Origin of the sequence: Paenibacillus sp. FSL H7-0716 (assembly GCF_038002705.1) — a bacterium.
GTDB lineage: Bacteria > Bacillota > Bacilli > Paenibacillales > Paenibacillaceae > Paenibacillus_AQ > Paenibacillus_AQ odorifer.
Genome location: NZ_JBBODA010000016.1, coordinates 57,672 through 115,342 on the forward strand (window position 1 = coordinate 57,672; position 57,671 = coordinate 115,342).

The 57,671-nt window shown below is 42.6% G+C and carries 47 protein-coding genes and 2 tRNA genes (2 of these 49 cut by a window edge); 14 read left to right on the forward strand and 35 right to left on the reverse strand.

Annotated elements, in window-relative coordinates; all coding sequences use genetic code 11:
* A protein-coding gene (locus MHH60_RS19710; RefSeq protein ID WP_076133997.1) for an extracellular solute-binding protein crosses the window boundary here: on the reverse strand, positions 1 to 1,524 show its 5' portion. The gene continues 33 nt to the left of window position 1, outside the view; only the first 1,524 of its 1,557 coding nucleotides appear in the window; the start codon lies at positions 1,522 to 1,524; its stop codon lies beyond the left edge, outside the window.
* Positions 1,525 to 1,713: 189 nt separating this feature from the next.
* Entirely contained in the window at positions 1,714 to 3,231 is a 1,518-nt protein-coding gene (locus MHH60_RS19715) for an extracellular solute-binding protein (RefSeq protein WP_081388889.1), read from the reverse strand.
* A 180-nt stretch (positions 3,232 to 3,411) separates the two neighbouring features.
* Here MHH60_RS19715 and MHH60_RS19720 point away from each other — a divergent pair, with 180 nt between their 5' ends.
* From MHH60_RS19720 to MHH60_RS19740, 5 genes are all read left to right on the forward strand, one after another.
* Positions 3,412 to 5,757 carry a helix-turn-helix domain-containing protein gene (locus tag MHH60_RS19720; RefSeq protein ID WP_076133995.1) on the forward strand — a complete coding sequence of 782 codons (2,346 nt, stop codon included), beginning with the start codon at positions 3,412 to 3,414 and terminating at the stop codon, positions 5,755 to 5,757.
* Positions 5,758 to 5,868: 111 nt separating this feature from the next.
* Complete coding sequence (locus MHH60_RS19725) at positions 5,869 to 7,329, forward strand: GDSL-type esterase/lipase family protein (RefSeq protein WP_076133994.1); 1,461 nt, start codon at positions 5,869 to 5,871, stop codon at positions 7,327 to 7,329.
* 6 nt (positions 7,330 to 7,335) lie between these two features.
* Positions 7,336 to 8,436, forward strand: coding sequence for a mandelate racemase/muconate lactonizing enzyme family protein (locus tag MHH60_RS19730; protein ID WP_076133993.1), 1,101 nt, complete (start codon positions 7,336 to 7,338; stop codon positions 8,434 to 8,436).
* 17 nt (positions 8,437 to 8,453) lie between these two features.
* Positions 8,454 to 9,296 (forward strand): sugar phosphate isomerase/epimerase family protein, encoded by an 843-nt coding sequence (locus tag MHH60_RS19735; RefSeq protein WP_076133992.1) that lies wholly within the window; start codon positions 8,454 to 8,456, stop codon positions 9,294 to 9,296.
* 152 nt (positions 9,297 to 9,448) lie between these two features.
* On the forward strand, positions 9,449 to 10,609 hold the full coding sequence (locus tag MHH60_RS19740; protein ID WP_076133991.1) for a glycosyltransferase family 4 protein: 1,161 nt from the start codon (positions 9,449 to 9,451) through the stop codon (positions 10,607 to 10,609).
* Here the strand turns inward: MHH60_RS19740 and MHH60_RS19745 are convergent.
* The 6 genes from MHH60_RS19745 to MHH60_RS19770 all read right to left on the reverse strand — a co-directional run bounded on the left by MHH60_RS19745 (position 10,581) and on the right by MHH60_RS19770 (position 24,934).
* Positions 10,581 to 11,045 carry a DUF2269 family protein gene (locus tag MHH60_RS19745; protein ID WP_232061246.1) on the reverse strand — a complete coding sequence of 155 codons (465 nt, stop codon included), beginning with the start codon at positions 11,043 to 11,045 and terminating at the stop codon, positions 10,581 to 10,583. The genes MHH60_RS19740 and MHH60_RS19745 overlap by 29 nt on opposite strands.
* Positions 11,046 to 11,194: 149 nt before the next feature.
* Positions 11,195 to 17,383 (reverse strand): rhamnogalacturonan lyase family protein, encoded by a 6,189-nt coding sequence (locus MHH60_RS19750; protein WP_306081831.1) that lies wholly within the window; start codon positions 17,381 to 17,383, stop codon positions 11,195 to 11,197.
* 360 nt (positions 17,384 to 17,743) lie between these two features.
* Positions 17,744 to 18,292, reverse strand: coding sequence for a GNAT family N-acetyltransferase (locus MHH60_RS19755; protein WP_179088869.1), 549 nt, complete (start codon positions 18,290 to 18,292; stop codon positions 17,744 to 17,746).
* 148 nt (positions 18,293 to 18,440) lie between these two features.
* Positions 18,441 to 20,276, reverse strand: a complete 1,836-nt coding sequence (locus MHH60_RS19760) for a UbiD family decarboxylase (protein ID WP_076133990.1) — start codon at positions 20,274 to 20,276, stop codon at positions 18,441 to 18,443.
* Positions 20,277 to 20,391: 115 nt separating this feature from the next.
* A complete protein-coding gene (locus MHH60_RS19765; RefSeq protein ID WP_036679239.1) occupies positions 20,392 to 20,913 on the reverse strand; it encodes a serine O-acetyltransferase in 522 nt (173 codons plus the stop codon).
* Between the two features lie 262 nt (positions 20,914 to 21,175).
* Positions 21,176 to 24,934: an alpha-L-arabinofuranosidase C-terminal domain-containing protein gene (locus MHH60_RS19770; protein WP_076133989.1), complete on the reverse strand. Its 3,759-nt coding sequence runs from the start codon at positions 24,932 to 24,934 to the stop codon at positions 21,176 to 21,178.
* Positions 24,935 to 25,170: 236 nt separating this feature from the next.
* Between MHH60_RS19770 and MHH60_RS19775 the strand changes: the two genes are divergently transcribed.
* Positions 25,171 to 25,746, forward strand: coding sequence for a GNAT family N-acetyltransferase (locus MHH60_RS19775; protein ID WP_076134087.1), 576 nt, complete (start codon positions 25,171 to 25,173; stop codon positions 25,744 to 25,746).
* A gap of 100 nt (positions 25,747 to 25,846) precedes the next feature.
* Here MHH60_RS19775 and MHH60_RS19780 read toward each other — a convergent pair whose 3' ends face one another.
* Together MHH60_RS19780 and MHH60_RS19785 are read right to left on the reverse strand one after the other, a co-directional pair.
* Positions 25,847 to 26,284, reverse strand: coding sequence for a MarR family winged helix-turn-helix transcriptional regulator (locus tag MHH60_RS19780; protein WP_081388887.1), 438 nt, complete (start codon positions 26,282 to 26,284; stop codon positions 25,847 to 25,849).
* A gap of 208 nt (positions 26,285 to 26,492) precedes the next feature.
* Entirely contained in the window at positions 26,493 to 27,530 is a 1,038-nt protein-coding gene (locus tag MHH60_RS19785; RefSeq protein ID WP_076133988.1) for an NADH:flavin oxidoreductase/NADH oxidase, read from the reverse strand.
* 242 nt (positions 27,531 to 27,772) lie between these two features.
* Between MHH60_RS19785 and MHH60_RS19790 the strand changes: the two genes are divergently transcribed.
* The gene (locus MHH60_RS19790; RefSeq protein ID WP_076098496.1) at positions 27,773 to 28,153 is read left to right on the forward strand and encodes a VOC family protein; all 381 of its coding nucleotides are present in this window, start codon (positions 27,773 to 27,775) and stop codon (positions 28,151 to 28,153) included.
* Between the two features lie 30 nt (positions 28,154 to 28,183).
* Here the strand turns inward: MHH60_RS19790 and MHH60_RS19795 are convergent, their stop codons facing one another.
* Together MHH60_RS19795 and MHH60_RS19800 are read right to left on the reverse strand one after the other, a co-directional pair.
* The gene (locus tag MHH60_RS19795) at positions 28,184 to 28,834 is read right to left on the reverse strand and encodes a suppressor of fused domain protein (RefSeq protein ID WP_076124958.1); all 651 of its coding nucleotides are present in this window, start codon (positions 28,832 to 28,834) and stop codon (positions 28,184 to 28,186) included.
* A gap of 60 nt (positions 28,835 to 28,894) precedes the next feature.
* Positions 28,895 to 29,986, reverse strand: coding sequence for an alpha/beta hydrolase (locus tag MHH60_RS19800; protein WP_076133987.1), 1,092 nt, complete (start codon positions 29,984 to 29,986; stop codon positions 28,895 to 28,897).
* Between the two features lie 180 nt (positions 29,987 to 30,166).
* Here MHH60_RS19800 and coaA point away from each other — a divergent pair, with 180 nt between their 5' ends.
* Together coaA and MHH60_RS19810 are read left to right on the forward strand one after the other, a co-directional pair.
* Positions 30,167 to 31,102 carry a type I pantothenate kinase gene (coaA, locus tag MHH60_RS19805; protein ID WP_076133986.1) on the forward strand — a complete coding sequence of 312 codons (936 nt, stop codon included), beginning with the start codon at positions 30,167 to 30,169 and terminating at the stop codon, positions 31,100 to 31,102.
* Positions 31,103 to 31,267: 165 nt separating this feature from the next.
* Positions 31,268 to 32,212, forward strand: coding sequence for a glycosyltransferase family 8 protein (locus MHH60_RS19810; protein WP_076133985.1), 945 nt, complete (start codon positions 31,268 to 31,270; stop codon positions 32,210 to 32,212).
* A gap of 17 nt (positions 32,213 to 32,229) precedes the next feature.
* Here MHH60_RS19810 and MHH60_RS19815 read toward each other — a convergent pair whose 3' ends face one another.
* From MHH60_RS19815 to MHH60_RS19875, 13 genes are all read right to left on the reverse strand, one after another.
* Positions 32,230 to 33,468, reverse strand: coding sequence for an RICIN domain-containing protein (locus MHH60_RS19815; protein WP_076133984.1), 1,239 nt, complete (start codon positions 33,466 to 33,468; stop codon positions 32,230 to 32,232).
* A 177-nt stretch (positions 33,469 to 33,645) separates the two neighbouring features.
* Entirely contained in the window at positions 33,646 to 34,392 is a 747-nt protein-coding gene (locus MHH60_RS19820) for a WD40/YVTN/BNR-like repeat-containing protein (RefSeq protein WP_076133983.1), read from the reverse strand.
* Positions 34,393 to 34,896: 504 nt separating this feature from the next.
* On the reverse strand, positions 34,897 to 35,541 hold the full coding sequence (locus tag MHH60_RS19825; RefSeq protein ID WP_076107537.1) for a hypothetical protein: 645 nt from the start codon (positions 35,539 to 35,541) through the stop codon (positions 34,897 to 34,899).
* Positions 35,542 to 35,684: 143 nt separating this feature from the next.
* A complete protein-coding gene (locus MHH60_RS19830) occupies positions 35,685 to 36,206 on the reverse strand; it encodes a flavodoxin family protein (RefSeq protein ID WP_076133982.1) in 522 nt (173 codons plus the stop codon).
* A 21-nt stretch (positions 36,207 to 36,227) separates the two neighbouring features.
* Positions 36,228 to 36,689 (reverse strand): FMN-binding protein, encoded by a 462-nt coding sequence (locus MHH60_RS19835; protein WP_076133981.1) that lies wholly within the window; start codon positions 36,687 to 36,689, stop codon positions 36,228 to 36,230.
* Between the two features lie 90 nt (positions 36,690 to 36,779).
* Entirely contained in the window at positions 36,780 to 37,358 is a 579-nt protein-coding gene (locus MHH60_RS19840) for a TetR/AcrR family transcriptional regulator (protein WP_076133980.1), read from the reverse strand.
* A gap of 66 nt (positions 37,359 to 37,424) precedes the next feature.
* The gene (locus MHH60_RS19845) at positions 37,425 to 38,477 is read right to left on the reverse strand and encodes a sugar-binding protein (RefSeq protein ID WP_076133979.1); all 1,053 of its coding nucleotides are present in this window, start codon (positions 38,475 to 38,477) and stop codon (positions 37,425 to 37,427) included.
* Between the two features lie 165 nt (positions 38,478 to 38,642).
* On the reverse strand, positions 38,643 to 40,199 hold the full coding sequence (locus MHH60_RS19850; RefSeq protein ID WP_370511470.1) for a glycoside hydrolase family 32 protein: 1,557 nt from the start codon (positions 40,197 to 40,199) through the stop codon (positions 38,643 to 38,645).
* A gap of 89 nt (positions 40,200 to 40,288) precedes the next feature.
* On the reverse strand, positions 40,289 to 41,773 hold the full coding sequence (locus MHH60_RS19855; protein ID WP_076134085.1) for a glycoside hydrolase family 68 protein: 1,485 nt from the start codon (positions 41,771 to 41,773) through the stop codon (positions 40,289 to 40,291).
* 135 nt (positions 41,774 to 41,908) lie between these two features.
* Complete coding sequence (locus MHH60_RS19860) at positions 41,909 to 43,189, reverse strand: ABC transporter substrate-binding protein (RefSeq protein ID WP_076133978.1); 1,281 nt, start codon at positions 43,187 to 43,189, stop codon at positions 41,909 to 41,911.
* 29 nt (positions 43,190 to 43,218) lie between these two features.
* Positions 43,219 to 44,415: a response regulator transcription factor gene (locus MHH60_RS19865; protein WP_076133977.1), complete on the reverse strand. Its 1,197-nt coding sequence runs from the start codon at positions 44,413 to 44,415 to the stop codon at positions 43,219 to 43,221.
* A gap of 5 nt (positions 44,416 to 44,420) precedes the next feature.
* A complete protein-coding gene (locus MHH60_RS19870) occupies positions 44,421 to 46,202 on the reverse strand; it encodes a cache domain-containing sensor histidine kinase (protein WP_076133976.1) in 1,782 nt (593 codons plus the stop codon).
* Positions 46,203 to 46,411: 209 nt separating this feature from the next.
* Positions 46,412 to 47,194, reverse strand: a complete 783-nt coding sequence (locus MHH60_RS19875) for a helix-turn-helix domain-containing protein (RefSeq protein ID WP_036679206.1) — start codon at positions 47,192 to 47,194, stop codon at positions 46,412 to 46,414.
* A gap of 209 nt (positions 47,195 to 47,403) precedes the next feature.
* Between MHH60_RS19875 and MHH60_RS19880 the strand changes: the two genes are divergently transcribed.
* Entirely contained in the window at positions 47,404 to 47,769 is a 366-nt protein-coding gene (locus MHH60_RS19880; RefSeq protein WP_081388886.1) for a VOC family protein, read from the forward strand.
* 103 nt (positions 47,770 to 47,872) lie between these two features.
* Here the strand turns inward: MHH60_RS19880 and MHH60_RS19885 are convergent, their stop codons facing one another.
* Entirely contained in the window at positions 47,873 to 49,078 is a 1,206-nt protein-coding gene (locus MHH60_RS19885) for an MFS transporter (protein ID WP_076133975.1), read from the reverse strand.
* Between the two features lie 192 nt (positions 49,079 to 49,270).
* Between MHH60_RS19885 and MHH60_RS19890 the strand changes: the two genes are divergently transcribed.
* Positions 49,271 to 49,843, forward strand: coding sequence for a TetR/AcrR family transcriptional regulator (locus tag MHH60_RS19890; RefSeq protein ID WP_076133974.1), 573 nt, complete (start codon positions 49,271 to 49,273; stop codon positions 49,841 to 49,843).
* A gap of 332 nt (positions 49,844 to 50,175) precedes the next feature.
* Here MHH60_RS19890 and MHH60_RS19895 read toward each other — a convergent pair whose 3' ends face one another.
* Positions 50,176 to 51,051 (reverse strand): SDR family NAD(P)-dependent oxidoreductase, encoded by an 876-nt coding sequence (locus MHH60_RS19895; RefSeq protein ID WP_076133973.1) that lies wholly within the window; start codon positions 51,049 to 51,051, stop codon positions 50,176 to 50,178.
* A gap of 156 nt (positions 51,052 to 51,207) precedes the next feature.
* Here MHH60_RS19895 and MHH60_RS19900 point away from each other — a divergent pair, with 156 nt between their 5' ends.
* Both MHH60_RS19900 and MHH60_RS33320 read left to right on the forward strand, forming a co-directional pair.
* Positions 51,208 to 51,666 (forward strand): MarR family winged helix-turn-helix transcriptional regulator, encoded by a 459-nt coding sequence (locus tag MHH60_RS19900; protein ID WP_076133972.1) that lies wholly within the window; start codon positions 51,208 to 51,210, stop codon positions 51,664 to 51,666.
* Between the two features lie 74 nt (positions 51,667 to 51,740).
* The gene (locus MHH60_RS33320) at positions 51,741 to 51,806 is read left to right on the forward strand and encodes a putative holin-like toxin (RefSeq protein ID WP_367946865.1); all 66 of its coding nucleotides are present in this window, start codon (positions 51,741 to 51,743) and stop codon (positions 51,804 to 51,806) included.
* 213 nt (positions 51,807 to 52,019) lie between these two features.
* On the opposite strand, the gene MHH60_RS19905 is transcribed toward MHH60_RS33320, so the two are convergent.
* The 3 genes from MHH60_RS19905 to nrdR all read right to left on the reverse strand — a co-directional run bounded on the left by MHH60_RS19905 (position 52,020) and on the right by nrdR (position 52,906).
* Positions 52,020 to 52,092: transfer RNA gene (locus MHH60_RS19905), tRNA-Lys, on the reverse strand.
* A 10-nt stretch (positions 52,093 to 52,102) separates the two neighbouring features.
* Positions 52,103 to 52,178 (reverse strand) — tRNA-Ala (locus tag MHH60_RS19910).
* Positions 52,179 to 52,429: 251 nt separating this feature from the next.
* Positions 52,430 to 52,906: a transcriptional regulator NrdR gene (nrdR, locus tag MHH60_RS19915; protein ID WP_036678976.1), complete on the reverse strand. Its 477-nt coding sequence runs from the start codon at positions 52,904 to 52,906 to the stop codon at positions 52,430 to 52,432.
* Positions 52,907 to 53,069: 163 nt separating this feature from the next.
* Between nrdR and MHH60_RS19920 the strand changes: the two genes are divergently transcribed.
* A complete protein-coding gene (locus MHH60_RS19920) occupies positions 53,070 to 53,288 on the forward strand; it encodes an alpha/beta-type small acid-soluble spore protein (RefSeq protein ID WP_036678974.1) in 219 nt (72 codons plus the stop codon).
* An 84-nt stretch (positions 53,289 to 53,372) separates the two neighbouring features.
* Here the strand turns inward: MHH60_RS19920 and MHH60_RS19925 are convergent, their stop codons facing one another.
* The 5 genes from MHH60_RS19925 to polA all read right to left on the reverse strand — a co-directional run.
* Entirely contained in the window at positions 53,373 to 53,936 is a 564-nt protein-coding gene (locus MHH60_RS19925) for a lytic transglycosylase domain-containing protein (RefSeq protein WP_036678971.1), read from the reverse strand.
* Complete coding sequence (gene coaE / locus MHH60_RS19930; RefSeq protein WP_076133971.1) at positions 53,933 to 54,529, reverse strand: dephospho-CoA kinase; 597 nt, start codon at positions 54,527 to 54,529, stop codon at positions 53,933 to 53,935. Before coaE ends, MHH60_RS19925 begins: the two co-directional genes overlap by 4 nt.
* A gap of 9 nt (positions 54,530 to 54,538) precedes the next feature.
* A complete protein-coding gene (locus MHH60_RS19935) occupies positions 54,539 to 55,285 on the reverse strand; it encodes a manganese efflux pump (RefSeq protein WP_076133970.1) in 747 nt (248 codons plus the stop codon).
* Between the two features lie 131 nt (positions 55,286 to 55,416).
* On the reverse strand, positions 55,417 to 56,253 hold the full coding sequence (gene mutM, locus MHH60_RS19940; protein ID WP_076133969.1) for a DNA-formamidopyrimidine glycosylase: 837 nt from the start codon (positions 56,251 to 56,253) through the stop codon (positions 55,417 to 55,419).
* Positions 56,254 to 56,305: 52 nt separating this feature from the next.
* Positions 56,306 to 57,671, reverse strand: the 3' portion of a protein-coding gene (polA, locus tag MHH60_RS19945; protein WP_076133968.1) for a DNA polymerase I. 1,304 nt of this gene lie beyond the right edge of the window; 1,366 of the gene's 2,670 nt are visible here — the last part of the coding sequence; its start codon lies beyond the right edge, outside the window — the gene reads right to left on this strand; the stop codon is at positions 56,306 to 56,308.

Below are 57,671 nucleotides of genomic sequence, written 5' to 3' on the forward strand. Positions count from 1 at the left end.
AATCTTAGCTCCGCCACGGCTCTTCCAGTTCTCAACTTCTTTTTCGAACCCTGCTTTGTCGATCTGTCCGTAGATATACTTGTACGTCGCATCAGTAATGATCTGTTGAAGCTCAACACCTTTTTCTGTATAGGTAGCTGAATCCATCGCAGCTGTTGGATCTGGAACGCCTACCTTAACATTCTCAAGAACTAATTCTTCTGCATGAATACGGCCTGGCAACACGTTATAACTTTGGTACATGCCATTTGTTTCATATTCTCCGATAACACTGTCCTTAAAGCCCTTTACTTCACGTTCGATCAGCTCTTTGTCATCTGCTGGCTTCGCTTTACCGTCTTCAACCGTATAGTGAACGCCTTCAATTCCCCAATACATCAAGTTAGCTACTTCAGGGGTCATCATTGCGTCAAAGAAAGCAAGAATTTTCTTCAGCTCTGCTTCGTCCTTGACAGCAGATTTCGGGAACAAAACGACGTTGTTATACCCTGGAATCATCCATTGAGCAAACTTTCCATCTGGACCTGCAACCATACTGTGTGTATCCAGAACGGCATCCGGGAAATTCTTGATGGTATCTTTATTTAGTGAATCAATATCTTGCATAGAGCCTCCGATATAAAGACCCCCTTTACCACTGGTAAACATATTCACAGCATCTGTTTTACTGGTAGCCGCGAAATCCTGGTTCATATAACCGCCGTCACGTGCTTTTTTGAAAAAGTCCATCGTTTCGATATATTGCGGGAATGTAAATTCAGGCGCTAACTTGCCATCAATTTCACCCCAAGTATTAGGTGTGCCAAACCATGAGGAGACCGTTTTAAAAGCTCCATAGGTCAATTCATTCCGATCAATAATACCTGTTGTATCTTTTTGTCCATTTCCATCCGGATCTTGTTCTGTGAAAGCTTTAGCCATTTCGAACAATTCATCTACATTCGCAGGTGCAGCCAGTCCTAATTTATCTGCCCAGTCTTTGCGGTAAATGATCCCTTGACGTGCAAGTGGACGCCCGATATATAAGGTATAAAGCTTGCCGTCTACTTTCGTGTTATTCAGAATTTCCGGTTTCATTTTACTCAAATTAGGGAATTCACTTAATAGTGGACCGATTTCCCAGAACTGACCGTCTTTAATCGCGTCTTTCATTTGAATAAATGTAGTTTGATTTTTCAAATAAGTTACTTGTGGCAATGAGCCTGTAGCAAAGGATGAATTCAGCTTCTCTTCATACGTATCTGCTGGATAAAATTGATAAGTTAGCTTGGTGTTCGTCAATTTCTCTACTTCTGTTTTAATTCTGTCTGGTGGTGTTTCTGTCGTATTCAATGGAAGCATGATTTTGATTTCTGTAGGTTCCTCTTTAGGTGCTTCAGTCTCTTCCACCTTCGTAGTGTTCTCTGTACTTGTAGTTGGGGCTGCTGCTTCTTCTTTGTTATTGTTGTTACCACCGCATCCAGCTAACAATGTGCTGAATGTTAACAGTGCTGTTAACAACATGGTGAAGGATTTCTTCTTCATACCATTTTGACCTCCATAATTTGTATTGGTTACGAGTTCCACGTTACATCGTCGGCAAGGTTACGAAAACAATCATTTCCCCATAACGGCGCGTTCTGAAAGGGATCTGAGCAAATGATTATCGTGATATCGCAGCACAAAAAAAATCCACCGCACTATCTGCAGTGGATCAAAACTTGTTTAACCTATTTACTTTTCTGTCCCAAACTCAGCCTCAGCATATTCCTTAATAATAAGATTGCCTCCACGAGCTCTCCATTTCTCAACCTCTTGCTGAAATCCCTCGACGGTAATGTTACCTAATATATAGTTATATGTAGCATCCACAATGATTGTAGATAACTCCATATTCTTCTCATCAAAAGTAGATGAGCTCAGAGAAACTGTCGGGTCATCAACCAGAAAAGATTCATTATCTTTACTCAGCTGATCTGCTAGAGAGGTTAATTGCTCCTTCTGAGCCACTTCCATAATGTTTTTATTACTAATATCCGCGATCATTAAAGCATATAGCGGATTCACTTCCTGTACCCGCAGTTGTGAGGTTTCCTCGGGAAGGATAATCTTGCCGCCTTCAAGCTTATAATGCCGCCCCTCAAAGCCATACATCATTATATTGGCTACATCTTTATCCATGGTCCGATCAAAAAAACCAAGCACCTGCCGAAGCTCCTCCTCTGTGGCAATGGACTTTTTGGAAAAGAGATACAGTCCGTTGTAATTGGGGATAGACCATACTTTATATCCATCAGGCCCCTCGATACGATTGATCAGGGTAAGTTCAGCCTTTGGATTATATGCTTGAGCTTCAATTGACAACCGCTGCACATCAGTCATGCTGCCAATAAACACACCAGCGATACCGTTAATGAATTTATCGCGTTGAACCTCTTTACTGGTAAGAGCAAAGTCCTGATTGATGATTTTTTCATCATATAATTTCTTCATAAAATTCATTGTGTTCATATACTCCGCTGTTACGAATTCCGGAACAAATTGATGATTCTCTAGCTTCCAATTATTTGGTGTGCCAAAATAAGAGCTTAGTGTCTTAAATACTCCATAAACAAGATCATTACGATCGACTAATCCAAGGGTATCTTGTTTGCCATTCTGATCCGGATCGTTATATGTAAATTGCCTCATTACTTCATATAGGTCATCTAAGGTCTGTGGATTGCTTAAATGAAGATTGTCCAGCCAATCCTTACGTATTATGACACCCTGTCTGGAGGAAGGGCGTTCTGTATACAGGCCGTAGATCTTACCATCAACAGCGGTCTGCTTAAGAATAGCGGGGTCCAGTGCTTTAAGATTGGGGAACTCCTGAAGATATGGGCCGATCTCCCAAAATGCTTCAGATCGGATGGCGTTTTTCACCAGATTATAATCTGAGAACTTCACAAAGGTGACTTTTCCCAAGGAATTAGTGGTCAACGCCGTGTTCATTTTATCGGTATAAACCCCCTCAGGCACCCACGTGATATCAAGCTCCACCCCTGTTAATCTTTCAATCTCAGCCATAATCTTTTTTGAAGGCTGCTGTGGAAAATGAAGAGGTGCCAAGATGGAGATGCTCGGGCGAGCTTCTTGCAGTACAGAACCAGCGGACTTTCCATCACTGCAAGCGCTTAACATAGGGAAAACAAGCATGAAAAATAAGCAGCAACATAACGTTGCCCTTCTACACAAAAATTGTCTAAACATTTCTACAGCCTCCTAAGGTATTGTAAGGATTTTCACCCTACAGCTTGAAGATTTTCCATTTTGTAGTCATAATTAGGGTTAATGATTATTACAGAACGAGATGATTATTGTTATTTTCCACCAGGTTTCATACACTAAGAACAAGTGTCTACTTCTACATAAGTAAAGGTGCTGAGTCCCGTGAGACCATTAAGCTTTTTAAGTAAATTAACGATTTTCGCCTTTGTAATTAGCACGTTGCCGGTGATATTCATCGGTTCTTTTTCCTATTTCACATCATCTAATGAGATCCAAAAGAACGTAAACAACAGTAAAATGGAACTTATATTACAAATCACCTCAAATGTAGAACATAAGTTAACAACTGTCAATCAAACATTAAACCAAGTGATCAACTCTAGTGTATTAAAAAAAGCACTAAATAACCCTTTAAGTGAAACCGATTTCATTTTATATAATGATTTAAGAAACGAAATCCGTAATATGCAATCCTTCGATACGAAACTTGAGGATGTCATCCTGCTCAATCAGCAGCAGAACTGGATGATTAAAAATTCAGGCGTCTATCGTCTGGATGAATACAAAAACCATGCGCAACTCTCTAATCTAATGAATATAGCTGACGATACTTCATGGATTTTGAATCCATCGTCCTTATTTTATAGCGAGGAGAGCATTAACGTCACTGGCTGCAATTACAGCATTAGTCTTATCAAAAAGCTTCCCACCAATAAGCTGCAAAAATATGGGCTTGCCCTAGCTAATATTCCGGTCTGCAGTCTTCAGGATTTCATTAATTCAGATGTGCAGCCTCTCGATGACATTATCGTTCTGGATCAAGCTGGCCGTTTCCTGCTCCATCCGGATACCAGCTTAATCGGAAAACCTAAAGAGCAAGGCGGATTTAAAGAAGTCCCCTTAATCTCTGATCCTTCTAAACAATCCGGACAGTTCAAGACTGTGATCAACAAAAAGAATTACTCCGTCACTTTCATGCGTTCTCAGTTAAATGGCTGGGTTTATCTATCGGTTACTTCCATGGAAAGCTTGACGAAGGAGTCCAATAAAATCGGTATGTTTACGATAATCGTGTGTACCTTTATGCTCTTGTTCTCCATTCTTCTGGCCTGGATCGGCTCCAGACGTATGTACACCCCCATCGAAAGACTGCTTAATCAGATGGGCCAACGTAAACCGGATATTAAATCGAGACATCGCAATGAATTTCAGATTATAGGTGAACAAGTTCATTCTTTGTTCCAATCCAAAACACAGCTGGAAAAAGAAGTCCGGCAACACTTTCAGCAGGTTCGTACGTTTTTTCTGATCAATGCCTTCCACGGCAATGTTAAGAAACGTGATTTGCTCGAAGAATTAGGGCAATTCGGCTACCAAACCCAACTTGAAGAATGGAAAACCATGGCAGTAATTACGTTGTCTATTGATTATGCCGAGGATTCCAGCTATGAGAAAAAAGATCTCAGCCTCTTATTGTTCGCTGCCCACAATATGATCGAAGAGTTAATCTGTCCTGAACAACGGCTGGCTCCTGTAATCATGGACCATGCGGTAGTCGTATTATTGGGCAGTCCAGACTGCGATACCCAGTCTTTTCATAAGACACTGTACTCGTTAACGGAGAAGCTGCAGCAAGAAATAAATAATTATCTAAAGGTGCAGGTGAGTATTGGGCTGAGCCTTCCCTTCAACGCGTTCGATAAACTAGCCATCGCCTACAGAGAAGGTCTTGAAGCACTGAAACATCGCATTAAGCTTGGCAAAGGCGTTATTATTCAATATGAGAACATTAACTCCGGCAAACATTATCTGAACTTGAACTACCCTACGCATAAAGAAAACGATCTAATGGATGCTATCAAGCTGGCTGAAACGGATAAAGCCAAGGAACTGATTCATTTGCTTTTTAAATCTATCTTTTCCCTAGAGCTATCACCACAGGAATATCAAATCCCGTTGACCCGCTTACTCAATAACTTGCTCATTATGATGCAGGAATCGGGCATTAGCTTAAATCAGATCTATCATGCTAATGGCTCAATTTTTGAGGAATTACATGACCTTCATACTGTGGCTGAGATTGAGGATTGGTTCTGGAGCATGGTCATTTACCCGATGATCAAAATTTTTATCAGCAGGCAAAATGCCCAATACCAAAACATCTCTGAGAAAATCATTGATCTGATCCAACATGAATATGATACAGATCTAACCTTGGAAGAATGCGCTTCTCGGCTGCATTACAACGCCAACTATATCAGCAGTGTCTTCCGTAAGGAGACCCAATACTATTTCAGCGAATATTTAACGATGTACCGATTTAAAATGGCGAAAAAATGGCTGCAGGAAACCGATATGCCGATCAAAGATATTGCAGCCAAATTAAGATACAACAATTCTCAGAATTTCATTCGATCTTTCCGTAAACAGGAAGGGATGACCCCTGGACAGTACCGGGATAACAATACAGGCACTAAATCCAAACCAACATTTGACGAATCTATGTAAAAATCACAAAATAATCGTTCAAGGTCGAATCTAAAAAAAAAAGAGTCTCTCTTTTTTTCGGAAAATATGTTAACGTGTGCATATAACCATTTAGGGAGGAATTTGAACGCAATGTTGAACTTTCGTCTAAATACTAACCGTGTAGAACAAGAGGCGATTTCTCAGGAAACCTCACTGCTCACCCTCTATCCGCTCGAGACGGATCACCCCCGTCCTTTTATATTGGTATTGCCTGGTGGAGGTTATCAGCACTTAGCCAAACATGAAGGAGAACCTGTGGCTCAATGGCTAAACAGTCTAGGTATTCATGCAGGTGTACTAGATTATCAGGTCGGAGATTTCAACGCCTCTTCTTTGTTAAATGATGTTGAGGATGCTCTCAAATGGATTAGGGAAGCACCCAAAGTTTGGAATGTGATCTCAGACAAAGTAGGGATGATTGGATTCTCAGCAGGAGGACACTTAGCTTCCATCTTTTCTACCACTAGAGCAGAGAAACCAAACCTTCTTCTGTTAGGTTACCCTGTAATCACTTTCCAAGAGCCTCATTCGCACAAGGGAAGCCGGCTACATTTTCTTGGAGACGACCCATCACAAGCAGAGCTTGACTCCTTTTCCTCAGAAGCCCAGGTGGATTCCCACACACCTCCAACCTTTATCTGGACAACAGCGAATGATGCCAGCGTTCCCGTGGAAAATAGTCTGTTGTTCGCCTCTGCCCTGTCTAATCAGGGAATTCCTTTTGAATTACATATCTTTGAAGAAGGTCGGCATGGTTTAGGGCTTGCTAAAGAACACCCTCATTGCCAGCAATGGCTTTCCCTTGCTGAGAATTGGTTAAGGGAACGCCAATACGTTAAAGGAGAAGAAGACCTTATGAGACAACAACTATTTATTGCAGGCGATTCCACTGCGGCCATTAAAGGCGCTGGAGAAAAACCTATGACCGGCTGGGGAGAATACCTGCAAAGTTATTTTCGGACTTCTATTCAAATCCAGAATCGTGCAATTAATGGTCGAAGCACCAAATCGTTTATAACAGACGGCCGCCTCGATGCTATAAGAAAAGACTTCCAACCCGGTGACTACCTGTTTATTCAATTTGGACATAACGATGAGAAAAAAGAGGATCCATTACGTTACACCGATCCTGAAACCGAATATCGCCATAATCTAATTCAATATATAGATGCTGCTAGGCAGCTAGGGGGGACTCCGGTTCTGTTAACCTCTGTAAGTCGCCGCCGCTTTAACGCCGATGGAGAGCTGGACCCGTTTGCTGTAGGTGCTTATCCCGAGGTAATGAGACAAGTGGCTGAAGAAATGCACACTCCGCTACTTGATATTTTCGCAGCCTCGCAAGCGCTCTATCGTTCATTAGGCGAAGAGGAATCCAAGAAGTTATTCATGCATTTGCCAGCGAAAATACATCCCAATTACCCAAATGGGGTTACGGATGATACTCATTTCTCAGATGAAGGTGCCCGGCAAATTGCTAAACTTGTGGTTCAAGCTCTTAAACAAAATACAGCCTCATCTCTATCAAACCTCAACAACTTTTATAAGGAGTGATCAAAGATGTCTCTAATTAAAGAAGTTATTACGGAGTACTATCGTATCCCTTTGCCAGAAATCATGGAGGATGCTAAACACGGCTTGCATACTCATTTTGAAGTTCCCATTGTCAAAATTAGAACGGATGACGGTCGTGAAGGTGTAGGTTATACCTATACTGGCGGATTTGGCGGCAAAGCGATCTGCTCACTAATTGCTAATGAATTAACACATATCTTAGTTGGCAAAGACGCCAGCTGTGTGGAAAGTATCTGGGAGCAGATGAACTGGGGAATACATTATGTTGCTCGCGGGGGCTTGGCTAGCTTCGCCATTGCGGCATGTGACATTGCGTTATGGGATTTACGTGCGAAGAAAGCAGATGAACCTCTCTACAAACTTCTGGGTGGCGTAAGCAATGAGGTCAAATGTTATGGTGGAGCGATTGATTTAAACTTCCCATTAGAAAAGCTCCTGCGCAACAATCAAAAATACTTAGATATGGGCCTCCAGGCTGTCAAAATTAAACTAGGCCAAAAAACATTAGCTGAAGATGTGGAACGAGTGGCTGCGGTACGCCAATTGGTCGGCCCGGATGTAGCCTTTATGGTCGATGCCAATATGAGCTGGAGTGTGGAAAAGGCGATAAAAGCCGCACGTGAATTTTTGAAATACGACATTCTCTTCTTAGAAGAACCAACGATTCCGGAGGATTATGCCGGCTATGCACGGATTGCTGAAGAAACAGGAATCGCCGTTGCAGGCGGAGAGAACTTGCGCACATTAACCGAATTCCATCACATGCTGCAATATGGTCATGTTGATTATCCTCAACCTGATGCTTCCAATATAGGCGGAATTACGGGCTGGTTAAAGGTAGCTCACTTAACACAAGCCTATAACCTTTCCGTTTCCACACATGGGATGCAGGAATTACACGTTAGTTTATTAGCAGCTATGCCAAATGCAGGTTATCTCGAAATGCATAGCTTCCCTATCGATCAATACACTACACGTCCGCTAGTGATTAATAAAGACAATGGGATGGCAGTTGCGCCAGAAGTAACGGGCACTGGTGTTACCTTTGACTGGGACAAATTAGCACCTCACAAACAACAATACTAATAGGAGCGATCGATCATATGAGCATTCCCCTTCAACTAGGTGTTCGAGCACATGATTTCACACAAGTTCCATTGCAAGAGTTAATTGAGAAGATTAAGTCCTATCATTTCACTCATATCCAGTTTGCACTTAAGAAATCTTTTCCTGATAGTGCCCCTAGCCTGACGGCTATAAGCCCTGGAACAGCCAGCTATTATGGCAATGCCTTTAGACAGGCAGGTATTCAGATTGCGGTTCTGGGCTGCTATGTAAATATTGTAGACACCGATCCTCACAAACGGGCAGAAGCGTTAGCTGCGTTTAATACCCATCTGCGCTTGGCCAGGGATTTCGGTGCTAGTCTGGTAGGTACGGAAACCGGAAGTGTGGGACTTGGGTATACCACAGATAATTTTACAGAAGAAGCCTTCCAAGAGGTGGTCACATCAGTTAAGGCCATGGTGGCGGAGGCCGAACGTTTTGGTGTGACGGTAGGAATCGAAGCAGGACTTCATCATCCGCTGTACACCGCGCCCTTAACCCGCCGACTTCTGGATGAAGTCCCTTCTAACAATCTTCAGGTCATATTAGATTGCGCAAATCTAATGTCACCTACAAATTACTTACATCAAGAAGCAATTATTACGGAGGCTTTGAAGCTTCTAGGAAATCGAATTGCTGTCATTCATTTAAAAGACTTTATCGTCCAAGATGGAGCTATAAAAATTGTCCCTGTAGGTCAAGGGTGGCTAGAGTTTGAGCCGATTCTTCGTTATATGAAATATGAACGTCCTCATATTCAAGGAATCCTGGAAAGCACTCCTGAGTCACATTTAGGAGAAAGCATTACCTTTTTGCAACAGATATACGAATCCTTGTAGGGCTTCCTCCCATTAAAATGAATAAATCCACTGCACACCTCTTTATCTTACCTGGTGCAGTGGATTTTTATATTCTGTTTAACATCCGTTTGACCTTCATCAAATAATCGCCTGTTATGATCAGGGCATCAAGAGTACCTGGGAGGGGTTCCATGCGTCTTGCTTTATTCACGGACACATTTCTTCCGCAAACCAACGGAGTTTCACGTACGCTTCAACGATTAACCACCCATTTGAAAGAGCGCGGTATTGAACATCTGCTTTTCTCACCAAAATCTGCTCCTGAAGACAGTTATGCCGATCCCATACGTCCCATTACCAGCATCCCCTTTTTCTTATACCCTGAATGTAGACTCGCACTGCCCAATATGTCCTCTATCCAATCAGAGCTGAAAGCTTTTCGTCCCGATCTGCTTCATATGGCAACTCCGTTCAATATCGGTCTCTGCGGCCTTCGTTATGAGCGAAAACATGATCTGCCCCATGTCGCCTCCTATCATACCCATTTTGACCGCTATCTTGAATATTACCGGATGAAAAAAATCGCTCCGCTCTATTGGAAATACATGAAGTGGTTTCACCGCTCCTGTGATGCCACCTTTGCACCATCCTACGAAACCCTCGATTCCCTCCAAGCTCAAGGCTTTCATCGCCTGAAGCTATGGTCCAGAGGCATCGACTGCCAGCAGTATACCCCCAAAAAACGCAGCCATGAGGTCCGTGAGCGCTACGGAATTACCGCACCGTTACTGCTTCTATATGTGGGAAGAATCGCCCCTGAAAAAGATATACAGACTCTTGCTCTCGCCATGCAGCAATTGCCCGAATCTACGCAATCTCAGGTTCATTGGCTGGTCGTTGGAGACGGTCCCCTTCTGCCGGAAATGCGGGCACAGGCGCCGCATAATGTCACGTTTACAGGCTATAAACATGGTGACGAGCTTGCCCAATTATATGCCTCAGCAGATCTATTCGTCTTCCCTTCCAGTACAGAAACCTTCGGTAATGTTGTCTTAGAGGCGATGGCCTCGGGACTGCCTGTCCTCGCAGTAAATGAAGGTGGGGTGAAGGATCTGGTCACACCCGGCCGCACAGGAATGATTGTCGAGCCCCGCTGCCCGGATGCTTTTATTCGTGAGATTTGTGCATATGTAGAGCACCCTCAAAAGCTAGCTGCTATGGGGCATGAAGGTCGACAACTCGCACTCGGCCGCTCTTGGGAGAATATTTTTGATGGACTCATCCGCGATTATGAAGAGATCATTGAGAATAGACGTTATGATCTTATACCGGCTTTACTACCATTAATATAATAATGACGATAGTCAGTACATGAACCGCCGCTTCTAGCGGAGCGATCTTGTTCATAGCGGTAGTGTAACCATCCGGAATTTCCTCCCCTTCGCTGGTCATTACGAGCTGGGTTAGCTTTTTCAATCGGGGCTCAACCATTCCAATAATAATCACTTCGATCACGATAAAAAATAATAACGACAGATTTAACCACAACACCGACAAGCCCATTTTATCTATGATCATTAACAAAATACCTGTAACGATCAGGGTGATCCCACCTGTCTTAGGGAATCTGTTTATTTTCTTCATAAGACCAAATACAAAACGAAGCTGACTGCCTGTCTTGGCTGAGCTTGTCAGTATTGGCAGCACAAAAGCCGGTCCAATTCCCACTATGGATGCTATAACATGTATAACTACCACAAGCTTTGAGATCATATGCGTCAAATCCATATTTACAATCCCCCCTATCATTCGTTGTTTAGATTCATATGAGGCTGATAGGAGAATTAGTCTTGCAGAATCCTTTAAATCTTAGATAATTTTAAAAGAGCGCCTAGCCGGATATTACCGACTTAGGCGCTCTTTTAACAAATATTCAGTTATTTTACCGTAACTTTCATGATCGTACTCTCATTTACCCCTTGATCATTCAACAGCTCAGCCCGGTATTCATAGACGCCTGGAGAACGGTTAGTAATAGAAGTAGAAGCCGTTTGTGCGTTTGGGGTGACCGCTGTTAAAATCTGAGTATCGATCAGTATTCCGTTCTCATACAAGCGATACTCTTTGCCGTTCATCCCCCACCATAAATTCATAGTCACTTTATACTCTCCATCGCCATCCCAGTTGTCATTGGACAACACCGGCTTAGCTGGTGCAGCATCCTTCACGATAACCACATGAGCAGCAGACACCGTTGTGCCAAAAGAATTGGTTAGCTCAGCCGTATAGGTGTAGGTTCCGTTTTCTTTTCCGGTAATATTAGTCACTGCAGTCTGTGCAGCTGGGGAATCATCACGTAAGGTTTGCGTGTCGATTAAGACACCATTCTCATATAGCTTGTAGACCGTACCATTATTGCCCCACCACATATTCATTGTGATTTGGTAATCCCCGTCCAAAAGTCCTGTATCCTGCCCATTATTATTGGATAGAACCCATTGCCCCGGAACACCTGTAGCCTTCTGAGGTCCACTTACGACCACAATCACTTGTTTTGTCGTCGAGAGTCCAGCGTTATTAATGGCTATTGCAATGAACGTATGCGCTCCCGCAAGCCCTGTGAGTGGAATCTCATCTCCATAAACGACAGGTTTACCATCAAAGGTAATATCCAGACTGCGAATACCAGACTCTGGATCTTCCGCTACGACCTGCACCTTCAATACATCCGTTTCACTCATTTGAGCAGAAGGTAAACCAGAAATCGTAGGTGGTGTAGTATCTTCAGTTTCTCCCGGTGAGCCTACATATTGAATTTTTGGAGCCGCTGGTTGTTCCATCCCTTCACCAAGAAAGAATCCAGGGTGCGGAGGTTGATTATAGCCTACATTTTGCCAAGCTACTGCCAGGCGGTAGATCGGATCATGCATCAATGTGCGAATACGATAATCTGTCATATCCGTTGTTGTGTAGATCCGTAGTTCAGAACTGTCCGCTGCCCGCCAAATCACTTCTTCACGCCAATCCCCGAACAGATCTGCCTGCAAGCTTGGATTCGCCTTGGTGCCATTATTTGAAGAAGCGCCTACAGCCGTCAATAAGTTGACCGTTGTCTGATTGGTATAGTCCCACTTATCCACTCGATTCGCATCCAGTAATTCACGTAAAAGATCACCATCCCACCAAATGCCAAAATTCGTGGAGGAAGGCAGTTTTTTAGTGATTAGTTCACCTTGCGCACTGTACAGGCCCGTAACAGGTATATGCTCCTCATTGGTGATCGTTGCAGCCCATACCTCTTCGCCAGCATATCGCGGATCAATATCTGCTGACATTCCCCGTCCAGTATCAATCCCCGTGAACACACCCCATAATATTTCTCCTGTAGCTGCATCACGCATTTCAATCCCATACTTCGAATCGGTATGCTCATGAACATCAAAGACTTCCAGCCCGGGTCTGGTAGGATCAAGGTCTCCGAAATGAATTGCATCACCATGGCCAAGCTTTGTATTATACAGCGGCAATCCGTCATCGTCGATTGCCATCGCGCCGAAGGTTATTTCGTCCTTGCCGTCGCCGTCCACATCTCCTACAGAAAGATTGTGGTTTCCTTGACCAGCGTAGTCTCCATATCCTTCATCATTAGAATCGAAACGCCATACTTTCTCGAGCTTGCCCTCACGATAATTGTAAGCTGCAAGTACGGTTCTAGTATAATAACCGCGGCTAAAAATCACGCTTGGCTGCTCGCCGTCTAAATAAGCTACAGCTGCCAAAAAGCGGTCTACACGGTTACCATAGGTATCCCCCCAAGCGCCAACATCTCCACGTGGCGGATCATAATCAACGGTATCCAATGCCCGGCCTGTTGCCCCTTCGAACACCGTTAAATATTCATTGCCCAGCAGCACATAACCCGAACTGTTACGATAGTCTGCACTGGCATTGCCAATGACTTTTCCTTGACCGTCCACTGTGCCATCTGCCGTCTTGATCATAATTTCGGCACGTCCATCACTATCCAGATCATATACCAGGAATGGAGAATAGTGTGCACTGGCACGAATATTAGGCCCTAAATTAATCCGCCATAAGCGAGTTCCATCTAATTTATAAGCGTCCATATAGACAAGTCCAGTATACCCAGCTTGAGAGTTATCCTTGCTGTTCGAAGGTGACCACAACATGATGATTTCATATACACCATCACCGTCCAAATCACCTACACTTGCATCTCCCGCACTATACGTATAAGGTTGACCATCCTTGGTGTAATCATCTGCTGGCTTTTGCAAAGGGATCGATAGATATTGCTTCTGCCATACGCTGAATGGTTCCGAAGCAGATTTCTCGACTCCATTGATTACTGATGTGATTCTATATTTGGCATCCTCCCTGCCTGTAATATCGAGATAGTTCGTGTTTTGAGTAATCAACGAATCATTTAGTTTCTTATCACCACGATACAGATTGAATCCTATCGTTTCCGGATCCAGACCTAACATCCGCCAGCTGATATACACACCTTCATCTGTCTTAACCGCTACAGGCGCACGGTCCAGCGCCTCCATCTTCCGGTATAAAGCTGTCACCGCTGAGGTTTCCAACGTAGCGGATAGATCAGAGATGCCGCCTGCATTTACCGAGGCTACTTTGTAATAGTAAGGAATGGTAGTCAGAACGGTCATGTCTGTGTACGAAGCTTCGAATGATTTGCCGATCAGGATGAACTCACCGTCTGCGGATTTCGCACGATAAATGTTGAACATCCGTGCATCCGGTACCTCATTCCAAGTAAAGGCCACATCATTTTTGTTCGTAGATTGTACAGCTAGACCACTAGGTACGGGTGCTTTTGCTACGGAAGGATCAATCATAGACACTTTTAGCGCATTAGAACCTACGGATTCCAGTCCCGTGCTGTCGACCGAAGTTACCGTATAGATATATTCCATACCAATATCCGCAGTGGTATCTGTATAGAGCGGCTCTATTGTCTCGCCCAGCAGCTCTGCACTATTCGCAACCGTAGCCTGACGATATACACGGTATTTCAGCGCACCCTCCATACTGTCCCAAGAAAGATTAGCTGTGATAGGCTCACTGTTTAAATCCAGGCTACCCAGGTTCAGATTCGTTGGGGCTAATAATAACGGTGTGATCTCCAGCCCATTGAGATGAGCAGTTGTGCCACTAAACACAAGATTCATCTGCCCGTCTTTGACAGCAATCTGGTTATACAGCTTCTCAGCAATATTTTCCTTACCTGAGGAGACTGTTCCGTAATCTTTGCCTTCAATGGCTACATTCGTCTTGGCAGATCCAATCCAATCTCCTGTATAGGTCTTAACAGAATAATAACCATTGGGTAAATCAACTTTGAATTCATACGATCCTCCAAAATAAATCACAAAATCTCTGCGCAGATCGTCCGTCGCATTTCCCCGATCCCGATCAATCATCCCTGCACTCGAGGTCAAACCATATCCACGTTCTGGGGTATATAGGACATTCACATTCACTTCCGTATAACCCGCAGCAACGGGTGAACCAACAGGTCCGAAATCATAACGATACTGAGCGGATTTCGTAGTCAGCTTCACTTCATCTGAAGGCTCAGACTCTCCTAGCCCGTTCACTGCAGTCACTCTTACCGAGTAGCTTTGACCCTCAACCAACCCGCTTAATGTCAATGAAGGGACAGTTGAAGTTCCCGCTAATGTATAAGCAGATTCGGCTTCTGCTGCTAGCTTACGATAAATTTTATAGATATCTGTACCTTCCACTTTATTCCATTTCAGTACTGCACCTGCATTACTGATACTCCCAGCTACAAGACCTTCAGGCTTCGCAGGCACCGTTTCCGGCTGTTTGATGTCCTGCACAAAGCTGGAGAGTGGAATATTTAATTCCCCTATTCCTTTGGCCAGCAAACGGGCCATTTGAATGGCTCCGTACTCTTGAAAGTGAGTATCGTCTGTCGAGCCATTTGGGAAAGCACCATATATCCCTGCATCGAGGTGAAGAAATACAGAGCGTGTAGCTGCAAAACCGATAGAATTGTAATAAGCTACACTGAGTGCGCTAAGATCGACCAATTCAACATCCAACTCACTTGCTACTTCTTTCATAGCCTGCACATATTCTGGAAAGCTCACATTGAATTTTTCGCTCACAGCATTATAATCTCTGCGCCCCATGGGGGTCACCAGAATCGGAGTTGCTCCTCTTTGCCTAGCTCCATTGACATAGGTTTTTAAATAAACTTTGTAATCGGCTGGAGAAGCATATCGGTCAGGAACGCTAATCGTTGCATCATTATGACCAAACTGGATAAGGAAATAGTCACCCGGTTGGATCTTACGCAGTACTTCATCCAACCTTCCCTCGACCATAAATGACTTAGAGCTGCGGCCTCCGATAGCGTGATTCTTAAACGTTACTTCCTCACTAAAGAAGTCAGGAATCATTTGTCCCCAGCCCGCTTGTGGTATCCAATAAGGATCATAAGTCTGCACCGTTGAATCACCCGCAATATAAACCGTTGGCAATTCATTAGCAGGACGGTCTGGCTGCTTAGTAATCACCAGTGCATTGATATTAGGCTTAGTGCCAGAGAACAACAAGTTCATTTGTCCGTCCACCAAAGCGATGTCAAAGCTCATTTCCAAATACTGGCCTGCTGTTTTGCTCGTCTGTTGAACTTTTTGAATGGATTCGACTTTGATGCCAATCTCTGTATCTCCGGTGCTGTCACCAGCGGTAAGTGACACTGTATAGTCGCCATTCGGTAAATCCACATTAAAAGTTGCATCCTTAGGGACCACAAAATCTGATCGCAAAGGATCTGAGGTTCCTCGGTCTACCCCAGTTACTTTCGATATATCTGTAAATCCATATTTGACCTCAGAGGAATAAGATACTCCTGCATCTACCTTAAGATAACCTTCAGCCACAGCACCCGGACCAAAATCAAAGGAATAAACATCCCCTTCTGGCAAAGTTCCGGGAGGCATATACACAGCGCTTTCCACCTTGTCAGATAGCTCTGATTCTCCTTGGTCATTGGCTGCCTTCACCCCATAATATTGCCGTTTTGAGGTATCCGCTGAGGTATCCGTAAATGTCGTCTTCTCTGACTGGCCAATCTCATGGAATGTTCCATCTGCTGAATCAGACCTTAAGATCGTATAGCGCTTTGCTCCAGCCACACTGTTCCAACTCAGTTGAACAGAACTTACACCTACACTGACAATTGAAACACCGGTTGGTGCTGCGGGAACCTCTACCCCCGGAATTTTGTCTACTGTCACAGATGCGCTCAAAGCAGACTCCTCACCCTTTCCATTTACAGCTGACACATTGTAAATGTAGCCACTGCCTTCATTTACATCTGAATCCATGTAGCTGTTAGCAGCAGCTTGCCCTATGGCTTGAAGAGTTCCACTAGGAAGAACCGTTCGATAAATATTGTAATAGACTGCTTCTGTCACGCTGCTCCACCCTAGAGATACCTCAGTGGGAGTGATATTATGAGTCACTAATCCCTCAGGGGCTTTCAATGGACCTGGTACAATCTGCTGAATAATTAGTCCATTTAAATATCCGCCAACTCCTGTACCCGTAATGCCGACGGTCAGTTGTCCATCTTGAACAGTCGTCCGATAGGTAGCTTGATTTACAGCTTGCTTACTGCTTATCGACCCAGCCGTGCTACCTTCCAAAGTAATCGTAGTTTTGGTTGTACTTGTACCCGCTAGTAAATCTCCTGAGTATACAGTCACATCGTAATCCCCATTAGGAAGATCCACCAAAAAAGAATAGGACAGTCCCAATACAAAATCGTTAGTCATATCGTCTCCACCCGAACGATTCCTCGAAGCAACCGCCTGATCTAAGCCATACCCTAGCTCATTCGTATATAACTTAGATTCATGCACGCCTGTATAACCACTCATAACAGGACTTGTTGCTGTTCCAAAATCATATTGCAAGGTTATTGGGCCTGAAGCTGCACTGACCTGTTGCCCCCCAAATGTTGTAGATGGAAGTATTGATGAACAAATGAAGATCCACGACAATAACACCATAAATATTTTATTTCCAAGTTTATTCCTCTTCATCTTCCGTGCTTCACCCGCTTTCTTATGATTGAAAGAACTTAGTACGCATCTAGCCCCGTTGTAGTAAACGCTTACAATAAGCTTCGTTGTCATTCGTTCTTCAAATATAAGTTCACTTCGTGCGTGTATCCCCTCCTCTTTGCTCAGGCAGCTGGATGGTAGATGATTCCAGTTTCACTCATATCCAACACGATACTACCACCTAAGTGTCACTCTGAACATTTAAAAAACAGATTTTATCATACACTAAACCGTTCAATTTCTTCGCCTATAGTTATAAAAACCTACGATTTGGGAAGAAGTTAGGACAGAAGAATCAGTGAGGGGACACCCGCTTTTGAGATCACGACAACAGTTTTGCTATTCCTTCATCCTCAACCATTCGCTTCTGAGCAATCCATAGGAATAAGTATCATGCCAGATTGGCTCTCCATTACTATCGTATTTAAAATAACCCGTCTGCAAAAAATGTCCTTCTCGACGAAGCTTCAATCGTTCGAGCAGTTTCCATGAGCGTGTATTTTCGGGATCACAGTTCGCAATCACACGTCTCATTTTCAGATTATCAAAGCCATAGTTTAACAATAGATTACAAGCCTCTGTAGCATACCCGCTTCCTTGAAAATCAGGGTTAAAAACATATCCAAATTCCCAAACGTCAAAAACCTTTGGTTCGCTCGCTTGAAAATATAAGTTGCCGATCATTTTTGTCGTAGATTTAAGACAGACTGCCCAAAAAGCACGGTCCGATGACCGTCTGAGGGCCTCAGTGCGAGATTCATCTGCATTAAATACGGAATAGGGCTCATATTTCACAACACTTTCTTGCGACAAATATTCATGAAGGTCTTTCCAATCCTCTGCTGAGAACCTTCTAATCCATAAACGTTCCGTTTCCATAATTTCCATTAGAACAACACTTCCCCAATATTAATAGTAAAAATATACCATACACCCCATAATACCCCTATTCCTTTTTTGTTTCATATGAGCAAAATCATTTCACAAACAGCAAAGAGGCCTCCTTGGGTTCCCAAGAAGACCGATGAATGTTTCTCTATATCTTGACTCCGCTTAAACTGCCACCTGACGCAAATAATCGTTCGATATGCTTCTGAACGGTTGGGTCTGGGATCAGTGGCGGGGCTTGATGGGGTTTTATCCGAGCATCAATAATCACGTTATCACAGGACCAATGTTTATACTCAGTAGAACTGTTCACTCCATAGATATCATGAGATGGATTACTGCGGGTGAATGTCGCCCATAGGAAATTGTCGATCTTTTCACTCAAAAACTCGCTATCATCACACAAAATAATCATTGGGCAAGAAGGAAGTGACCCTTGCTCCTGAATAGCTTCACTAAGCTTGTTCATTTCCAGTGTTGCTTCAGCATAGCTTGTGAATTTAGCGCCTTGAAGGGCAACAAGACCAGGCATCACCATTCGTGCATGCTCAAATCCCTGTAATTCTTTCAGCAGGCCTGGTACCTCTGTACATAGCTCTCTTTTCTTATCCCCTACTGCTGCAAAGATCACTTTACTTCCGCTGTTTAATCCTGTGCCGGAATAATCAAGTGTATCAATCGTGGTATTGGTATAGAAATGAATATCTCTATGAAGATTAATCCGCTCTAAGATATACGTCAAGAAACCCTCGATATTATGTGTGCTGATAGGCTGATTTTGTTCTGCTGTAATAAACAAAAACTTAGCTAAACTAAGCTGACCCGTCCCTAAAATCCGGTTAGCAATGGTCAGAATTTCCGCTGGCTGCTTTACTTGCTGATAAGGCGTATAACGTTCACTGCCAATGGCGAACAGCAGGGGATGAACACCCGCAGCATCGACTGCATGAACTTCTTTGACGCCCGGAATTTCTTGGCGGATAGCCCCACCTGTCAGCTCGTGAATTAACTCACCAAACGCGGTATCCTCCTGTGGCGGCCGGCCGACAACCGTAAATGGAAAGATTGCATTTTTTCTGGCGTACACTTTATGTACTCTCATTACTGGGAAAGGGTGAACCAAGCTATAATAGCCTAAATGGTCGCCAAATGGTCCCTCCGGCTTCGTCTCACCAGGGTGAATTTCACCTGTTATCACAAAGTCCGCATCATTGCTGATACAGTATCCATCCACATAGCTATAGCTGAAATGGCGTCCTGATAATAAACCTGCAACGATCATCTCACTCATTCCCTCAGGCAAAGGCATAACCGCCGATAAGGAGTGAGCGGGTGGCCCACCGATAAAACAACTCACTTTAAGCGGTTGTCCTTGGCGGTTCGCTTTTTCCTGATGTACGCCAATGCCGCGATGAATTTGATAATGAATGCCCACTTCTTTATTTAATTCATACTCATTTCCAGTCAGCTGCACACGGTACATTCCCAGATTGGAATTCATAATGCCCGGCTTGTCCGGATCTTCTGAATACACCTGCGGCAAGGTTACAAAAGCACCACCATCTCCCGGCCAATGTGTGATTAGCGGAAGATCAGAGATACTAATTTCCTGGAAACCGCTTGGCAGACCTCCTGGCTTTTTAATCGGCAATGCTTTTCTCGCGGATAATCCGGTTCCAACATATTTAAATGGATTTTTGAGTGCTTTTACGGGATCGTTGCGAAGGGCAATTACGTTATGTGTGGAGTCCCAAGTACGCCGAAAGATAAACTTACTGCGCTCTAACGTTCCAAAAAGGTTAGATACGGCCCGAAACTTCGAGCCTTTTACATTTTCAAATAATAATGCGGGTCCACCAGCCTCATAAACCTTTAGGTGAATCGCCGCCATCTCTAGATAAGGGTCCACTTCTTCACGAATACGAACTAAATGTCCGTGTTTCTCTAAATCATTAACACACTCTTCTAAATTGCTATATTTCATTTCATTACTCCGATCTCTAGAAGGTTATTACAAGATTACTTGGATGCTTTAATTATACCCTGTAAGATATTAAAATAAAGCGCACGCGTACCCTATGTACTAGAACCTGACGTCTTTATCTTGTATTCTCTGGTTTCGGTTCACTCCGCAATATATTTTTAGCAGGAATACCTACTGCCGAAGCGTTATCCGGCACATCCTTTACCACTACAGACATGGCCCCGATATTAACATCGTTACCAATGACAACCGGTCCAAGAATCTTGGAGCCTACTCCAATAAAAGCTCTGTCTCCAATCACTGGCTCTCCTAAGTTATTTCTCCCGCCAATCGTCACTTGATGAAAAATAGTAGCATGGCTTCCAAGCACCGCTTTAGGACTAATGATAATCCCATTTAAACCATGCGGTAAATGAAGCGCGTCACCAATTTGAGCTTGAGCGTGAAGCTCGCCATTCGCAAGAATACGGACAAAAAGCACATCCATTATCCGATACAAAAGCCACAAAGGTTTTCGCACGATGCCATTCTTCACTCGATAATACACCCAATTTCCATAACGATAAGTAAACAAGGCCATAATCGTTTGGGGATTTTTCAGATTTGCTTTCCAGTCCGTTTTGAATGATTTCATCATTTTATCGTTCTCCTTTTTAGGGGCTAGGGGGTATGCACTGTATTCTGGAGTAATGAAGGCAGCTGTGGATAAAACATCTGGGAGGATCGCGGGCTGGAGGGTCAGTCGGTGATTATACTTTCACCAGTGTAAGATAGATTCTGAGATTCATCAAGCAAGTGGACAGTTCTCTCTATATAATCATCAACCGATTTAGAGGCTTGTTAAACAACAACACGCGCCGAACAAAAAGATCGGCGCGTGTTGAACAGCATATTCTCTATTAAATTAGATCCAGAACAATCACATTCACGGAATTGGCAGCTAGCTTCACAACTGCCGTGTCTTTATCAATTACGATTTCCGTTTCGACCGGTGTAACCTTCTCATCATTTTTTCTGTTCACATTAGGTGTATGAACCAGTGAAGCGTCTCCGGTTAAAGTAATCCGTTTACCCGTAGCAGCTACTTTTAAGCCTTTTAGATCAAGCTTCGTTGCTTTTTCTACACCATCCGCATTTACAAGCTTCACATAAATATGCTTATCATCTTTAGTTACGGAATTATATACCTCTCTGTTATAAGCCTCAAGCTTATAATCCAGTACTTTGCTTGTTACCTTGCCATCTGTATAAGAGCAAATCAAATGTTTGCCATCTGCTCCACCATAATTAACGGTGATGGTATATTCCGTATGATCCTCAAGCTCTTCATAGCAACTGGCTCTAAGGTTACCAGCAGCGGTACTAGAGGAATAATCGCCGAGAGTATAAGCCTCAATCCCTTGCTTGTACACCTTGACTCCTGTGGCATCGCCATTGTAGCCAATCGCATATTCGATAACATCTTTATTTTCCGGTGAGATTTCTGTCAGACCTGCGCCTACATAGAAGCCATCTTCGCCAGAAGCTTTTTCAGCTACAACCTCTACTTTATAATTAGTCCACGCGTCATTAAGGATATACAATCCATTCAATCCGCCATTCTGCGCTTTCAACACCAGACCTTTGGAAGGATCAATCGTATATCCGGCAGAGCCAGGAATCACTTTCCAAGCTTCATCCAGCGGCTGCGTGAAATCTTGATCCAACCATACACTGCCATCTACATTCGAAGTCACTTTCACCCGTTTCACGATCACAGCTGATTTCCCGGCAGCCACTTCAATTCCTCCATGAGGAATGAGTTCTACCTTCTCCCCGTTGCGATAAGTCGAAAATGAGGTGCCAACCACTTTGGTTCCCAGGTATTTAGCATACAGCTGCTGAACATAATAGTTCGGTGTGTACCATACGGTTTCATCATCGAACCAGATACAATCCGGTGTCCATCTATAGGTGCCATCTGTCAAAACCTTGTTGAACAATGGTGCCGTTGCCGCCAATCTAATCACATCAGAGTTATTCTCGAAGCTGGACATAATCGCCGCCTCAGCAACAGCTCCTGCCAATGTGTTTTTATCTGTGGAAGCATATTCACCCACAAAAACCTTTGAAGTTTCTGCCTCATCCAAGCTGCCGTCTTCCTTATACGCTCTGTAATAGTAGTTGTAACGATCAGCATTCTCTAACAAATACTCATTGGAACGGTAGTAATGCTCATCCGCAATAGTATCCATGTAGTTCTTTTGTTTTTCGTACCAGGTAACAGTCTCTTCGATGCTCGATGTGCCATCCGTAAAGCTGATTTTTTCCGAGCCCTGTAAATTTCCGCTTAGGAATTTCCAACCTTGCTGGTAAGCATCATCATCTGCCTGTGCACCTACAGTAGAGAGAATAGTCAATTCATGATCAGGATAGTTCTTCGCCATATACTCATCAATCACTGTTTTAAAATATTCGAAGTTAGCAAAAAACTCTGTACCCCAGTTTTCATTCCCCACACCCAAATAACGCAGGTCAAACGCTGCTTCATGGCCCATCTTTTTACGCAATGCAGCCCACTCATTATTGTCAAAATCCATGCTAATCGCAAAATCAATCAGATCTGTAAAGTTCTTCACATAATAATCTCTTAACGCACCGCCAGCTGGATTCGCATAATCCGAACGAGCTTGACAGAGTACGCCGCAGGCCATAACCGGAAGTGGTGTTGCGTTCAAATCCTCGGCTAATTGGAAATACTCCATATATCCAAGACCCATGGTCATCATGTAGCCCCATACGTTATAGTTCTCTTTGCGCAATTCGATATCGTTGACGGACTCTTTCCAATCGTACACGTTCTCCCAAATGTGAGAACCTTCAGAAATACAACCCCCAGGGAAACGCAGGAAGGTAGGATGAAGATCAACGAGTGCATTCACTAAGTCTTTTCGCAATCTATAGTTTGAATTTCCTTTATAGTTAGCATGAGCTGTAGCAGAACGTTCCTCTTCACCAGCGCCCCAAACGTCATCAGGAATTAAGGAAACCATATCAATAGAGATCTCACCGTTAAAGGTTAAAGCCAGCTGACCAAGCACAGTTTCAGATCCTGTTAATACAAGCTTTGAATCGACACCATACTTCTTCCAGCTGCCGTCACCGTTTACTTCAACAACTTTAGTATCGCTGATGGCTTTACCGTCTTTGTCGAGCAATTGCAAGGTAATTGTGCCCGCTGCTTCTGCCTTCGCCCAAATCGTGAAGTTGTACTTGGCATCTTCCTGAATAAACATCGAGCATTGCTGATTGGAATCGGCGAAACCTCTATTATTAATAGTCGCGCCATCCGCTACCGTCACATAATGCGCATTCATATCTTTATCATCGATGCCGAAGAAATCGTTTAATCCGCCTGTATTATGGACAGTCATTTGGTCTGTATCCCCAGACCATGCGTGAAGAGGTGTATAATTTCTTCCGGTGGAAGCACCATGTACACCACATACATGCGAATAGCTGTCAAAAGCAAAAGATTCGAAGGAGCGATTCTGCACTAGCTCTGCATAGATCCCACCATCTGCTGCATTGTTAATGTCCTCATAGAATAAACCATATAGAATTTGGCTAACATCCAAAATCTCCTGATTGCCGTCAATTGTTAAGGTGTAAGGTGGCAAATCTTCCGGAAGCACAGACACAGTGAAGCTCTTTTCTACTATACTAGCTCCCTTTTTCAAATGTGCTGTAAGTGTTACGCCTTGAGCAGATTGAACTCCTTTATTCACAACGCCTTCATTAGAAATGACTTTGGTATCACTGGAAACCCAAGATACGTCAACTTTCCCGCCCATCAGCGAAGCTGGCAATTCGATATCTTTGGTAATAATCGAGCTTGGGAAGGTCAAGTATTTATCTTTTGCAAGCTTAACGATATCTTCATCCGTCAAGGATTCGCACATGATTTCAATCACTTCATCTTGAGTTAAGCCTGCTTTATATACACGGAAGTCCGAAATATAGCCGCCAAAATCAACATCTGCCGCGTACTGGGATTTCCCGATTGTATTATTGCTATAATTCAGTTGATCTTCAAAAGTAGCAAACCATGTGCGCAGCTTAGCATATGTGCCACTAGAGGTTTGGCTGATCATGCCATCCGCGACTACTTCACCATTTACATACATCACAGGTCCTGCACTGCTTAGTGTTCCACCTTTTGTGCCTGTAACTGCAAAGGAAACGTGTACCCATTCATCAGTCGCAAAGGATTTCCCTGGATCTGCAATTAAGTCTTCCCCTGCAAAACAAGTGCCCCGCAAATTGCGGGTTACAAAAAGATAAGGTCCAGTTTCACCTTTACCAAAATCAAAAATTCTTTCCCATAAGCTTGAAGCTTTGCTTACATACATCCAGGTCGAAATCGTGATTCCTGTATGGTCACTGACCTCTTTAAGCAGATCGTTAGGTAATGAAATATAGGATGTGCCATGTTCTCCCCCAGCAAGCGAAACAGCTTGTCTACCTGCTACGGATTTAATAGCCGGCAGCTTAGTACCTGAAGCGGTTCCATCATTGCCGTTCCCCGAGAAATCTTGACCTACATCCTCTGGATTATCAAACTTATAATGCGCAATTAGACTACCATTAATAAATTTGTTACCGTTGTCATTTTTCATAGAAGATCACCTGTTATCTTTATAGTAGAAATCTTAAAAACCTAACCAAATTAGTTCATTGCCGTTTATACGAAACATAATAACATATTTTATAGTCAATTAATATATTAACCAATTAATATTTATGTGAAATAAAAGAAAACAATTTTTATAATCAAATATTACCAAATCAATCAATTGTTTCATGGTAAAATATCTGTTAGTTAATAAAGGAGTGGTGAAAGTTGAGCGAGGTTGTGAATGAAGAGGCCAATTCCAATGATTTATTTACGATTGATTGTAAAGATATTTTTTTGCGGGAATATAGCGTGGAGGATTTAGAAGAGTTTCATGCGCTTACTCTACAGCCTGAAATTATTGAATTCTTGCCAGATTGGAATGTTCCTAAAGAACAACGGTTGGACTGGTTAATAAACTATGAAATAAAAGAGAACCAGCAGTTTCTTCAAGCGATCTCAGCGGGCGGAGATATCGGAGAGCTTCGTCTTCGTTTAGGCATAATTTTAAAAGAGTCCGGTGAGTTTATTGGTTGGTGTTGTACAGGAATTAAGGATGAATTGCCCGTTCCTAACAGAGAGATTATGTATGCCATATCCAAGGATCATCGCGGTAAAGGCTACACTACTCAAGCTGCCAAGGGATTAATTAAGTATTTGTTTGATAATAGCTCTACCGATGTATTAAGTGCCATTGCTCTGAAGCACAATATCCCGTCTAATAGAGTCATTCAAAAATGTGGTTTCGAGCTTCTTGACGAGATTACGATTGAACATGAAGACTATAATTATTACCGGCTATCCCAGCAACAGTAGTATGAACCGGTAGGATGTAAATAGCGCCTTACACTAAAAAACCTCTGTATGGGAAATGGAGATTCGGTCCATTTACCAAAACAGAGGTTTTATTGTGAATTCATGACTGTTGCTTCATGCGAAGCATTTGATCCAAAAGCTCTTTCACATCTTTTTCTGGAAAAGCTGCAAGCAGGGTCTCTTGAAAGGTATCTTGTGCACGAAGGAGCTTGTCTTCGCCAATGGCAGTCAAGGCAGTATAGATACTTCTGCGATCAGCATCACACGCTTTTCTTTCTAAAGCGCCACAGCCTTTGGCCTCAAACCGACTAACCAGTCGGGAAACTGCACTCTGGCTTAAACCCACCATAGCTTCGAGTTTCTGCAATTTCAGTTTCTTCTCCGGCGCTTCCGACAAAAATAACAGCAAATAAAATTCTTTTAAGGATAAGCCATGTTTGGCTTGTAGATTAGCTTCCAATTCATTCGTCACATTCATTTGTATATGCGTTAACGTCAACCAACTCGTTATAAGGTCATTGTTAAGAATGTCGCCCATTTTATTATTCATCTCCCGGGTGTATGGCTTTTCATGATCTTTTCCTTCTATATAATAGTACTACAATCCACAACCATACATAAAGTATAGGTTCGATACTTATACTTTATTTTATTTTAAAAAAGAGGAGAGACCGTTTCTCCAAGAAGCCGGCCCCTCCACACTTTACAATTATTTTGTTTAGACTTCACACTATTTAAATTAGTCTTTACCCATTAATTCTTGGAAACCCAAAAGAATATTGTCTGGGAATACCGGCATCTTTCTGAAGCTCAACCCCTGCTTCCAGCGTCCAGTATGGATTTCTCAACATGCCCCGGCCCACGGCAACAAGATCAGCTTCCTCATTCCCAATCACGGCATTAGCAAGTACAGGCTCATCCAATCTGCCAACCGCAATAACTGGAACATTCAAGCCATACTTGATTTCTCTAGCCAAAGGAACCTGATAAGCTGCATGCGTCCCTGGTTTCCCGGCCGCTGCGATAGGACCTTCACCACCTGCACTGATATGGAAAATATCTGCGCCCGCTTCTTTGTAAGCTTTACTAAATTCCAAGCTTTCTTTGATACCGTACCCGCCCTCAACATATTCTTGGGCGGAGATACGCATAATCAATGGCATTCCTTCCGGCATTTCACTTTTTGCTGCGCGAATGACTTCTGTACCAAACAGTGTTAAATCCTTGCCATATTCATCTGTTCTTTGATTTGTTAGAGGGGAATGGAACTGATGAATAAGATAACCATGCGCTCCATGAAGCTCGACAACATCAAATCCCGCTTGTATCGCCCGCTTCACGCCCAACCGGAATTTCTCAACCATAGCTTTCACTTCTTCAGTTGTTAATGCACGTGGTGTTTTGGAGTCAGCGTCAAAAGGAACGTTAGATGAGGATACAGGAACTGCTGCATCTTCTGCTTTACGTCCGGCGTGTGCAATTTGAATACCTACTTTAGCGCCATAAGAATGACAAGCTTCAACGATTCTGGCCAGTGCAGGAATTTGCTCATCAGACCAAATGCCAAGATCAAAATCAGTAATCCGTCCATCAGGCTCCACGTCCGTCATTTCAATAATAATTAATCCGGTTCCGCCAACGGCGCGACTTACGTAATGATTATAATGCCAATCCGTAGCAATTCCGTCTTTGTTAGACACTGAATATTGACACATCGGAGGCATAACCACGCGGTTCTTCAGCTTCAAATCCTTCAATTCATACGGGGTGAACAAGTCCTTCATGATATCTCTCCTCTTTATAAAAAACTAAGTATAGTATGATCAATGCTACCAGTGAACATGAGTTTCTAACTTCATCTTATATATTGTATAAATGCATGCTCATGCATGTATATTATTATAGAACAGCGATGGTGTCAACCGTGAATAATCTTCTGCTTAATGGAAACTCCATGTATTGTTGAAACTTCTACCTTGAGGTAATATATGGATATCTATTTTTCTTTGAAAGGATGACCTCACTCGTGGACAAAAAGCTCTTACAATCGCATAGTATTTTCCCTACCTTGAATATTGAGCAAACTGCTGCCTTCTACAGCCAGTACTTAGGTTTTAAAGCTGTGCCCTATTTAGATACACAAGAACCACATCTTTGTTTGTATCGCGACGATACAGAGATTATCCTTACGCAATCCCATGGACAAAAGGTCATTCCCAATCGAGAGTTGTACGGTTATGGATACGATGCCTATTTTATTACGAAACAGCAAGAAGAGTTGGAGAAGGAGTTCGAAGCCGCCGGTGTTCATATTGTTCGTTCTTTATCAAACACCGATTATAATAACAAAGAATTTGTGATCGAAGATGTAGATGGTCGCTGGATTGCTTTTGGAATCAAAAAATAAAAAAACGGCTCTCAGCCGTTTTTTTTGTGTTTAAAAGAGTCCCCATAACTTCTTACAACTATTTTTACGGGAAGGATCCAAGACATCCGTAACCCCAATCTTATTTAACTTATGTAGTAACTCTTCCTCGCTATGCTTGATTTTATAATCTAACTCCTCCCCATAGAGCGGAATTAACGTATAAAAGTGCACCACTTTCTCATGGCTCATTTCTAAATTAAAAAAGCCGGCTTTATCTTTTACATCTGGAACCCAAACGAACATCCCTTGAAATCCTGTATCTTCACTATAAGGCTGCGCGGGATTACCGTTCACAAGCGTATGCCCCATATAAAGCCATGTATTATATTCATGCGGAAACCTAGCCATTGTTTTCAGGGCTCGAATCGGCCAATAATTCCGTTCATCCTTAAAAGCCTCATCCGACAGCTTCCAGGTAGGAGGGAGACAAATCATTAGTTCAGCATATTGATATTCTTCTGCACCTTCTGGCACCGTCATCGGTAATTCGCTCATTCCAGAAGTAATTAAAGTATAGAAGTTCCGCTCAGGCGTCGGATCAAGAATTAGAATATCTATCGACAGAACACCTGAAATAATTTCTTTAAAAACATTATCAATAACACCTATGTATTTTTCAATATGATTACATATTTTCTCATTAGACTGAGCAGAATGCATTCATAATTCCCTCCCTTATATATGTTTATCGGTATAAACAAAGGAGAGTTTATTGCTAATTTACAGAATTTCTTCTCCACTACCATGGATCTCACAAAAATCTTTATGATCTCCACTAATTAATGCCACATAACCTTGCCCCTGATCTAAAAGATGCTCCAAAAGGAACTTACTTATAAGCTCATTTAAGCAAGTATGAATTTCACAGGTTCTTTGTTTTAAAGTCTCTCCTTCCTCATAAAGGGGCAGATCGCTAAATGACATATGTGTAGCATTTCGTATTTTCAGAAAAGATTTATATCCCTTCCAATTCTGAAAAAGCGCCTCTTGTCCTTTGATGAAATCATTTGCCAGTTCCTCCTGTAATATATTACTTAAGGATTCTAAGGTGGAGGCCTTTTGCCTTAATACAAGAAGCGGCACAGTATTGTTCTTCTCTTCACTCTCAATATATAAGTGCATGCTTGCATCTAATAAAATAGCAGCTTTAATTCTATCGTCTTCCATAGTTAAATCTAATGCAGCAGCACCGCCGATGGAATGGCCGATAATCCCAATCTTATTCATATCAAATAAGCCCATCACCTCTTGTTCCATAGAATTAAGCGTGGACAGGTGATCCAGAACGTATTGGATATCTTTTTTTCGAATGGAAATTAAGTTATGTAAATCGGTATAATCCGCAGCTTTTATTTGCCTCATGGCTTCGGATTGATTAATAAATTCTCCACTAGGGCAAACAGTAAACATAGCTTCGTACGCAGCACTGACCGTTACCACTATGAAACCTTGCTTGGCCAGCGCTTCTATATTATAAATATACATATCTCTATCTAAACCTAATGCAGGTGAGTAGATGATGACTGGATAGGAGCGTTTAGATTTGCTTTGAAAGGTCCGATCGCTGATTGAGGTAGATAATGTATTTATGATTTCCATGTTCATACCAATATCTTGTAGAAGCTCTCTCGCCTGTTGTTCACAGGGCCGGAAAAGCTCCATATATTTCATTTCAGATGCGTTTTTAATTAATACACCCTCTGTATCCGGATAATAAATACTTATAACTATTTTCCTTCCCTCTGACTCTTCTTGGAACATTTCCGTGCGTGTGTAATCCTGCAATAATTCAACTTTTCGAAAAACTCCCATTGCCCCACCCCATTTTTCCTAATATTCTATATTTTAATTGATTTTCCCATTTACTGAAATGCAATCTCCTTAATGTCCATAATAATGTCGATTACAATGAATGGAATGAAGCTGTATGAACGGTTATAATACCTAAGTGCATAAGAAATCTCTAAAAACTTCAGGGATGTGGAAAATTTAATGGTGAATAATTCAGCATATACACTTTATTTACGTGAGGATTGGAAAAAACTAAGCGATTTCACCGCTATCCAATTATCAGAAGAAGAACTTATGGAAGTCCAAAGTATTAATGAAAAGATCTCCAGCGAGGATGTTAACGAGGTCTACCTTCCTCTGTCCAATTTGCTAAATCTGCAACTTCTATCTGCTCATAAATTTAATGAATCTATAAATCACTTTCTGAACAATGATCTAAAAAAAGGTCCATTTATTATAGGTATCGCGGGAAGTGTCGCTGTTGGGAAAAGCACTACGGCCAGACTCCTACAAAAACTCCTCTCACAATTACCTTCCCATCCAAAAGTGGATTTAGTTACGACTGATGGGTTTCTACATCCCAACGCAGAGCTGGAAAAGCGCGGTATAATGACGAAAAAGGGCTTTCCTGAAAGCTACGACACGCGTACTTTAATTTCTTTTTTAACGAATGTGAAGTCTGGGGTGCCGCGGGTCCAAAGCCCTGTATACTCTCACTTAACTTATGATATTGTGCCAGATGAATATATTACGATTGAGAATCCGGATATTCTAATTGTTGAGGGCTTAAATGTTCTTCAGACTGCGATTACAAATAATCATAATATGCCTAACTATTTTGTATCTGATTTCTTTGATTTTTCTATTTATGTGGATGCTGATGTAAACGATATCGAGACATGGTACATTGATCGGTTTATTAAACTCAGAGATACTGCCTTCCAAGATGAACAATCTTATTTCAAAAAATATGCACAGCTGTCTCTAGAGGAATCTATTGAAATCTCAAAGCGGATCTGGAAAGAAATAAACTACGTTAATTTGCAGCAAAATATTCTGCCCACCCGAAATCGTGCAGATCTTATAATGCATAAGGACAACAATCATCACGTAGATCAAATTAAGCTGCGAAAATAAAGATTGAGGTCCTTAGCCGACCAAGTTGCTGAGATTCAGCACTTGGTTTTTTGGTGTTCACATCAAATTGGGTGAATATTCTGGGTTTAATGTCTCTGTCCTCTGATCAAGGCGAACGTATACTGTGGTACATTCGTACACAAACGTGAAGAGAGGATAAATCAAATGATCGATATCGCCTTGGCTTTTCAAGATAAGGATGGGAAATATGCTGAACATGCCGGAGTCGTTCTAGCGTCAATTTTTCATCATACGAGTTCCCCAATTCATATTCATATTTTACATGATGTTTCTTTAAGTGAAACTAATAAGCGCAGGCTTAGCGCATTAACCACAAAACATAACCATTCCATTAGCTTTTATTCAATCACTATGCCCGATGATCTAACTCAGGTGTTAGCCAATGTTAACTCCATTAATGTATGGACGCAGGCATGTATGTATCGATTGCTTCTTCCTGCACTAATACCCGTGGACAAAATCATCTATCTGGACTGCGATGTATTAGTGAATATGGACATAGCTGAATTATGGCAGGTTGAACTGGATGACAAGTATTTGGCCGCAATTTGGGACCAGGGAATTAGAGAGGTTGCTCATATTGTGAGCGCTAAAGGATTAAATCCTGATCTTTATTTTAATTCCGGAGTGATTTTATTTTCTTTGCATAATATCCGCCAGAATACCAACTGGTACGAAGAAATGCTAAACTTCCTACGTACCTTTCCTGATGTCACCATGCCAGATCAGGATGTTCTGAATGCGGTTTTTGGTGGGAATTACCTCCCCCTCGATATCCGTTTTAATTCGTTCAACACAAACATTCCGGACCATGATTTCACTAACAAAATCATCCATTTTGCGGGAGATGATAAATGCTGGAATAAAGATTCCGCGGGTTCATCCCTATATCAGCAATTTCTAAAGCTAACCCCTTGGAGAATCACCAGAGCCAAAATCAGACGAAGAAAACGGAAAAGCAGCCCTTTAAAACCACACCTCACCCGAAAAAGACACAAGCAGAAAATAAAAATTGTTCAGTTGAACTTAACCCCTATTCTTTTATCCGATTTAAAACAAATTAGACCGATTAGAAAAAGCCCCATTTGATATGGGGCGGCATTTCTTTAGTTCACTTTCGTAAAAAACCATTTCTGAGCATCACTCCCGTTATCCGTCCACTGCTGGACAGCTGCGCCATCGGCTGTTGATGCTCCGGATACATCCATGGCTAATCCGCTCACTTTTGAAATAAGCTTATAATAGCCCCCTCCAACATCAATAATGCTCCATCGCTGAGCGTTGGTACCATTGTCATCCCACTGCTGCAGCTGTACACCGCTCGCGGTCGATGAGTTCGGCACATCCAACACTTTTCCACTATGCACTGCCGTAAGCTTGTAATAACCGTCGCCTGTACTCTCCACTTTAAATTTCTGATTATTGGCAGTGTAATTGGTCCATTGCTGCATTTTCGCCCCGCTTGCTGTGGATACATCCACTACGTCCAGAACCTTACCACTAGCCTTGTCAGCTAAAGTGTAAATTCCACCACTAACAATGCTTGAGGTAGGCGCAGCCTGATACACACGTACGTAATCAACCAGCATTTGAGCTGGGAAAGCAGTTGAAGCATTTGGACTTCCCGGCCAATTTCCACCCACGGCAAGGTTTAGCAGGATGAAGAAAGGTTTCTGGAACTCCTCCGTATTTCCGGTTCCGTTCTCAATATAAAAAGCATTAAACGGGTTGCCGTCTACAAACCATCTTATATAATTCGCATCCCATTCCACGCTGTACACATGGTACTGTGAGAAATCAAGGTTACCAGATACCTGACCGTACTCGGCATGCCCATTGGCATCCCAATGTACCGTCCCGTTAACAAAAGCATTATTGTTCACACGCTCCATAATGTCCGTTTCCCCAGATTTCGGCCAACCCACTGAATCAATATTCGCCCCAAGCATCCAAAATGCTGGCCAGAGTCCCTGTCCTGAAGGTAATTTGATTCTAGCTTCGATTTTTCCGTAGGTGAAGCTTTTGAGTCCCTGTGTTTTGATCCGTGCAGAGGTATAATTCATCCCCCCATACGACTCCTTTTGTGCAGTAATCACTAAATTCCCACCCGTTACCTGCAGGTTCTGCTGACGACTGGTATAATACTGAAGCTCATTGTTTCCCCAACCCCCGCTACCCGTACCTATTTCCGCCGACCAATTATTAGTGTTCAGAGAATTCCCATCAAATTCATCACTCCATGCCAGATTCCAGCTTGATGCCGCGCTTGAACTCCCTGTAGGTACCCAAGCAATTAAGAGGGTGAACAGCAGAAATAGACTTAACATTTTTCCTTTTCGTAACATCGTCTTTTCCTCCTACTGATTTCATTGCGCGGCGCGCTCGCACATTTGAAACCGGTTTCGAATAATGGATAAAACAAAACGTTATCCCATAAACAGCTATAACAGCCAGAGTCAGGTTAACGCCTCGCTTCATTTGATGTGTACGTCTTTTCTAAACGCAATATGCCAACATTTCGATTAAAGGGACCATTTTCCATAGTTCTGCATGCTTAATGTCCAGGTTTTCTCTGCGTATTTTACCGTCGCCATACTCTCTGAGAGCGTCCATGCGATACCAACATACTGGTCCTTTTGATCGTCAAGGAATGATTTCCAATGTTGTCCCCCGTCTATCGTTATATATAACAATGTATGTTCATTTTCAGCGGGCCGAGTAATTAAGATTCCTTGATCCTTCGTAAGAATGAGGGGAGGATAAGCATAGATTTGCGAGTTTACTAACTCATCCGGCACTGTGACTGTCTGTTCACTCCAGGTAACTCCACCATCCATTGTTTTATATAAACCAACTTTTCCCTGCCAAGGCGCATTCGTTGTAATCCAGCCTTCTTTTTCGTTAACAAAAGTAAGTCCCGATTTCACCCCGCTAGGAAGAGTACTTCCTACTTGTAAGCTATCCCCTATCTCCTTCCAAGACTCTCCCCCATCACTAGTTGTATAAAGCTCCATATCTTCACGTGACATTCCTTGAAAACGATAGACTGCTTTCCAACCTATATTTTTGTTGAGGAACACAGTATCTTCTCTGCGGTTATCTGAAGAATCAGTATCAGAATTCAAATTTGTATTTGTATTTGGATTAGGAGAAGGAGAAGGAGAAGGAGAAGTTTCCTGATTAGAAGTTGGATGAGGGATTGGAGTGGAATTGGAACAACCAGATGCTATCACTGCAGCAATTAGTAGTATTGAAACTAGATATTTCATCTTGTTACCACACCTTCGGTTATTTTTCGGAAAAAGTATAGTGGTGCTGTACATATAGCTTGGTCCGCAAACGTATTCAGTAAATGAAATTTTATCCTAAAATATCTGAAAAGTATTTACAGTTTCTTTATATAATCCAGCAACACCAAGGCCTATCGGACCGAGGAGACGTTATTGGTTCATTTTCAAGGGAATTCTTCTGTTAACGGACTGAGATGCAACTATTTGGCTAATCCTCCTACTTTTATAGGCAATAAACTGACAATAAGTGCTATACGGTCCGCGAGTTCGGTAAATGGAGCTAAAGAGCAAAGATAAGCGCTATACAGTCCGAAGCTGATGTGAACGAAACCTTCAAGCAGCAGGTTATCAGCTTACTATCAGTTCAAAGTAGATATGAATGAATTCATTAAGCAAGGATCTACTCTTTGAATGTCAAAATAAAAAGAAACGGCATTTCTGCCGTTTCTTTGGGTTATGGATGGTCAAGGCTCAGAGCCTGTTTTACTCCAATCCATGTTCTTTGCGGATGTTATACATGCCTTGAACAAGCAGTTCGGATGGATCCCGGTTCAATTGCAAATGAGTCAGCAACAGATGAAGCGGGAATGCGCATACGTTATTCCCATCGGTTATTGCTGGAAATCCAGCCTCGAAGACTGGTCCCAATTTCTCGTTCCAAGCTAGCCCGACATGCACTTTTTCTGGAGCAAATTCTTGGGTAATTTCCTCAATACAAAGCGGAACTAACACATTGTCAATGATCCCTTTTGCTTCTTCTTCACTTGCTGGTGGTTTTGGAAGTGTTTTGCCTCCCTCAATTTTCATCAGCTCAACGAAGAATGAGGCCATCCATGCTGCCGGATCCTTACCCGACTGGAATCTTGCAATTAACTCGCGCAGAAAAAATCCGCAGGAATACACCTGATCTAATTCAGTTTTCACGTGAAAAACAAAAACAGGGCCGTAGGCTTCCATGTTCAATACTTGTCCTTCAACATCTTTAAAGTGTACTCTCAATGCTACAAGACCGTTATGGTGAACAGCCTTTAGCAGCTGTGCCATATCCTCTTCAGACATTTCTGTATTATCATTTACTTCCTCATTCTCATTTGTTATTTCATTTTCATTAGTCGTCTCATTGTTCATTTTATAATTCCCTCCCATACCTATCATACCATCTAGCGAATTGAAGGAACACTTTATAATAGAACAATTTCTACCAGATTGCAGAGAAAACAAAAAAACGGCAGCTTTGCCGTTTCTCTGTTCGTCTCGCTGGAGCTCAATAGCTAGATCATATCCCTTACTTTCTTCACTATTTTACCAGTTAATTGATTAATATCGCCCTCATTTAACTTATAAGCTGAGGTATCTTTACGTGCAGGTTTGTGATCTGCCGATATCAGATCTGCAATATGCTGCTCGATGAATACAACAGGGTCTGCTCCAGTTCTTTTTCTGAGCTCCCCTGGCACATTCGGATTTGGACCGTCAGCTCCACCATTGATTGAAAGGTAACCATACTTTTGCGGATTTTTCTTCAAGTACTTTAAATAGGCACGGAGTGGTGTGGCCACTTTCCCCATCCAAACCGGTCCAAAAAATAGGATAATATCATATTTTCCTATTTGCTCAGGCTTCGGTTGAACCAACGGTATCCTGTCAAAAATCATATCAAAGGTAATCCTACCGAGTGTTCGGGGTTTAGCTTCCGAGATTCGGATATATTCAGCCCACAACGCTTTCGCCACACTCCTTGCTAATGCTTCATTATTACCTGTGAAAGAATACGAAATGACTGCAATGTTCATAAAAATTCTCCTTAAAATGAATTATTTCGTCTCCGCCTGCAGTAGGGCATTTTCGAGTGCCTTAAGATGTGTTTTAGAGGTAAGCGTTGCCCCGCTGATAACGTCCACCTGAAGAGACTGCGATTCAATCACATGACCAAACAAATCACCAATGCTTAGCCCACCCTTCAGTTCAGCAGGGTTCCCTGTTTTGTCCAAGGCACCTTTGAGTATTTTGATATCTGACAGCCGTCCAGCAGATATTGTGGCCTTCACCTTGGTATCTCTGGAATGATCTTTGATGCCAATGTATTCCCCCACATAGCTGCCCTCCCGCAGTTTCTGTATATCTATGGCGTTGATAGTAAGCTGCTGAACTTCATGCCTTCCCGGAGCAGATAAGAGAATACCACCTATCCAACCTATGACTGTAATCCCGCATAGAATGCTGAGAACAATAATCCATTTATTGAATTTTCGCTTTTTTCCTCTTCTCTTACTCACATGATTGCCTCCTTCCTCTTGATTTAAAATTTGAATGAATATTTAATAATTCATTCATTTCACTAGAAAAAAAACTGCACCATAAGTGTATTAGGGGCAGTCTGTCAAACCCTTCATAATTAGTTCCAGCATATTGTCCAAAAGTTGTGGAAAATACTCCAGCCCGATTTCTTCCTTGTGGGTTTCCACATTAATCATTGCGCCGAAAATCATCATAATCATTTTACTATCCATATCACTGCGCATTTTACCATCGGCTTGCCACTGCTTAATGATTTCATGGAAGCTATCATACAAGAAGTCGTTTACCTGAATGTTTGTTTCTTCCCGGTACAACTGTTCGATTTTTACGAAAACACTTTTGTTATACCATTCCTTAAGAATGGGGTTGGCTATCATACCTTCCAAATTAAGCGCCATCATCTGCCGTATTAGTGCTAATGGGCTTTGGCTCATATCCAGCGATTGCATACAGCTTTTTTTGAGCTTTTCGTTTTCCTCTAAAAAAATATCCATAAAAAGCTTTTCCTTAGAGGGATAATAGTTGTAAAAACTTCCTACAGCTATTCCAGCCATTGTGGTAATGCCAGAAACATTCGTGTCTTTAAAGCCTTTATTGCTAAATAGCTCTTTCGCGCATTCGTATATCTTAGTTTTTTTGTCTTCCACTTTTCGTCTCTCCGTGAATGAATAATTATTTTTTCATTCATATCATAGTGTTAACAGCATAATATGTCAATGCAAAAATAAATCACCAAAAGCATCAACATCCTTAGCCGAACCAATGCCGCTGTTATATTCCACCCAGCCCTTGCGCCCCTCACCATCATTGTCATTGACCAATAACGAAAATTTCAGCTTCATTCCCGGCTTCACCTGTACATCGTCGGACTTTAGTTCACGCCAGGGAATGGCTAATTCGTAGCTGGTTTTTGAATCTTTACGTTCCACCGCATACTGTAATTCTATAGCATCACCCAAATTAAACCCCTTGGGTGCCAACCAGCACCATTTGATTAATCCGCCTGTATTTCCGCGAGCCACACCGAGTTCATGGTACTCAGAAGGCACCGTTCCATCCGCGTTGGCAATGCCAATTCCAATCTGGATGCTGTCCCCACTCCAGATGGCATCTCCTGATGCTGACTGTGCATGATGATCATCGATAACTTCTACCCCAAGGTAAAGATTGTCGGCATCCCACGCTAAGGAACCCTTGGCGCTGAGATCCTGCTCTCCTTGCCAGCCCATGATTTTGACATCCTTCACATCAAAGGGAGCTTGATTACCCCAGTCCGACAAGTTGCCATCGATTTGGACAGGCGGACTGAGTTTCGGCAACAGAAGCACGTTAAAAGTATCAACTGCCGATTGCAATAAGGTACCTATATCATTAAAAACTTTAAGCGACCGCTGGCCTCTTGCCAGCTCAGGAATCTCAAGACGAACGCTCTTACCCGGCTCCAGATTTTCCACAGTTGAAGTATAAGTACCTCGGGTAGATCGTTCCGTCTCATAGTCAGCTTCCACTGAACCGCTGAAATTGCTTGTAGACTGATTAGTAACATCCATGTAGGTTTTTATCTCCTTAGTAGACTCCTCATAAAAGGTCTCGTAATACACTGCCAGCGGGTCGATTACGTTGATATTCATAGTGAAGCTTGATGCCACTGTAGGATCTGCACCCCGAGAGACGAACAGCGAATCGTTTCCGCGCACCAAGCTTTTCGGAACCTGTATCCGCAGCGAACCTTCGTCTTCTCCACTAAGCAGCCATCCCTCTGGCACGTGATGCCAATAACATCATTCTAGAATTCAAGATAGAGTTTAACAATTATGTATTCCTTCGTGAATTAGGTTTAATATTACGTACTTATAATAAAAAAAGAGGACATCCATAGGTTGGAGTGCCCTCTTATTGCGCAAGAATTAGAAAAATTCTGTATATTCATTCTAATCTTTGCCAAAATGCTTAATTACAACATTATTAAAAATCGCGGTGCCACCTTCAGAAAACAAGGTAATGCCTTGATCATTTATTTCCGGGAAGATTTCATTAGAAAATACAATTTCACCATCATCTATAAAAACTTCAATACTTGTTCTATCCACAAGGATCTTCAGATGCACTTTTTTCTTGTTCACATCAAAGGGGGCCTTGCTTTCAAGATATCTGTCACTCTCATCAGGTTGTCCAGTGAAGGCTCTATTAACATAAGAATATTGTCCTTCAACAAACACTCCTACGTCCACATGGCGCGTCTTATCTGCGGATTCACGAAGTCTTAAGCCTACATTGGTACTCTCTGACCAAGATAGATCTGCATCGAGCTGGTAATTTTCGCCTGTGATATCAAGTGTTGACGAGCCGTTCACTTTTATTTGTTGCAAGGAATCCGTTGAAGTTACCATTTGATCTAATGCTTCGATGGGCTGTGATACTAACTGATACGACTGCTCTTCATCTCGTGTTAATTTTATTTGACGTACGATTGAATCCATTCCGTTAAAACCTTCGTTAAGATTGGGGGTAACATGAGGGTAATTCCAATTATTCATCCAGGCCAAAGCATATCGATGATTGTATTGATCCTTGTCCTTTCCCTCTTCAAAAGTCACAGCACCATACCAATCAAATCCATAATCTAGCCACTGTGGTTCATGATAATCCGCGATAAATTCATTCCCATTAAAATCTCCAGTCCAGTAGGCATACGTGTTGGGTTTACCTATCGACTTACCATTTGCACTGACCCCAAGAACCCATCTATAAGTGCCATCATTCGCCCGCATCATATAGAAGTCAGGACACTCCACAATTCCGATATTTTCTGTTTCGAAGCCGCTTGTGTAGTGCCAATCCTTTAAATTGTCAGACTCGTAAAAGCCCACTTTCGTACCTTCGGCTAGCGTCATCACCCATTTATGAGAATGTTGATCCCATATTACCTTCGGGTCTCTGAAATCTTCTGTGCCCGGATTTGGCAAAATAGGATCATCACTATAAGATTTAAACGTCAGCCCACGATCCGTACTGAACCATAAATATTGTTCTTGCTTCCCCCCCTCTGCAGAAGGCTGTGTTAAAATCGCCACAATAGCCTCTTCGCCAAAACCTGCTGTATTGCTATCGTCAACAACAACAGATCCTGACCAGGGATCACCATTGGGTGTTGTATATTTTGGAATCGCAACGCCTTCATCTGCCCAGCTCACCAAATCCATTGATGTGGCGTGTCTCCATTCTGTACCATTTCCATCCGGGTAATCAGCATTATAGAGATAATAGTAATGATATTTACCATCAAAATAAATGGGTTTCTGCGGATCGTTTTTCCAATGCTCAGGTACAGTGAAATGATAGCTAGCCCGAGTGGTAGGTTTATGTTCACGATCATCGGTCCCCGGCTTCTTCTTCTCTCCAGCTTCATAAGTTACTAATACTATCGTCACAATACAAATTAAACAAAGGATGAATATAGTGATTCCTATCATTTTTTTCTTATTCAAAATATACCTCGCTTTTTTCACATTGCTAATCTTAGCTTATAAAAAGAAAAGTAAACGCCAACTACATTGGCATTTACTTTGTAAATGATTTAATACGGTTTGTTACCTTTAAGCGTCAATTGCCCTTGTTCCAAAATGCTGTTCGGTACAACTGAAGTCTTGGAGCCTTTAATATTCAGCACAAAGCTTGGGGCAAAAGTGGAATGATGATCCCCAAAGTAACCTCTGTTTGTCATGTAACTTGTGATGACTACATTATTCCCTTTCACTTGCGGAATCGCAAAGTGAGCATAAGTCCAGGTAATATCATAAGCATTAAGATCTTGATGGAGGACAAGTCCTGTACCATTTAATGGTTTATAAGGTCCGGTTAAAGAATTAGATACGTACCCGAGCATGTAGATGTCTTCATCATCAATGCCATCAATAAACATTTTAGAACCTCTTGAGCTTGTGAACAGATACCACTTGCCATTCAATTTAAATATGTTCGCACGTTCAATTTCATCTGTCACGGTGTTGGAGGCAAGTAGCGGCTTCATTTCTTTTTTGAATGTATAATCATTATTTAATTCAATGATACCGAGCGCACCATTCGCGGTTTCCGCAGATGTTTTGTCAGCACTGCTTAGTAATTTCTTTTTCTCAGCTTGGAAGAAGGCATTGCTATTACCATAATAAGCTTTGTTAAAGAGAGATTCTTCACCCTGGTAACCCGTAGTTGTCCCTGTATTTGCTTCAAACACAAGATACTTGTGGCCTTTATCCTCCACATAGTGAGGATCTCTTAAGGTATGATTATCGTCGTAATCGCCTTTGCTGAAACCGGTGATATCAACACTTTGATAAATTTCACCTTGATTACCGTCATAGATGGATTTCATATCTTCTACGCCATCAATCTTAAGGGTATCCTTATCCGGGGCAGAAACATTAATTTGAGCTGTAGTTAAAGTTTGTTTCCCGTAAAATCCGCGATCTGGATCCCAAGGATGACGATTGGTGTAAAACAAGCGAACATTGCCATCAGATGTCATGGTTGCTGAACCGGACCATTCTTCGGCTTGATTGTTTAAAACATAATCATCAGGAACAAGTTTGTCACTATCCTTAAACACTCTGCCGGCATTCTTCCAGCTGCTGATAGAGTTGTCTCCTTCTTTCTTATAGAACAAATAAATAAATGTGTCTGATCCATTATTAGGGTCGCCCGCCAGACCAAAAACAATTTGATACCCCTTATAACTTGCTACAGTTCCATCTGCATTTTGCAGCGGCCAAGTATCCCAAACATCCATTTCAATTTTGTTTCCATTCTCATCGAACTTAACGGCGGCAGGAATGTTCTCAATCGTTGAAGCATCGAATTTGGGGACTTGGAATTGTTTGCTATTTTGTTGTTTGGGTAATTTCAACATGTCAGCGCGAGTGATATGAGAGAAACCATAGTCATTGTACTCCGGCTTGTTCGGCTTGTTATTTCCCTTCGCAAAGGTTTGAGTAGCTCCACCTAACATTAAAGCAGCTGTAAAGGTTAGGATTGTTGTTTGTTTAATCATTTTCTTGAAATTCATCATCTAACTCCTCTTATACTTTAAATTTGGGTTTCGATCTTCCTTTGTGCTGTTCCCCTTTTAAATTCTAATGAAGAGTAGACGTTATGAATATGTCGTGAATTGATGCATTTACAGGGTTATATTGATTTGGTTTTATTGCTTCACATGGGTATCCCACGATTTTTGAAGCTCTTGAAGCAATTGATCCCGATTGATTTGCTCTCCTACATAAGCTTGCATAAGATAGCCAAACTCCTCTCTTGCTCTGGGAGGGAATTTGAACCAATTCCAAGATAAAGTTTTCTGTTCATCGACGTATCGCATAAGATCTTTTACAAGCGCTCCCGAACGGTCCGTCTCTATATTTTTAAAAGCTGAAATAAAATGAAAGTGATTCTTCATGAACTTTTTCCCTGTTTCCGACGAAACCATCCAGTTCAAAAACTTTTTGGCTTCCTTCTTCTTTTCTGGCGAAGATTCTTTATTAACAGCCCAATTATTAGATACCCCTACTGGCAACGCATTATTTTTGGCACCATCATTAATAGGCATGGGTAAAAAACCGATATTCATATTCGGCGATATTTGATCAATTTTAGACTGAACCCAATTCCCTTGTTTTAGAATCGCCGTTCTCCCGGTTGCAAATAACTCAACTTCCGAATTATAATCTGTTGTCAAAAAATTTTCGTTACCATATTGTACGGTCAAATCCAGCATCCGAATGACATCTTTAACTTCCTTATTCTCTCGAAGAGATTGTGTTCCGTTGTTTAACCCTTGAATAAAAGCATCCGGGTCCTCCTGTTGTGCAATAGCAATATTCAACAGGAGGACAAAAAACCAATGATCGGAATACCCAACAGAAAAAGGAGTCACACCTATAGCCTTCAGCTTTTTCGCCGCCTCTTTTAATTCAGTAAACGTTGTCGGGAGAGGAGTAACCCCAGCCTTTGTGAATAAATCCTTATTATAAATAAAACCGTAGCCTTCAAAATTGATCGGCATCCCGTATATTTTCCCGTCCATCTTCATCGGTTCTAGCGCCTCGTCATAAGCCTGTTCGACCCAAGGTTGATCCGATAAATCTTCTAGATATCTACTCCATGCCTTCGCTTCTTCATAACCGCCATTTGGAAAAATATCAGGACCAACATTGGCCGCTAACCTCGCCTTTAGCTCATCAAGGTAGTTAGCTCCTCCGCCAAAGGTTAGAATTTCCACGTTAATATTCGGGTTTTCCTTTTCATATTCCTTAACCATCTGCTCGAATTCTATAGAGATTTCCACTTTAGGATTCAGTACCTCCAAAGTGACTGTCTTATCCGCTACCTTCAAATCCGCTTCCTTCAGTGGACGTGTATGCGCACCACATGAAGAAAGCGTTAGCGTAATCAACCCCACGATAATCCATTTAACCCTTTTTATTTTCATAATTCCCCCAGATGCATTCAACAATGAACTTATGTATTGGCTATCCTGACTTCCGCGTCTATTTCTCTTGCTCCCTGTGAATTACGATATTCAGCAGGCGTCATACCGACGTTTTTTTTGAACAGCTTAGAGAAATAAATCTCATCTTGATACCCTAGCTTTAAGGCAATCGAGTACATCTTTTCATCCGATTCTAGTAACCACTGTTTCGCTTGATTTATTCGTAAATGAATGACGTAGTTAGTAAGAGTCATCCCTACTTCTTGCTTAAATCTCCGCGAGATATGTTCTCGGCTCAGAAAAAAACGGGTGGATAATTTGTCCAAACTTAACTCTTCCATATAATGCTCATCAACAAATGCGACAATATCATTCATACGCCTAACATCATCTAAATCCGCCAAACGATGGATTGCTCTAAAATTTTGTTCAGCCATAGACCTTTGCGCAGATTGAAAAGATAACGATATCTCTGCGAGCGATTGGATGGAAGGGCCGCTAACCAAACGAACAGGTATATCAAAATGCTGGGTAATCCATTCCTCTATCGGGAAAAACTGTCCATGAAGGGACAGAATCACACAGACATTAGGATCATTTTGAAGCGTAAATGCATTTCCCCACTCCCGTGTAGCCAGTTCTTCGGTCAAAAGCTGAATGTATGGCTCCGAATAATGAGATTGGTAAAAATACATCATGGTGAAGTCGTATACGTCTGCCTGTGGGAGAGCCGAGGCAATTTCGCCTGCATCAAAAGCTTCACCGTTACAAGCAGCAGTAATCTCCCTGTTTAAGCGAAACATTTTTACCTCTTCATAAAATCCGGACTCCATATTGCGACGGTCTCCCTCTTCTTGTTCCCAGGCTCTCAACGCCCCTTCTAAAGTTTCATTCAGCATTTTCTCTTCAATTGGCTTCATCAAATAATCAAAGCAGCCCAGCTTAAACGCTTTACGCATGAAACAATAATCGTCAAACCCTGAAATCATAATCACTTTTCCCGGATAGTCTTTAACAGCCAACCACTCGATTAACTCCATCCCGCTATTTTTGGGCATTTTGACATCTGTCATTATGATCTCAGGAGATTTCTGCTCAATCAACGCCTTAGCCTCTAGACCATTTCTGGCTTCCAGCACTTCGGTAATCCCGTATTGTTCCCACCGTCCCAAAAAACGGATGATTTTTCTAACATTAGACTCATCATCTACAATAAGAGCTTTCATAAACGTTACTTCTCCTTTAGGTAGAGTGGAATTACTAGCCGTACAGTGAACCCTTGTCCCTGCATCGAATCCAGTTTGATTCCTGCTGTCTGATCGAAATGAAGAACCAAGCGATCATGAATGTTTTTTAACCCGATATGTGCAAAAGAAGGATTGCCTTCGTTAACCGGTGTGTAGAGATTATTTTTTAATGCCTCAAGTTCATCATCCGTCACGCTGTTTCCGTTATTTTCTACGACTAGATTCAAATATTCACCTTGTATTTCACCATAAATATGGATGTAAGCTTGTTCATAGCCCTCGTCATAACAGTGCTTAAAAAAGTTCTCAACGAGCGGCTGCAGGATCATACTAGGAACCGGAATATCAAGAATATCTTTAGGTATATCAATGGAATAGCTAAAATCAGTCTGAAAACGTTCCGCTTGAAGATTCAAATAAGCCTGTACATAATCCACTTCGCTTTGAACCGTCGCCTTCTGATCCACACGAATCGAATACCGCATCATTTTGGATAACGAGGTAATCAGTTGATATACTTTTGGAGATTCAGAGAGTAGGGCAACAGCAGCAATGGATTGTAAAGAATTAAATAAAAAGTGCGGATTGATCTGCGACTTTAGCGCCCTATGCTGATTTTTCCTGTTCTCTATCTCAAGCTTATACTCCCGGTCAATGTGACGGTTGATCCGATTCATCATCTCCTTGATATGCCTTTCTAGAATACCGATTTCGTCCTCCCGCATATCGTCGAATGGGGCATTCATATTCCTCCCCTCGATACGCTGGACTTTTTGACTAAGCAGTTTTATCGGCCGTGTAAATCCATATGAAATGATTGTTATCATTATCAAGCCCAGTCCACCTACAACCACACCTACAATAATGTTTGTATAGGCGGTTTTCCTTACATCTTCAAATAAAAAAGAGCTCGGGGTTACCTTAGCAAAATGCCACTCTTTTATCGGTTCCTGCAATGTTCTAGTAAACACAATATCTCCTTCTGGAGATTTAGCAGCTGCCTGTGCTGGACTTATTTTCCTTTGCAGTTCATCTGGAACGGTTTTGCCTATCCATGTCTCCTCACTTGCGTAAATGACATGATTCTCCGCATCGGAAAGCCATACGCTCTCTTTATTTTTCTGTAGAAAATGATTAGCGATATGAGCAATCTTGTCCAAATCAATATCTATAGTGATGACGCCCAGAAATTCCTGCGTTAGGACATCCACGATTTTGTGATGAACCGTCAAAACCAATGTTTTATCCGAAGGAGGCATAATGGAGGTATCGTTATAGTTCTCAATCGGATGCGGAGCTTCAATAAGATAATTGCTATTAGAGCTCTTCAGCTTCTGAATGGAAGCTTGCTGTAATAAATCCGGATTCCTTTTACGGGAACTTAACATGGCATTATAAACTGTAAATGAACTTTTCCCTTCGTTTATGAATAAACGGATCTGACGAATTTCACTCCTCATGAGATAGAAGTTAGTCATACCCTTATTAATTTCAAGCTGCTTAAAATAAAAATCTTCTTCTAACCCTTCTTCAAACACCCTGAATAAGTCTGGATTTCGGTATAAAATATATGGAAGATTAATGATTTCATCAAAATATTGCTCTAGATCGGCTGACGCCTGCTGAATTTGCTCTTGGCTGTTCTCAAGTTCATGTCGTTCCACATTCTCTTTCGTCTGCCGATAGATCAACAACACGGATAAAAAATACGGTAGAATTATAAACACAAGCAGCAAGAATAATAAGCGCTTATGAATGCTTTTCAAATAAATACTCCTCTGTAAAAATTTCGGTTTTCAGCAAAAAATCTAATATCAGGTTTTATATTTTCACAAATATCCAACACAAAATCAAAATACTTGTTGCTGAGCAACAAGTATTTTTGCCGGATCCATATATGACAAACGCCAATCGTTTATTACCCAAATTATATCCATATGAAACAACCGTTAAGAAATTTCCGCAAATTAATCAGCTATTTGAAGATTGAAATAATTCCCTGCACAATGGGCTTCCAAAGATGTGGATATTCTTGCTGAATTAACTTTCTTACCTCCTCCCCCTTGATGTCGTTGAAATTATTATCTTGAGTAATAAAGGTATAAGCACCTTTTACGGTATCCCCTATAGCTATATGCCCGCTTGCATATCCACCCATTGCAATATGGGAAGCGATAGAGAGACCACCCAAGGAGAACATACCTACAGCTAAACCTCCAACAGCAAATATCCCCAATGCTATTCCACCAACGGCCATTGTACCCGCCGCAATACCCCCAACGGCTAACAAAAGCCCTAGAGCCAGACCTGCAAAACTGATGAGTCCTAAAGCAAGCGCACCTAAACATAATCCGCCCAAAGCAACAATACCAATAGATACAGCACCAATCGCAACATTACCTATGGCAATAACCCCTTTGGCAACGTATAGCCCCCGTCCGATATGGATATGAACCAGAGGAATTCCAAAGCATGTTCTCTTACTTTTGTACTCATAATGAAACAAGGAATTCAGATCTACATATACGGGGCTTGCGACATGCTCTGCTTTGGTATCGCTTGAAGCATCCTTCACCAGATGATCCAAACTTACGTGAAATAATTCACTTAAACTAATCATCTTATCCATTTCGGGATAGGATTGACCTGATTCCCACTTAGACACGGCTTGCCGCGAAACACCAATCACCTCCGCCAAGTTCTCCTGGGACATTCCTCTCTGTTTCCTATAGCTTTGCAATTTATTTGCAAAGTCCATTCGCCATCACCTCATGCTCATCATATTATAACGTTCTGTAATTGACTACCTATCTCCCCTTACATCCTGTCAACCACTGGTTGCACAGCTGATTTTTCGGGCTTTTATCCTCATTAAACGTTCTTGATTTCCCATTCTCCCTGTTTCCGGGCAAGATGATAGCGTATAATATACGATATAGAATATTCATCAGAGGAGACTATAAAACCATGAAATTGAGTATGAATTGGATTACGCTTCGGGTCAGCGATCTGGAGGCTTCCCTTCATTTTTATAACCGGATACTGGGGCTACCCATTGAGCGTAGATTTGAGAGCAGTGGAAAACAGATCGTCATGTTAGGTCTGGAGGGGCAACCCAAGATCGAGCTTATTCAGGGAAGTGACCCGGCTTTGAAGCCGGAATGTGGCGTTTCTGTGGGTTTCGAAGTGGAGTCACTTGATGAAGCGATGGAGAGTTTAAAAAGCCAAGGTATCCTAGTAGCGCGCGGACCAATCGCCCCCAATCCCCACCTGCGGTTCTTTTATATCCTGGACCCGGACGGGTTTGAAGTGCAGTTAGCGGAGCATAACTAACGTTTATCAAGCTTTATACCTCAAAAAGAAATAGACCGCCCTAACCAAAGGTAACGGTCTATTCTGCCGTGTAAAACCTAACCCCCACTCTTAAAGCAAGGCTTTATTCAACAGCTTTAGTTGATCTTTTTTCAGTGAAAAAGTAAACCAAAGCCAATAGCGGCAGGATCACTCCGATGAGTGAGGCGAAGGTCCATCTCCCATAGGCATAAGCCCAACCACCCAAAGATGATCCAACGGCTCCACCCACGAAGAAAATCGCCATAAAGATCCCATTAAGACGTCCCCTCGCTTCACTTCCCAATGAATAAATCACACGCTGTCCGAGTACAAGATTTCCGGATACGGCCATATCCAATGTAATCGCGGAAATAAAGAGCAGGATGAGAGCAAAAGTTGAGTGGCTATGGAAAAGATGAATTAGTAAAAAAGACAAGGTGGCAATGATCATGGCCAGCCCGGTTAACCATTTACTCCAACCTTTATCTGCCAGTCTTCCAGCAATCGGCGCGGCTACAGCCCCACCAACACCTACTAAAGCAAACCATGCGATCCCTTGCTGCGACATTCCAAAATCATCCGCCAGCCGCAACGGAACCACCGTCCAAAAGAGACTGAAAGCTCCAAATAAACAAGCTTGATATAAGGCACGCCGGCGCAATATAGGCGTTTGTTTTAAAAGGGTGCCTAAAGAGACAATTAATTTACTATAGCTTACCGAAGGTGCAGGTTTACGTTCAGGAAGAAATCGCGACAGAAGAATGGCTAACAACGTGATGACGACCGCTGAAAAAATAAAAACGGCTTGCCATCCCCAGATGCTGGTGATAAAGCTTGCCACGGGCCGGGCAAACATAATACCTAGTAAGAGTCCACTCATAACATTACCAACCACACGCCCACGCTGCTCTTCAGACGCTAAATAGGTGGCATAAGGCACCAGGATTTGGGCTACCACAGAACCGGTTCCTATAAACAAAGATGCTGTCAGGAATAAAGGCGCATTAGCTGCGAAGGCTGCAACCAGCAATGCACCCACTGCAACCATTAACGTGATTATCGTGAGACGCCGATTCTCAACAATGTCACTCAACGGCACGATAAATAACAAACCTACAACATAACCGATTTGAGTTAAAGTGACTATCAAGCCTGCGGCTGTAGAAGAAAGTCCTGTCGAGACACTGATAGGTCCAACAAGGGTTTGAGCATAATAAAGATTGGCCACGATAAGCCCACATGCGGCTGCTAACATAAACATCATCCAACTTGAAATGTGGTTCTCTTTCACCGCTTGTTCTTTTTGCATGTGAATCCTCCTCAGATGGTCTTAATAATTTAAATACTGTACGTTTAGTTCACTAATTCATGTCTAAATAATATACTGAACGTATCGTTTTGTAAATAGGTGATAGTCATTTATTTTTTTAGGTTTTTTTAGTATACTGAACGTATAGTTTATATTTTGATTGGAAACAGATTAATGAAAGGGTGATTTCAGATGGAGAGTAAACGAGGGCGTCCGCGTAATGTTGAGACGGAGAAGTCTATTCTTACCGCATCCTATGATTTGTTATTGGAAAATGGTTTTGGAGCAGTTACGGTGGAAAAAATAGCGGATCGTGCCAAGGTCAGCAAAGCTACGATATATAAATGGTGGCCTAACAAGGCTGCCGTGGTGATGGATGGATTCCTATCCTCCGCTGCGGACAGACTGCCCGTACCTGACACAGGTTCAGTATTTGATGATATTCTCATGCATGCAACGAACTTATCCCGGTTCCTGATTAGTCGAGAGGGTAAAATCATTACGGAGATCATTGGCGAAGGACAGATGGATTCAGGCTTGGCGGAAACTTATCGGACCCGATATTTCCAGCCTCGTCGGCTTGAGGCACGGCTGCTTATGGAACGGGGTGTTCAGCGCGGGGAATTGAAGGATAATCTCGATATTGAAGTAGTTACCGATCTTATTTACGGGCCGATATTCTACCGCTTACTGGTGACCGGCCAACCCATAGACGATGCTTATGTGCAGCAGTTGGTGAGGTACGCTTTTGAAGGAATACGGTAACTAACGGGAACGGTAAAATAGACCGCTCTCTCACTAGAGATGCGGTCTATTTCTGCTCGTAGTACTATAAAATGCCGCTCTGGCGGAAGGTTGAGATACAACGGACCGAGGTGCTCTTATTTTCTGATTATGGGGCGTTTTCCCAAGCTATCGGACTCCTACGCACTTATTTAGTCTTTTCAAAGCAAAATACTGCTACTGGAGAGGAAATAAGTGCGCTACGGTCCGATCACCCGACTAATTGCACCGAATATAGAAAACAAGAGCTATACAGTCCGCAGGATCATAAGTGGGTGATTCGAACGGACAAGAGCTCATTTTCACTAATTAAATCAATTTCCAACGAAACCTTTCTGCTGCAAAATGTCTCCCGTATCGTTCCATAATTTATTTTCCAATACCTTATCTCCTCCCGGTTGTACGGGTACAATGGGATTGCCTGTCCCAACGTTAAAATATCCCCCACTGCTCTCTTGATATTTAGGATCGGTCATTAAACGAATAATGATCTCAGCTCCTTTACGAGGATCGCCAATACGAAAGAAATTCAATAAGTGCTTAAGCATCGAAGAAAACCAAAGTTCACGCCCGAGACCTGTAACGTTAAAACCCGGATTCAATGCATGAACGCTAATTCCCGTTTCCGCCCATCGACGTGCAAGCTCACTGGTAAACATGATATTTAACAGTTTGGTTTTCCCATAAATCTCAGATGATCCTCTGGAAGTAAAAGAAGCTGTATTGAGCAAATCTTCTGGCAACTTTAGCACTCCATGCCGGCGTGAAGCTTCCGAAGCAACATTTATAATTTTTGCATTTCCTGCTGCTTTCAAAGAACCTTCTAAAGTATGCGTCAATAACCAAGGTGCAAAATAGTTCACAGCCATCATTTCTGAGAATCCATCTGCAGTTATCCGCTGTTCAAACCCATGAAGCCCTGCATTATTTATTAACACCTCTATCTTCGTAAAAACACTAGATATTTCTTGTCCTAACCTAGTGACATCCCTCATTGAGGATAAGTCTCCGTAGAAAAAACTAATTTCGGCTGCTGGTACGCTCTCCTTTATCATTTTTTCAGTTACTTCCGAACGGGTTTTACTCCTTGCAGTCAGAACAAGATGGGCACCTCGCTTAGCCATTTCAAGTGCAACGAGTTGTCCCAAACCGCTAGTAGCTCCAGTAATTACAATAATCGGCTTTGTCATCCTCTACATTTTCCTTTATATCAGGAATTCATCAGGAAGGAGCAATTTCATTTTGACAGCGTATACTCCAAAATATATAATTGATATATATCAATTATATGATGATGATTGACATATGTCAACTATATAAAAATTCAAGGTTAGGTGGTTAAAACAATGAATCCCGAACGTAAAGACACTTCGAGAGGACAATTAGAACTGAAGCTAGGTGGACAAATTAGTGCCCTTATTAGCGCTTCGCATGCCCTAAATGTCAGAACTGCTGCCGCTTTCGATTCATCTGTACAACCTGCTGCTTTCCATATAGTTCGTTGGCTGTACTCCTATGGTCCAACAAGTGCCTCTGTATTGGCAGAATCTACGGCTATGGATCGTAGTTCAGTCAGCCGTCTCATCAAGCAACTCGAGAATTTGGGTTATATCAAAAGGGAAGACTCCCCTAACGATCGTCGAGCGATCCTTCTTACTCTCACTGATCTTGGACGACAAAAAACCTTTGATGCGTTACAGGATAAGGAGTTCATATTTTATGAGCGCATAGCCCAATGGGATAATCAACAGCTTGAAACCTTTATCCAAATGCTTAAGGAGTTTAATGGATTTAATGATAATTAATAAATGGGAACAAAAAAAGAAACAGCATCTTGCTGTTTCTTTAGATATGGATTGTCTGTAATTGGAGTCAGCAATTGTCACTGATGTTCATGTTCGGCATGTTCATTATTGCATTGCTCAACTACCTCAAAAAGAAATAGACCGCCCTCTCGCAAAGGAATGCGGTCGATTTCCTGACTAAACTTCCGAAGCCGCCGCCCTTAAAAGCGGCTATTGCAAAGGGAGTCGTGTTTCCGCACGACTCTCTTTGCATTGTACGTTTTATCTATCAAAACATACCACGATCAAACCAAATAAAAAGTCACTCTTCCCCAAACAGCAAAAAAAACGGCATTTCTGCCGTTTCTTTAGGATGGACTCTCAGGGGCTCGAACCCTGGACAAATAGATTAAGAGTCTACTGCTCTACCAACTGAGCTAAGAGTCCATATGATGTTTGGTGGAGCCAAGGGGGATCGAACCCCTGACCTCATCGCTGCCAGCGATGCGCTCTCCCAGCTGAGCTATGGCCCCAAACTGAAATCTCAGATGTATGTAATCACACATTTTATAATTTTAGTTTGGTCGTAATTGAGTTGTTCCGATAAACTCAAGCGTCGTAGGCGACTTCTATATAATATAAAAAATCGCCCTCTATGTCAACACTTTTTTTAAAATTCATTTTTTCACTCTAATTTCCCACGCAAAACCCAGAGGAAACAAACCAGTAGAAGCACTCCTAGCACACCCTAGGATTGGCTGTAACGCCCTAACTGGACAAAACCCTATAATCCCTCTAATTCTCCCGTACTCTTGGACAGCAGCCCCTTGAGTTCCTTCATGAACATATTAATATCCTTGAACTGGCGATATACGGACGCAAAACGAACGTAAGCCACTTCATCTACTGGGTAGAGCTGCTCCATCACGAATTCACCAATCTGTTGGCTTTCCACTTCCGCAACGGCGATGCCGCGCAAAGATTTCTCAACCTCGGACACGATCTTTTCTAGACGTTCCACAGAAACCGGCCGTTTCTCACAAGCACGGATGAGACCGCGGAGTATTTTATCACGACTGAATTCCTCACGGCTGCCGTCTTTTTTAATTACAATCAGTGGCGTCTCTTCAATCATTTCAAAAGTAGTGAAACGTTTGCTGCAACGCTCACATTCACGCCTACGACGGATTGACTTATTTTCATTCGCTGGTCGCGAGTCCAGCACTTTAGTATTTGTGTGATCACAGTAAGGGCATTTCATAAGCTTCATCACTTCCTAATACATAATGGTTTGGTCCCGGAACGTTATAAATCCGGCTTTTGAACGGCTTTTTTATTATTTCCAGAAATCACCGTTTTTTTCTTGTAATGATAATGGCAAGTCCGGCACATAATACAGTTACCAACAGAGGAGGTGAACAGCAATGAGCCAAAGCAACAACTCCAATAACCTTGTAGCTCCAAATTCCCGCGGTGCCTTGGAACAACTTAAATACGAAGTTGCCCAAGAACTAGGAATCACGCTTTCCCCAGATGGTTACCAAGGCAATAAAACTTCTTATGAAAATGGTTCGATCGGTGGTTACATCACTAAACGTCTTGTAACCCTGGCAGAACAACAACTGGCAGGTCAATACAAATAACCTGACCAACATAAGCTTTTTGAAGAAGTATTAAACGACCTACAGGTCGTTTAATACTTCTTTTTATACATAACACGGTAGAAATTAAAATTCTTTGTAAATGTCCGTGTACTGATCATAGTAATAATTAACGCGCTGTACATAATGCCTGGTTTCACCAATGGGAATATCTTTAATGGTTGCATCTGTCCCATCCCAGATCCCTTCGTCCAACCAGCGTTGAACTTTTCCGGGCCCAGCATTATAGGCTGCGATAATTGCTGTACGTTTACCTTCGAATTGACGGGATAAAGTTGAAAGATACCATGTACCCAGTTCAATATTAGCCGAAGGCTCATGCTTGAGTTCTTCCATAGATACGTTTGGAAGCTTGGCCTTTTCCAGCGCCCACTTCGCGGTATCCGGCATAAGCTGCATCAGCCCTAGTGCGCCTTTTTTGGATTCTCGTCCAGTTTTAAAGTTCGTTTCTACCCGAATAATCGCGGTTACAAGAAACGGGTCTATCTCATAAGTGATGCTGTGCTTGCGAATCTCATCTTTAAAATGGATGGGATAAAACCACGACATCCAGTTAGTACTCAGAAACAATATTGCCGTAAAACCCACAAATAGCAGAAGCAGTACTCTTTTTTTACGTAGCCATTTCATGATAAACCCAGCCTGTCCCAAAAAACAGCAACCTGTTGCTCAGTGTACGCAAGATCGCCACTGTTGTCGATGATGTAGTCCGCTTTATTACGTTTCTGTTCAATATCCATCTGTGCATTCAATCGCGCTTCTGCTTCTTCTAATGAGAGCCTATTACGTTCCATTAATCGAGCAACTTGCATTTCACGGGGAACGTAGACTACTACAATCTCATGGAACAGGGTCTCAAGCCCTGATTCAAAAAGAAGCGGAATATCCACAATAATAAGCCGCTTCGGCTCTTCCTGCTCCATGCTGTACATACGGTCTTTGATTTCCTGCCGGATGGCAGGATGCGTCAAATTGTTCAAGGTTTGCAGGGCCACCGGATCTTGAAAGACGATTTCACCTAATTTGGCCCTATTCAGTGTTCCATCCGGAAAAAGGATCTCTTTTCCGAATTGCTTAGCAGCAGCAGCCAACACTTCATGCCCGGGAAGCATAACTTCTCTGGCGATCACATCGGCATCAACCAGCCTCGCTCCCTTGTTCACAAGCAGTGCAGACACTGTGCTTTTTCCGGATGCGATTCCTCCGGTTAAGCCTATAATCATGTACTCACCTCATAATAGCTTCAGTATTCCCATTGCAATCAATAATAACGCTGGTAACGCGGCAGCATGCTTCATCCAGTAGTTCCCGGCAAATCTAAGTCCTGTCTTCATACCCAGCAATAGAAATGTACCACTAAACAAAGCTATTGTAAGTGATGTCCATATCGGATTGAAGCCAAGCAGCGCTGCGCCAAGTCCAGCCCCAAAAGCATCCAGAGAGAGCGCAATCCCAAGTATCATCGCTTCCATCGAAGAGATGCTTCCTGAGGCATCCATATCCGCAGAAGACGGGGTACGCAAGATCTGCACTACAATCCCCAAACGGCGAAGCTCAAGCGAAAAAACAGCTGATTTCAACGGTTCATCATTCATAACAGGTTCTGTACCCGCTTCAGAATCAGCCGCTACCTCTGCCCAAGCCTGCTCGGAAAATGAGCCCTCGTCTACCGTTTCAGCTTTACGTCCGCCATCTGCCTCTTTCTCTTTTTGCATCAGCATCTGAACAAGCGACCAGCATCCCATTAGCACAAGTATAACCGCACCAACCATAGAAGCTGCATTCGGAGACACTACCTTGGCAAGCAAAACCCCAACCTGCATCGATACACAGATAACTACCCCCGAACAGAGCGAGATAATCAGAACGGAGAGCAGTGGTATTTTCATTTTACGCAGCCCATATGTAATTCCTACACCAAAACCATCCAAACTCAAGGCAAACGCTAGCAATAGCAGTGAAAATAATGGGCTGAGCACCCGCAATCCCTCCTGTGAAGAACCGGAAAACTGAAATTTTATCGTTTCAGCTTCCGTTCTCTATTAAGCATTCTTCACACAGTATATGGGCGGGACATGTAGTGGGTGCCAACCTTATTATTTCAACAAATTCAGTTAACCGTCGGACGCTGGCAATTTGGACAATAATGCGTGCCACGACCGCCAACAACCGTCTTCTCAATCATCGTTCCGCAGTTACTGCACGGCTGATCCTTACGACCGTAAATCAATAGCTGCTGCTGATACGTACCGCTCTCACCTTGGCCATTAACATAGGACTTAACAGATGAACCTCCGGCGTTAACCGCTTCGGCCAGCGTGCTTACAATGGCATGATGCAGCTTGTCCAATTGATTGTCCGTGAGCGCTTTGGCGCTGTCTTCAGGATGGATACCCGCACGGTGCAACGACTCATCTACATAAATATTGCCGATGCCGACGATATATTCCTGATTAAGCAGCAGCGATTTAATTTTGGTGCTTTTACCTGACACGATCTGCTTAAACCTCTCCGGTGTAAAAGAAGGCTCCAGCGGCTCCTGCCCCAGCTTATTTAAAGGCGGCAGCTGAAGATCTTCTCCCATCTGAAATAGATGCATCGTCCCGAACTGGCGAACATCCGTGTAACGCAGCTCAGTTCCATCCGTAAAATGAAAAATCACATGTGTATGCTTGTCCAGTGGGTCATCATTTGAAAAAAGTCCGTAACGGCCTTCCATCCGTAAATGTGACACAAGCACCAGACCATCCAGCACAATACGCAAAAACTTTCCTCTTCGTTCAACTTTTACAATGCTATGACCTGCCAGCAGGTGGGCAAAAGCCTGAATATCATCCGGACGCTGAATAATCCGCGCCAACCGGACGGTTACATTCTCTATCTGCTTTCCATTAACTAACTCATTAAGTGTTCTCTTGACTGTCTCTACTTCCGGTAATTCCGGCATGATGTCTTCACCTCAACTACATTATAGCTGATATGCACACCTTAAAGGGAGTCTATTTCGCCTCGTACCAGTTACTTCCAAAGCTGACCTCTGCCTTAAGCGGCACAGATAACTTCAGGGCTCCACCCATTACTTCCGGCAAAAGCGTCTTCATAAGCTCCATTTCATCCTCTGGCACCTCGAATACAAGCTCATCGTGTACTTGAAGCAGCATACGGCTCTTAAGCCCACGATCAAATAATGCCTTGTCCATATGCACCATCGCCAGCTTGATAATATCCGCTGCTGTTCCCTGTATAGGTGTATTCATTGCTGTCCGCTCCGCAAAAGAGCGCAGATTAAAGTTTTTCGCATTAATCTCCGGCAGATAACGGCGACGTTCGAGCAACGTGGTCACATAACCATACTTCCGTGCCTCCACTACGATATCGTCCATATAGCGGCGCACACCTTGATAAACCTCAAAATACTGCTCAATAAATTGCGCGGCTTCCTTACGCGGAATATTCAGATTCTGCGAGAGACCGTAATCACTGATCCCGTAAACGATCCCGAAGTTAACGGCTTTTGCGGCACGGCGCATATTGCTGTCCACCTGTTCCGCGGTCACACCGAACACATCCATCGCTGTCTTCGTGTGAATATCCATATCATGCAGAAAGGCTTCCTTCATCCGCTCATCGCCGGAAATATGTGCCAGCACACGCAGCTCGATCTGCGAATAGTCGGCTGCTAAGATGGACCAGCCCGGTTCGGACGGAACGAATACCTTGCGGATTTTGCGTCCTTCCTCTAGACGAATCGGGATATTCTGCAAGTTCGGGAATTGGCTGCTAAGCCGTCCTGTAGCGGCAATTGTCTGCCGGTAGAATGTATGCACTTTCCCTGTGTTCGGGGAAATTTCTTTAAGCAGCCCCTCTACGTAGGTAGATTGCAGCTTTGCAATTGTGCGATATTGCAGAATCAAACGTACCACATCGTGGTATGGCGCCAGTTTCTCAAGCACTTCGGCATCCGTGGAATAACCCGTCTTCGTCTTCTTGACGACAGGCAGACCTAGCTTTACAAACAAGATTTCACCCAGCTGCTTTGGTGAGTTCAAATTAAACTCAGTGCCACAAATCTCGTATATTTCACTGACCAATTTGGAAATTTGCGCCTCGAATTCTTTTCCAAGCTCTTTAAGATCACCCGCATTGACGGCAATCCCCTGTTTCTCCATATCCGCCAAAATCCGTGACAAAGGCATTTCCAGATCCTCGAATAGCCCTGTCATCGCGGTCTCCACCAGCTCCTGCTGTTGCTTTTGTGCGATTCCAAGAACTGTTGCACTCTTTCGTGCAACGTGATTCCCTAAGACTTCCAGCTCAGGAATTTTGTATTTGGCACCTTTACCAAATACCTCTTCATCAGGAGAG

Excerpts from the sequence above, each read along its gene's own strand:
- MHH60_RS19715 (WP_081388889.1), bottom strand. The coding sequence starts at position 3,231 with ATGTTTAGACAATTTTTGTGTAGAAGGGCAACGTTATGTTGCTGCTTA.
- MHH60_RS19725 (WP_076133994.1), top strand. The coding sequence starts at position 5,869 with ATGTTGAACTTTCGTCTAAATACTAACCGTGTAGAACAAGAGGCGATT.
- MHH60_RS19730 (WP_076133993.1), top strand. The coding sequence starts at position 7,336 with ATGTCTCTAATTAAAGAAGTTATTACGGAGTACTATCGTATCCCTTTG.
- MHH60_RS19735 (WP_076133992.1), top strand. The coding sequence starts at position 8,454 with ATGAGCATTCCCCTTCAACTAGGTGTTCGAGCACATGATTTCACACAA.
- MHH60_RS19740 (WP_076133991.1), top strand. The coding sequence starts at position 9,449 with ATGCGTCTTGCTTTATTCACGGACACATTTCTTCCGCAAACCAACGGA.
- MHH60_RS19745 (WP_232061246.1), bottom strand. The coding sequence starts at position 11,045 with ATGGATTTGACGCATATGATCTCAAAGCTTGTGGTAGTTATACATGTT.
- MHH60_RS19750 (WP_306081831.1), bottom strand. The coding sequence starts at position 17,383 with ATGAAGAGGAATAAACTTGGAAATAAAATATTTATGGTGTTATTGTCG.
- MHH60_RS19755 (WP_179088869.1), bottom strand. The coding sequence starts at position 18,292 with ATGGAAATTATGGAAACGGAACGTTTATGGATTAGAAGGTTCTCAGCA.
- MHH60_RS19760 (WP_076133990.1), bottom strand. The coding sequence starts at position 20,276 with ATGAAATATAGCAATTTAGAAGAGTGTGTTAATGATTTAGAGAAACAC.
- MHH60_RS19765 (WP_036679239.1), bottom strand. The coding sequence starts at position 20,913 with ATGATGAAATCATTCAAAACGGACTGGAAAGCAAATCTGAAAAATCCC.
- MHH60_RS19770 (WP_076133989.1), bottom strand. The coding sequence starts at position 24,934 with ATGAAAAATGACAACGGTAACAAATTTATTAATGGTAGTCTAATTGCG.
- MHH60_RS19780 (WP_081388887.1), bottom strand. The coding sequence starts at position 26,284 with ATGGGCGACATTCTTAACAATGACCTTATAACGAGTTGGTTGACGTTA.
- MHH60_RS19785 (WP_076133988.1), bottom strand. The coding sequence starts at position 27,530 with ATGAAGGACTTGTTCACCCCGTATGAATTGAAGGATTTGAAGCTGAAG.
- MHH60_RS19795 (WP_076124958.1), bottom strand. The coding sequence starts at position 28,834 with ATGCATTCTGCTCAGTCTAATGAGAAAATATGTAATCATATTGAAAAA.
- MHH60_RS19800 (WP_076133987.1), bottom strand. The coding sequence starts at position 29,986 with ATGGGAGTTTTTCGAAAAGTTGAATTATTGCAGGATTACACACGCACG.
- coaA (WP_076133986.1), top strand. The coding sequence starts at position 30,167 with ATGGTGAATAATTCAGCATATACACTTTATTTACGTGAGGATTGGAAA.
- MHH60_RS19810 (WP_076133985.1), top strand. The coding sequence starts at position 31,268 with ATGATCGATATCGCCTTGGCTTTTCAAGATAAGGATGGGAAATATGCT.
- MHH60_RS19815 (WP_076133984.1), bottom strand. The coding sequence starts at position 33,468 with ATGTTACGAAAAGGAAAAATGTTAAGTCTATTTCTGCTGTTCACCCTC.
- MHH60_RS19820 (WP_076133983.1), bottom strand. The coding sequence starts at position 34,392 with ATGAAATATCTAGTTTCAATACTACTAATTGCTGCAGTGATAGCATCT.
- MHH60_RS19825 (WP_076107537.1), bottom strand. The coding sequence starts at position 35,541 with ATGAACAATGAGACGACTAATGAAAATGAAATAACAAATGAGAATGAG.
- MHH60_RS19830 (WP_076133982.1), bottom strand. The coding sequence starts at position 36,206 with ATGAACATTGCAGTCATTTCGTATTCTTTCACAGGTAATAATGAAGCA.
- MHH60_RS19855 (WP_076134085.1), bottom strand. The coding sequence starts at position 41,773 with ATGAATTTCAAGAAAATGATTAAACAAACAACAATCCTAACCTTTACA.
- MHH60_RS19860 (WP_076133978.1), bottom strand. The coding sequence starts at position 43,189 with ATGAAAATAAAAAGGGTTAAATGGATTATCGTGGGGTTGATTACGCTA.
- MHH60_RS19865 (WP_076133977.1), bottom strand. The coding sequence starts at position 44,415 with ATGAAAGCTCTTATTGTAGATGATGAGTCTAATGTTAGAAAAATCATC.
- MHH60_RS19875 (WP_036679206.1), bottom strand. The coding sequence starts at position 47,194 with ATGGACTTTGCAAATAAATTGCAAAGCTATAGGAAACAGAGAGGAATG.
- MHH60_RS19880 (WP_081388886.1), top strand. The coding sequence starts at position 47,404 with ATGAAATTGAGTATGAATTGGATTACGCTTCGGGTCAGCGATCTGGAG.
- MHH60_RS19885 (WP_076133975.1), bottom strand. The coding sequence starts at position 49,078 with ATGCAAAAAGAACAAGCGGTGAAAGAGAACCACATTTCAAGTTGGATG.
- MHH60_RS19890 (WP_076133974.1), top strand. The coding sequence starts at position 49,271 with ATGGAGAGTAAACGAGGGCGTCCGCGTAATGTTGAGACGGAGAAGTCT.
- MHH60_RS19895 (WP_076133973.1), bottom strand. The coding sequence starts at position 51,051 with ATGACAAAGCCGATTATTGTAATTACTGGAGCTACTAGCGGTTTGGGA.
- MHH60_RS19900 (WP_076133972.1), top strand. The coding sequence starts at position 51,208 with ATGAATCCCGAACGTAAAGACACTTCGAGAGGACAATTAGAACTGAAG.
- nrdR (WP_036678976.1), bottom strand. The coding sequence starts at position 52,906 with ATGAAATGCCCTTACTGTGATCACACAAATACTAAAGTGCTGGACTCG.
- MHH60_RS19920 (WP_036678974.1), top strand. The coding sequence starts at position 53,070 with ATGAGCCAAAGCAACAACTCCAATAACCTTGTAGCTCCAAATTCCCGC.
- MHH60_RS19925 (WP_036678971.1), bottom strand. The coding sequence starts at position 53,936 with ATGAAATGGCTACGTAAAAAAAGAGTACTGCTTCTGCTATTTGTGGGT.
- coaE (WP_076133971.1), bottom strand. The coding sequence starts at position 54,529 with ATGATTATAGGCTTAACCGGAGGAATCGCATCCGGAAAAAGCACAGTG.
- mutM (WP_076133969.1), bottom strand. The coding sequence starts at position 56,253 with ATGCCGGAATTACCGGAAGTAGAGACAGTCAAGAGAACACTTAATGAG.